Genomic DNA, 57,671 nt, shown 5'->3' on the forward strand with positions numbered 1-57,671 from the left:
CTTGGCGTCCTGGATGAAAAGGAAGCGCTCTTGAAGCGAGTGAGCTTGTTCGACAGCCTGACCGGCGAAGAAGTGTCCCGGCTGGCGAAACACCTTTCCCGACACGAGTACAAGGCGAATCAGCAGATTCTCGCGCCTGACACCGTGCCGGACAGTCTGTCGATCGTGCGCGCCGGCGTGTTATCGGTGTCGCTTATCGAATCGAGTGGGAGCAGGGAAATCGCGCGCATTGGGCCAGGAGAAGCGTTCGGGGAAGCGGGGCTGCTCGCCGGACTTCCGATGCATGTGTCCATCTCGACGCTCACGCCGTCGGTCCTGTTTCAACTCGGCAAGGACGATATGACCTCGTTCCTGAAGGACCATCCCGAGGTCGCGAAGCAGATGTGCCAGTTGCTCGCGTATCGCCAGGATAAGCTCGGTGAGCTCGCGACCCAGATGCCTGTTGACCACGAAAAGGGGCGCTCGCTGTTTCAATGGCTGGTCGGAAAGGTTTGGAACGTGCATTCGCTGCACGATGAATCCAAAGGCAGCTGAGGTCCGGATGTACGGCCATCGGATATTTGGAATCTGGCGAGTTGACGGCCTGGTTCTCTTTCATGGGCGAATTTGTTCTATCGGGAGGATGCGCGGGTCTCGTTAAATAGCGGTATGACCAGAAGCATGCTGGAAGAATCTGCCGATGATGCGACGACTAGGAGGTGCGTGCACGATGAGGTCCGTACACTATGTGTGTGCGTCGAGCAGCAGGAAAATCGCTGGAACGCTCGACGAGAACACAGCCTGGTTTGAATTCCGTCAGGTGGCTTATCTGTTCGGCATGAATCTCGAACGGGCAGCCAAGTTCCTTCGGCAAGCGGACATGACCGGTGACATCGAGGCTGCAAAAGACGTCAGGTCTTCCGAGCGCTCTATGTGCCTGTTGAGTCACAGGGCGGTTGTCGCAGTCGGATACCAGGTCAACTACGGTCGGGCAACAGCCTTCCGTCACTGGTGCGCCTCGGATATGAGTGTCCAGTTCTGTTGATGCGCGCGCGAAATTGACGGACGCATGTCGGTGCCTCCTCAAAACGAACGCGGCAGACCGAGGATGTGCTCGGCAACGTAAGACAGGATGAGATTCGTCGAAATCGGCGCGACTTGATACAGACGCGTTTCGCGGAACTTGCGCTCCACATCGTATTCCGACGCAAAGCCGAAGCCGCCGTGAAACTGCAGGCACGCGTTCGCGGCTTCCCAGGAAGCGTCGGCGGCCAGCAACTTCGCCATGTTGGCTTGCGCGCCGCAGTGCTCATGCTTGTCGAAAAGCTCGCAAGCCTTGTAGCGCATGAGGTTCGCCGCTTCGACATTGACCAGCGCGCGCGCGATCGGAAACTGCACGCCCTGGTTCTGTCCGATCGGTCGGCCGAAGACGACGCGCTCCTTCACGTACTGCGATACCTTGTCGATGAACCAATAGCCATCGCCGATACATTCCGCCGCGATCAACGTGCGCTCCGCGTTGAGGCCGTCGAGAATATATTTGAAGCCCATGCCTTCCTCGCCGATCAGGTTATCGGCGGGAATCTCGAGGTTGTCGAAGAACAGCTCGTTGGTCTCGTGATTGACCATGTTCGGGATCGGGCGAACCGTCATGCCATGGCCGATCGCTTCCCGCAGATCGACGAGGAAGATCGACATGCCTTCGCTCTTCTTCTTGACGTCGGATAGCGGCGTGGTGCGCGCAAGCAGGATCATCAAATCGGAATGCTGGATGCGCGATATCCACACCTTCTGGCCGTTGATGACGTAGCGATCGCCTTTGCGTTGCGCGGTCGTCTTGATCTTCGTCGTGTCCGTGCCGGTGGTCGGTTCGGTCACGCCCATCGATTGAAGGCGCAATTCCCCCGAGGCGATCCTCGGCAGATAGCGTTCCTTCTGCTCTTTCGAGCCATGCCGCAGCAACGTGCCCATGTTGTACATCTGGCCGTGGCACGCACCGGAGTTGCCGCCCGAGCGATTGATTTCTTCCATGATGACCGACGCTTCCGTGAGGCCGAGTCCCGAACCGCCATACTCCTGCGGAATCAGTGCGGCGAGCCAGCCGGCTTTGGTGAGCGCATGGACGAAGGCTTCCGGATAGGCGCGTTCTTCATCGACCTTGCGGAAGTATTCGGATGAAAACTGCCCGCAGAGATCGCGCACGGCATCGCGAATGTCCTGATAAGCATCGGCGGAGGTATTGAACATGATGAAATCTTCCAGAGCGAGTCAGGCGAGCGTGGCGCGGGCGGTCATGCCGATCCACCCTTCGTCGTCCTTCGACCACAACTCGACGGTCTTGCCGTCGGCCGATGGCTTGCCGCAGAGATGAAGGGCGTTTCCGGCAAAGCACGGACGCATGGCCTTGAAGCCGAATTCGACGACGCGGCCATCGGGACGCTGTCTGCGAACGAGATCGAGGAGGAGCGTCGCGATCAGCGGGCCGTGCACGACGAGACCGGGATAACCTTCGATCTCGGTGACGTAGGGCTTGTCGTAATGAATGCGATGACCGTTGAATGTCAGCGCCGAATATCGGAAGAGCAGTACTTCGTCGGGAACGATCGTGCGTTGCCACTCGGCTCCGTCGGGCGCGGCCGTGGGAGCGGGCGCCGGTGCGCCGGGCGCGGCCGGCTCGCGATAGACGATGTCGTGCTCTTCCTCGATAGCGGGCACGCCATCGCAGGAAATATGATGCGAGACCGTCACGAAACCGAGCTTGCCGGTCCTTCCTTGCTTCTCGGTCACATCGAGAATGCGCGACTCACGCAGGATCGGCTTGCCGACGATGATCGGTGATGTGAAACGAAGGCGTCCTCCGGCCCACATGCGGCGCGGCAGGCCGAGGTCGGGAAGAAAACCGCCCTTTTTCGGATGCCCGTCTTCTGCGATCAATGACTGCGCGACCAGCGGGCGGAAGAAGATCCAGTGCCACAAGGGCGCAAGGGCATCGCCTTCGAGCGGCGGCGTCGGGTAGTCGAGCGTTACGCTGAGTCCGGCTGCGTGCGCGGGCGCGACGAAGTCCGCGGCTGATTCGGTACGTTCCTGAAAGGCGTCGGACCGGCTGTTCATGCTTGTCTCCGAAATGCCAGTTTTATGTGCCGTCATAGGGCGATCCTTGTGCGAGCTGCCGGCTGCCTCCTGCACGATCTGGCCCGTGGTCCGGGCGTGAGCCGGAAAAGGCCGGCTATCCGCGCTCGTAGTTGAGGTCTGGCGCCGGACGCGCGTCATCGGCCGTCCGGCCGACCCAGCAATACGAATGCTCGGTCCGCGCAACATGGATACGTCTGCCCGCATCATGCAAAATACTCCCATTTGAATTGCGGAGGCGCGGTGTGGCCGTCAACTTCGACTTGAATGACTTGCAGGCGTTTCGAGCCGTCGTGGAGCTGGGCAGCTTTCGCAAGGCAGCCGAGGCAGTCAATATCTCGCAGCCGGCGTTGAGCCGCCGCATCGACAAGCTCGAGGCCGCGCTCGGCGTACGCCTCTTCGAGCGCACCACGCGCAGCGTCACGCTTACCACCGTCGGCCGCGTGTTCGCGCCGAGCGCGGAGCAGCTTCTCGACGATCTCGATGTCGCCCTGCTCGGCATCCGCGATGTGTCGTCGAGCCGGCTGGGCCACGTGACCATCGCCTGCGTGCCCTCGGTCGCTTACTACTTTCTGCCGAACGTCGTCGCGAGCTATCATCGCCGCTTTCCGCGCATCAGGGTCAAGCTGCTGGACTCCAGTGCCAACGAAGTGCTCAGCTCCGTCATCAGCGGTGAAGCGGATTTCGGCGTGAGCTTCCTCGGCAGCCAGGAGTCCGAGGTCGAGTTCAAGGTGCTGCTGCAGGAGCGCTTCGTCGCCGCATGCCGCCGCGATCACCCGCTCGCCCGCAAAAAGCGGGTCACCTGGAACGAACTCTACGAGCACGAATACGTGTCCGTCGATAAAACCTCGGGTAATCGCCTTCTGCTCGATCAGGCGCTGTCCGCCGTCGCGCCGCGCACGCCGAGCGTATGCGAGACGCGTCACGTCACGACCATGCTCGGGCTGATCGAAGCGGGTCTCGGTGTCGCGGCAGTCCCTTCGATGGCCATGCCCGTGCGCGATCATCCGGTCCTCACGAGCGTGCCGCTGGTCGATCCGGTCGTGAAGCGGCGCGTCGGCATCGTGAAGCGGCGCGGCAGGCCGCTCACGCCGGCGGCGGAGCAGTTCTACCGCGCCATCATCGAGATGAGACGCGGTGGCGGCGCGAACAGCGACGATTCCGACACGCCGACCAGAAGCAAGAGGAGAACCGCGTGACTTTGGCCAGGCCGCTTCGGCTGTTGTATGTGCAGGTCCTGCTCGGCATGGCGCTCGGCGTGGCGATCGGTCATGTCTGGCCGCAGGCGGGCGCCATGCTCAAGCCGGTGAGCGACGCATTCATCGGTCTCGTGCGGATGATGATCGCGCCGATCGTCTTCTGCACGATCGTCTCGGGCATCACGTCGCTCGCGAGCGGCACGACCATCGGGCGCACGATTCTGAAGGCACTGGCGCTCTTCTATTTTCTGACGGCCGCGGCGCTCGTGCTCGGGCTCATGACCGCCTTCATGCTGCGCCCCGGTGCAGGGATGCATATCGATGTGCATCATCTGGACACGAGCATCCTCTCGCAATATGTGAAGCACGCGCAGCCGCATGGGCTCGTGGAATTCGCACTCGGCGTGATCCCGGAGACGATGCTCGGCGCCTTCGAGAAGGGTGAGGTGCTCCCGGTTCTCCTGCTGTCGCTGCTGTTCGGCTTCGCGCTGAACGCACATCCGCGGGCGGGAAGACCGGTGCTCGACTTCATCGACGGCATCGCGCAAACGCTCTTTCGCATCCTCGCGATGATCATGAGGCTGGCTCCCATCGGCGCATTCGGCGCGATGGCGTTCACCGTGGGGCGCTTCGGCATCCGCTCGGTCGGCTCGCTCGGCATGCTGATGGTGTCGTTCTACGTGGCGTGCGCGCTGTTTGTCGCGCTGCTGCTCGCGCCGCTCGCGCGACTGCATGGCTTCGCGCTCTGGCGACTGCTGCGCTATCTGCGCGAGGAGTTGCTGATCGTCCTCGCGACCTCGTCGACGGAGCCGGTTCTGCCACGTCTGATCGGCAAACTGGAGGCGCTCGGCTGCGACAGGGGCATCGTCGGGCTCGTGTTGCCCGCGGGCTATTCGTTCAACCTCGACGGCACGGCCATCTATCTGACGCTCGCCTCGGTGTTCATCGCGCAGGCGTGCGATGTGCCGCTTTCCGGTCCGCAGATCGCGACGATGCTCGCAGTCATGCTGCTCACGTCGAAGGGCGCGGCCGGCGTTTCGGGAAGCGGGCTCGTGGCGCTCGTCGCGACGCTGACGGTGATTCCCGATCTGCCGGTTGCCGGCGTGGCGCTGCTGGTCGGCATCGACCGGTTCATGTCCGAGGCACGCGCGCTCACGAGCGTGGTGAGCAACGCGTGCGCCGTGATCTTCGTTTCGATGTGGGAGGGCGCGTGCGACCGCGTGCGTCTGTCTCAGGTCTTGCACGCCTCGCTGACGCGCGACGTCGACGACGCGGTCACGCGGATCAATGCGCCGTGACGGAGTCGAGACCGGTCGCTTTCACTTCGGGTTGCACATCGGGTGAGGCGAGATAGTCGAGCAGGGCTTTCGCTTCCTTCGGATGCTGCGCGCCGACCGGAATGCCTGCCGCAAAGCGCGTGACCGACTGCAGGGATTCCGGGATTTTCCCGACGAACGTCGCGCCCTTGACCGGCAATAGCTCGCTCACCTGCTGAAAGCCGATTTCATAGTCGCCGCTCGCGACGACCGAAGCGACGGGAATCCGCGGAATCATCTTCGCCTTCGGCATCACTTGCTCCGCGATCCCGAGCTTCTTGAACAGTTCCCGTTCGATATAGACGCCGCTCGCGCTGTCCGAATAGGCGATCGATTTCGCATGCAGCAGGGTCTGTCTGAGCGCATCGGCCGAGCCGATGTCGGGCTTTGCCGCGCCGTCGCGCACGACCATGCCGATGCGCGAGTCCGCCAGCTCCACGCGCGATCCGGGCACGACCTTGCCCTGCCTGATCAGTTCGTCGAGCGCATAGCCGACCATGATGACGGCGTCGGCGGGCTCGCCCCGTTCGAGGCGGTTGGGAATGGCTTCGGGCGATTTGCCCATCGAAGGCCCGAGCGCGGTATCGAGCGTGTTGCCCGTCGCGGACGTGAACCTCGGTCCCAACAGCTTGTACGCCGCAGTGAAACCGCCCGAGCTCATGACATGCAGTTCGGCCGCCTGCACGCTCGCCGACGCCACCGAAGCCGCGACGAGCGTCACGCCAAAGAATTTCAGAAGCAGGTTTTTCATGGATGAAGTCATGTCCTGTTACGTAGTCAGTGAGCCGGCGTCAGCGTCACCGCGCGACGACGATACAGCGCGAACGTGGCGCACAGCGCGCACACGGCGGCGAAGCTCATCCAGATGCCGGGCGCGGCCTTGTCGCCGGTGAAGTGGATGAGCGCCGTCGAGATGGCGGGCGTGAAGCCGCCGAACACCGCCGTCGCCAGACTATAGGCGAGCGAGAAACCCGCGACGCGCACTTCGACCGGCATCACTTCCGTCAGCGCGACGACCATCGCACCGTTGTAGAGGCCGTACATGAACGAGAGCCACAGCAGCACGAGCAGCATGTTGACGAAGCTCGGCGCGTGCGCAAGAAACGACAGCGCCGGATACGCGGTCGCGACGGCGAGCGTGGTCATGCCGAGCAGAAGCGGACGACGGCCGATCCTGTCGGAGAGCGCGCCGCCGATCGGCAGCCACACGAAGTTCGACACACCGACGCACAAGGTCACGAGCAAGCTGTCCGCGGTGCTCAGATGCAGAACCGTCTTTCCGAAGGTCGGCGCGTAGACCGTGATGAGGTAGAAGCTCGTGGTGGTCATCGCGACCAGCATCACGCCTGCCACGACGACGGCCCAGTTGCGCGCCAGCGTGCGGAAGACTTCGTTCATCGTCGGGCGATGCTTGCGTGCCTTGAATTCCTGCGTTTCTTCGAGATTGCGGCGCAGCATGAAGATGAACGGCACGATCATGCAGCCGACGAAGAAGGGCACGCGCCATCCCCACGAGGCGATGGCCGTCGTGTCCAGCGATTGATTGAGTACGAAGCCCAGGGCCGCGGCCACGACGATCGCGACTTGCTGGCTCGCGGATTGCCAGCTCGTGAAGAAACCCTTGCGGCCGGGCGTGGCCATCTCTGCGAGATACACGGAGACACCACCGAGCTCCGCACCTGCCGAGAAGCCTTGCAGCAGGCGTCCGAGCAGCACGAGCGCGGGCGCCAGAAGGCCGATGGTGGCGTAGCCCGGCACGAACGCGATCAGGATCGTGCCGCTCGCCATGATAGAGAGCGTGACGATCAGCCCCTTGCGTCGGCCGACGTCGTCGATATACGCGCCGAGAATGACCGCGCCCAGAGGCCGCATCAGAAAGCCCGCGCCGAAAACCGCGAAGGTCATCATCAGAGAGGCGAATTCGCTCGCTGCCGGAAAGAACACGTTGGCAATCTGCGTCGCATAGAAGCCGAACAGAAAGAAGTCGAACTGCTCCAGGAAATTGCCGGCCGTCACGCGAAACACGGCTGCGGCCTTTGACTGTCCTGGCGATTGAGTATGGGATGACGTGTGCATCGAAGTGTCTCCTGAATCCTTGAAATGCGCGGTGGACCCGCGGATTTGTGGTTTCGCGAATAGTGGCCCTAACCGGCCGAAACGATAAGTGCAAAGTTTCGAACGATTGATGTTCCTTGGTTATCAATCGTTCGCGCCGGCGGCGTGCCCGGAGCAACGCTGCCGGCGCCGGACGTCAGGCCACGAAACGGCACTGCGAAGCGGCTGTGCGCGTGTCCATGTTGCGGCCGCGGTTGAGGTGATCGTCGATTTCGGCCGCGCATCCGAGCATGCGCGGATACAGAAAGATCGTGAACGCCGCGGTTTCGAGATCCGCCTCGCTGAGCGTTCCGCGTTTGAGCGGCTGCCACAGCATCTTCAGCAGCAGCGCGGCGATCACGGCATCGACATTGACGCAATAGACGTTGCGCGATACGCCCGCGTCGAACAATGCCTGCACGAGCGCACGGTAGTACGCATGAAACGCGTTGTACTCGCCGCGCGACTCATACAGCCCGGCGATGAACACCTCGCGCGGATCGTGATTCACCGGCTTGTCCTTGAAGACCGGGTGATTCACGCCCGGCAGCTTGGCGATGTCGAGGCTGCCCGCATGCTTCTGCCGGGCCTTGTACTGCGCGTAGCGCTCGACGGAACGCTGCGCGAGCGCTTCGAGGTCGACGCCGTGATGCGCGTCGGCGGGATCGTCGAGGCCGCTGTCGCGAAACGCCTCGTTGAGAAACGCGATACCTTCATAGCCGTTGCCGCCGTGCGTATAGCCGGTGTGCGTGAGGAAACCCGTCAGCGCCTTGTTCAGTTGCACGCGTTCGGGAGATTCGGGACCGTCGGCGGAGACGGCGCCCTTCGCGCCTTGCGCCGAGATCGCTCCCGGTCCGTTCGTGAGCAGCAATCCGGTCAGCGTCCTGAATGCGAACAGGTCGTCGGCGGACGGTTTCAGTCCAAGCAGCGCCGCGAACGCGATTTCCGTCAGCGAGCGTTCGCCGAGCAATACGTCGGTGGAGAAATCGCAGAAGCTGTCGGGATGGTGTCGCGACGCGTCCGCCGATGCACCGATCAGCGTGCCGAAGAGCTTCGTCCACCATGGCAGGCTCTCCGCCGTCAGACGCGAGATGCGCTTGCGGAGAAGCGGGCCCCAGGCGAGTGTCGTCGTGATCGCCGCGAGCACGGCGTCCGCGCGCGGATGGCCCGGGCCGTTGGCAAGCCATCGCACGAACGCGGAACTCACGCCGCGTGCGGCCAGCCCCGCGAGCATGGCTTCTGCCTTCGGGTCGGGTTCGTCGGAGAAGAGTGCCGTGCTGCCTTCGGTGTCGATCATGTCGATGTCGAAATCGCGATCGAATGCGTCCACGAGTTGTGCTGCCGCGAAGCGGTCGATCATCAGCCTGGCCGCGTCGCGCGCCGCACGCTGGCGATTCGGCCCGACGATCGCCGCAGCGGCGGCGAGCACCGCATTGGGCGCGTTGCCCGCCTCGCGCGCCGCTTGCGCGGCCGCCAGTTCAGGCGTGCCGTGCAGGTTCACCGCCGCGCCGATCGCGACATCGATCAGCTTCTCGTCGTGTGCACCGCCGAACTCGCGCAACAACGCGAGGCACACGTTCGCTTCGAAGGAATGCGTCGCCGCTTCGAGCATCGATACGCCGTGCAGGCTGCTGACCTGTGTTTTCGCATCCATCTGCGAGGCGCCCGAGGCGTCTTTCAACGGCTGACGAGGCAGGATCGCGCCGATCTGGCCGTTCACGCGCGCGACTTGCTCGTCATACGGTGCTACCGCTTTCACGACGGCAAGCGCGAGTTCGTCGGGCAGCGCGAGCCCCTGATCGGAGCCGAACCACGGCTTGAGCGCGAGGCTGCCCTCGGGCTCGAAGTCGGGCATCGTCGCGTTTGCGCGCATCACCGCCGTGAGCGCGGCGGGAATATGGGCGATGTTCGTCACCACCGCGCCCTTCGCCGAGCAGCACGGATCGTCGGGCGTGAAGAGCCGTTCGACGCCGAATTTCTCCATGAACCAGCGCTCTTTCGCGAGCGCATCGTCGGCGCCGCCCGCCATCGCACCCGCATGTCCCACTGCGCGCGTGAGACGGCTTTTCCAGCGGCCCACCACGCACGCGACGACGGGCTTCGTGAAGTCCGCGTCGGCCTCGTAGTATCCGCCGGGCTCGCAGTACAGCACGGCGGCCTTGCTGCGTGCGTCGTTGGCAAGGGCGAAGGCAAACTCCGGCGCGGCATAGTGAATGTAGACATCCTTGCCGCTGGAAATGACCGTCGACGTGCCCCAGCCGCTCATGCGCAAGTACTGCGCGATCGTGGTGCTGAAGCCGCCCGAGTTCGAGAAGATTGCGATCGATCCCTGACGCAGCGTCGCGCCCGGATCGTCACCGCCGAGCGCGCCGCCGATGCGCACGCGCTGCCACGAGTCCGCGACGCCCAGCCCGTTTGCGCCGAAGATGTCGATGCCCGCCTGCTGTCCCATCGCGCGGATCTCACGTGCGTCGTGCACGGCGATCTTCTCCGTGATGATGAAGACCTTGCGCAGATCCGGATTCACGCGGATCAGTTCGGCCACGCCGTCGCGCGCGGCCGAAGGCGGCAGGTACACGACGCCGCAGTTGAACCGATGGCCGGCTTCCAGACCCTCTCGCACGTTGTTGAAGACGGGAATGTCGCCCGCGGGCGTCGCGAGCACCTGTCCGCCTTTGCCGGGCGCGGTGCCGAACACGACATTCGCGCCCGAGAACGCGTGGCTCACCGGCGTCACGTCCGACGACTCGCCGCCGAGGATATTGAGCACGCAGACACGATCTTCACGCGTGGCGATGTGCGCCAGCGACTGGATGCCGACGAAGTATTTGAACTGACTGTTGCCTTGCTTGTGCATGTTCGATCTCCTCAAGCCGATGCCGTGTGCGATTGAGCCTCGCGCGCCCCGATGCGTGCCGCGACCTGCGCGCGTCCACCCGATTGCATCCACACGTCGGCATGGCGCGCGTACTGGATCACTTCGCTGATGTCGGAATCGAAGCCGAAGAGACGATAGGGCAGGCCGAGCGAATCGCAGGTGTCGCGCAGTGCCGACATGCCGCGCACGAGGTTCGGGCCGCCGCGTCCGAGCACGACATAGAGCGGCGTCGGACCGTGTTCGCTGAAGTGCTCGCGCAGTGCATCGGCCATCGCGCGCAGTGTTTCGTAGATGTCGGTGTTGTTCGACTTGCCGCCGATGATGAACAGCACGTTCGACTGCTTCAGCCAGTGTCGGAAGCAGATGCGCGCCACTTCCTTCATCTTTTCGTACGGCGGATTGCCGCCGAAGTCCGACGAGATGATGGCCGCGTCGCCCAGCATTTCGGTGACGAGCGAGTTCGCGCCGCCGCCGAAGGTGGGCGCGAGGATGGTGCCGCGCTCGTTGATCACGTACACATCGCTTTGCCCCTGATGCGTGCGAAGCTGATTGATCTCCTGCTCGAAATCCGAGTAGTCGGCGGCGAACAGATGCGCGGGCAGACCGAGGCGCGAGAAGCGCGGATCGTCGCGATCGAATCCGCACTTGAAGTCGCACGCCACGGGCGTGAGGCGTCCCTTCTTGTCCTCGCGCATGCGGATCGGGTTGAGTTCGAGCGTCGTCATGCCGAAGTCGTGGAAGAGCTCCCAGAGCTTCGGCAACTGCTGCACGAGCGGCGAGATGATTTCACGCGGGGCCTTGATTTCGCTCAGCGCATTCGCGACGACGAACGCCTTCAGTCCGGTCAGCGCATCGAACGGCACCATCGCGACGTGCTTCGGATCGACTTCCTCGATATCCATGCCGCCCTTGTGCGAGAGCGTCATCGTCGGCGCGCGAAAACGCGTGGAATCGGTGATCGAAAAATAGACTTCGTGCGTCGCCGGCACGCCGGCTTCGAAGGTCACGCCGTTTGCTTTCGCCTTGACGTGTCCCACTGCGTGCTCGGCGAAATACAGCCGCTCCTTCTCCGACAGCGCCGTCTTGAGATCGGCCGCGCGGCCGAGCAGACCGGCTTTGCCTTTCTTGCCCACGCCGCCCTTGAACACCGGCTTGATGAATATCTGGCCATGCCGGTCGATGAGCGACTTGATCTCTTCCTCGCTTGCGCCGGGGCCGAGCACTTCGCTGGAAGGGAAACCGACGAATTGCAGCAGGCGCGCGCCGTGCAACATTCCGGTGATCTGCATGTGAGTGTCTCCTGAATTTCAAGGCAATGACGAATGAAACGGGTACTGGGGAATTCATTCAGCTCGCTTTGGCAGGCGCGAGATGCACCGCTGCCGTGACACGCTCGAAAGCGGCGGCAGGATTCACGTAGCGAGGTGGGTCAGGCGAGATGCGCGTCGGCGACGGTAAGCGGCAGCCGTGATGAGGCTTGCACTTCGATGCGGCGAAACGCTGTTCTGCGCGTCGCGCCTGTCTCCGATTTGTTCTCTGTCGATGCGTTTATGAACGTCTTGAGCATCGATATTTGCTCAAGACGTCCCAAACGAGAAGTGCAATTTTTCGAAGCATTGATGTTCAAATGTTATCAATGCCGGAATGAAAGGCAGTGGTGCAGTGTGTAAGGCCGGGCAAGTCGTCGGTGCGAGGAATGAGCGAGATGCCGCATCGGTGATCGCATGCGGCATCTCGAACTCCTGGAAGGCGGCGAGAGCGAAGTTCAGGTGAGCGGCTTTTCGGCGAACGCCGCCGCGAGTGCCTGCAGACCGTCCGAATAGATGCCTTCGAAAAGTCTCGATGCTTCTTCGTCGCTGACACCATCGGGCGTGAACTCGCCGGACCAGTCGACCTGCGATGCACCGCCCGCCTCGATTTCCCTCACGTGCAACGTCGAGCGGTAGCCGGTGACCGGAAACGGCGCTTCCAGAATCGAATAGGTGTAGCTGCGCGCGCGGTTATCGAACGCTTCCAGACGTTCGACGATCACGTCGCCGCCGGGATTGGCGAGGCGCCGCACGCGGCCGCCTTCGCTCAGTTCGCTGGACGGAATGTAGGGCAACCAGTCTGGCAGAGCATTGAAGCCGCCGATGAGTTGCCACACCACGTCGGGCGAAACGGGAATCCGGATGGATGAGCTGGCTTGGGCCATGTCGATCTCCTTATGCGTTGGCGGGCAGCGGCGCACTCGCGGCAACGAGATGTTGCTCGCGCAACTCGCGCCAGAAGTCCGCCGGAATCACTTCCGTGACGGCAGCGTGGTCTTCCGCGATACGTTCCGGCTTGCTCGCACCCGGAATCACTGCGGCGACGACCGGATTCGCGAGCACGAATTGCAGCGCCGCGGCCTTGACGCTCACGTTGTGGCGATCGGCGATTGCCTTGATGCGCGCGACCTTCTCGAGGATCTCGGGCGATGCCTTCTGGTATTCGAAGTTCGCGCCTCCCGCCAGCACGCCCGAACTGTAGGGACCGCCCGCGACGATCTCGACGTTTTGCGCGGCAGCGGACGGCATCAGGCGCTGCAATGCGCGGTCGTGATCGAGCAGCGAATAACGGCCTGCGAGCAGGAAGCCGTCCGGTTTCGTTTCGGAGAGATCGAGCAGCAGTTCGCATGGCTCGACACGGTTCACACCAAGTCCCCAAGCCTTGATGACGCCTTCTTCGCGCAGACGGGTCAGCGCGCGAAAGGCGCCCCTGCGGGCCGATTCGAACACGGAGAGCCATTCGTCGCCGTAAAAGTCCTGCGCAACGTCGTGGACCCAGACGATATCCAGTCGGTCGGTCTTCAGTCTCTGAAGACTGTCTTCGATGGAGCGCAGCGTCGCGTCGGCCGAATAGTCGTTGACGATCTTGTTCGGACGGCCGAACGCGAACACGCCGCCTTTCTCGCCCAGATCGCGCGCTTCGGCGTCCTCGATTTCGTCGAGAATCACGCGGCCCACTTTCGTGCTCAGCACATATTCGTCGCGCTTGTGGCCCGCGAGTGCTTCGCCGAGACGGATCTCGGACAGGCCGGCGCCATACAGCGGGGCCGTATCGAAATAGCGCACGCCCTGGTTCCACGCAGCCTCGACGGTCGCGAGCGCTTCCTTTTCCGGGATGTTGCGGAACATGTTGCCCAAGGGCGCCGTGCCAAACCCAAGAACGGTGCCGGCAGGCAATTTATCCTTGATACTCATCGACTTGCTCCTTGTGTTGAGTCGGTAGCGCAAGTCTAGGAGGACGAGTTAAGTCTGTCTAAGATAAAATTTGACAAACTTGAGTCCCAAAAGGTCTTACATGCTGGACATTCGACAATTGCACTACTTCGTGGCGGTCGCGGAAGAAGAACATGTCGGCCGGGCGGCCGAACGGCTGCATATTTCGCAGTCGCCGCTCAGCCGGCAGATCGCGCAGCTCGAAGAAAACCTGGGCCTGACGCTGTTCGAGCGCTCGCAGCAACGCATTCGTCTGACGACGGACGGGCGGACCTTTCTCGCCGAAACGCAGGCGTTTCTGACCCATGCGAAGCGCCTCGAATCGCTCGCGCGGCGGCTGGGGCGCGGCGACGAAGGCGGCCTGTGCATCGGGTATATCGAAAACGCGATGCACTCGGGCGTCCTGCCCGACGCATTGCGGCAGTTGCGGACGGCCAGGCCGGACGTGCACATCGCGCTCTACAACTATCACTCGGGCGAGCAGCTCACGGGCCTGCGTCAGCGCAGCCTCGACATCGCGCTCGTCTGCGAACCCCCGGCCTCCGACGACTCCGATCTCGAAGCGGCACAGGTGCTCGACGATCCCATGCTGCTTGCGATTCCCGAAGGTCATCCGCTCGCGAGCGCAGAGCGCATCACGCCCGATGACCTTGCGGCGCAGAAGTGGATTGGCGTGACGCACACGGAAGGTGCCTTGCGCCACGACAACTTCGTTGCTGCGTGCGCGAAGGCGGGCTTCACACCCGATATCGCGCTGGAGGCGACAGAGCCGCTGGCCGCGCTCGGACTCGTTGCGGCCGGCCTCGGGCTCACCATGATCCAGCAGAGCCTGCGTCATCAGGCACCGGCCGGTGTCGTGCTCCGCGAGCTTTCGTGGTTCAGCTATCGCACCGCGCTTTGGGCGGCATGGCACAAAGTCAACCTGCGGCCGCTCGTAGAACATTTCCGTACGACGTTGCTGCCTTCCGAGCCTGCGTCGTGAATTTCATGAAGCCATTCCGGTGTTCAGGACTGCCGTCGGCTCGCGCTCGGCCCAGTCGATCGATTTGACCGTGCAGAAATAGCGCCATAGCGAGATCGGTATTTTCCCCGAGGCGCAAAATCAGACTCACGGGTAACTCGCCGGAATTCCGGGTAAGCAGGATGTCATGAAGGCGTCGATACTTGAGCCGTGGTTCAACCAGGCCAGTTCAGGAATTCGATCATCGAAGGATATGTTCATGACTCAGCTCGCTCACCCAGCTCATTCGCTGCTCGCCGAACTCGACGGCTTTCACGTCGAATTCAATCTCGCGGATTCACGCGCCGACATCGTGCTGGACAGACCGCCGTTCAATATCGTGTCGATGCATCAGCGCGAGCAACTGCGTCTGACGTTCGAATCGCTCGACGCCAACGACGACGTGCGCGTGATCGTCGTGCGTGCGAAAGGCGAGCACTTTTCCAGCGGCGGCGATATCAAGGGCTTCATCGAAGCATCGCCGGAACATGTGGCGAAGCTCGCGTGGAATGTCGCGTCGCCCGCGCGTTGCAGCAAGCCGGTCATCGCGGCGAATCGCGGCTATTGCTTCGGCGTCGGCTTCGAGTTGTCGCTCGCTTGCGATTTCCGCATCGCAACGGAAACCACGCTGTACGCATTGCCGGAGCAAAAGCTCGGACAGATTCCCGGTTCGGGCGGCTCCGCGCGGCTTCAAAAGATGGTGGGCATCGGACGCACGAAGGACATCGTGATGCGCTCGCGCCGGATCACCGGATCGCAGGCTTACGAGTGGGGCATCGCGACCGAGTTCGTCGCGGATGCCGAGCTGGGAAGCGCAACGGATTCACTTGTGCGCGAGTTGCTCGCGTTCTCGCCGCTCGCGCAGCGCACCGCGAAGAAGCTCCTGAACGATACGGAAGATGCGCCGCTTTCCGTCGCCATCGAACTGGAAGGGCTGAATTACAGCCGCCTGCGCAGCTCTGACGATTTCCGCGAGGGCGTGGAAGCGTTTCATCAAAAGCGCAAGGCCGCGTTCAAGGGCTCTTGAGCAAGAAGGCGTCTACACTTTCTTCAGAATGAGCCGCGCAAAGCGGCAGCAGCATGGAGCGAGGCGGAACGAGTGTCAAGTGCGATCAAGATCTATCAGGGACGTTTCGGACGAGTGGCGCTGCTCGACATGGATGCGCCGCTGGTTCAGCACGCGCATCATCATTGCCATCTTCTGATCAAGGCGGCAGGGCCGGACACGTTCTTTTCCGTTCACGATGAGCTCCAGCCGCTGACCGGCGACACCGCGGTGCTGATCAATCCGTGGGAGCCGCACGCGTATCGTCATATCGAACGTGTCGAGCAGCGTACGGTGATTCTCGCGATGTATATCGAGCCGGACTGGTTGACCACCATTCACCATCCGCTCGTGAGTGGCGGTCACCCGCGTTTCTTTCCGCAGTCGTGCGTGCGCTTGTCGAGCCACGCGAAGAAGCGGGCCGAAGAGCTCGCAATGGAAATGTGGTGGGCCGATAGCGTCGCCGCCGAGCGTCTCGAAGGGCTGATCTTCGAGCTGATGCTGTCGGTGATCGATCCGAGCCGAAGCTGGCACGAGCTGGCGCGGCAAATGGAGTTGTCGGGCCGGCGTCCGAGCGATCCGCGCATTCGCAAGGCCATTGCGTATCTGCGCGAGAACACGGGCGCCGAGCCGGACATGAACCGTCTCGCGGAGCATTGCGGGCTGTCGCGCGCCCATTTCTTCGCGCTCTTTCATCGCTGCACGGGCGTGACGCCGAATGTGTATCTGAACGTGTTGCGCATGGAAACGGCCATCAACGATTTATCCGCGAGCGCGCATTCGCTGACGGACATTTCATACAGTCTCGGATTTTCGGCACCCGCGCATTTCTCGCGTTTCTTCAGGCAGAACCTGGGCATCACGCCAAGCGAGTATCGCCGTGTGGTGCAGTTGTACGAAGCGGATTCCAAACAAGTGCAGATCTGAGTACGGCAAACGAGTGCGCACGCGATGTCGCGCGTGCGTTGGATCGTCACGTCCGTCGCAAAGGTTTCCTTGTTGAAAAGCATCAGACTGCAAGGTAATTCGCCCGACCACTTGGTAAGCGAGTTGGCGCGCTCCGGCAGTACATTGAATCGACGATGCGATGTGTCTCGTCTTGCATGCGAGGCACGTTGATTTTGAATATCGCACACAGCACAGGCAGGAGACACGCGTGAGCGACACCGATACCGACACCGCGCTGAAGGAACGTCAGGCGCCACCGACCGCTTCCGATCGCAACGATACACAAGCGATGCATCGCCGGCATGTGGGCCGTCCGATGCAACGCCTCGAAGACCCCGCGATTCTGACCGGGCGCGGCCGCTACGGCGACGATATCGCCGTCAAGACGGGCACGCTGCACGCCGCCGTGCTGCGCTCGCCGTATGCACATGCGGAGATTCGCAGCATCGACGCAAGCGCGGCGCTCGCGCACAAAGGCGTTCGCGCGGTGCTCACGGGCGACGATGTGCGCGCGTGGTCACAGCCGTTCGTCGTCGGTGTGAAGTCGCCGATGGAACACTGGGCGCTCGCGATGGATCGCGTGCGCTATAGCGGCGAGCCGGTCGCGGTGGTGATCGCCGAGACGCGCGCCATTGCCGAAGACGGGCTCGATCTCGTGAAGGTGGACTATGTGCCGCTGCAGCCGGTCGTCTCCATCGAAGCGGCCATTGCCGACGACGCGCCGGTGCTTCACGAGAAGATCGGCAGCAACGTGGTGAGCGACCGTCGCTTTCGTTATGGCGATCCTGAAGCGGCGTTCGAGAGCGCGCCGCATCGCGTGTCGATCACCACGCACTATCCGCGCAACACGTGTGCGCCGATCGAATGCGGCGTCGTGATCGCCGAGTGCCTGCCGGGCAACGAAGGCTATGACGTGACCTCGAATTTCATGGGGCCGTTCTCGCTGCACGCGGTCATGTCGATGGCGCTGAAAGTGCCCGCCAATCGACTGCGTCATAAGGCGCCGCGCGATTCGGGCGGCAGCTTCGGCGTGAAGCAGGCGGTGTTTCCGTATGTCGTGCTGATGTGCCTCGCTTCGAGAAAATGCGCCGCGCCTGTGAAGTGGGTCGAGGACCGGCTGGAGCATCTGAGCGCGGCGACCTCGGCGACCGCGCGCCTCGCGACGCTCGAAGCGGCCGTCGAAAGCGATGGACGCATCACCGCGCTGTCCTACGATCAGATCGAGGATTGCGGCGGCTATCTGCGCGCGCCGGAGCCCGCCACGTTTTATCGCATGCATGGGTGTCTGACGGGCGCGTATGACATCCCGAATCTGCTCGTGCGCAATCGCGTCGCGCTGACGACGAAGACCCCGACCGGGCTCGTGCGCGGCTTCGGCGGGCCGCAAGTGTATTTCTCGCTGGAGCGTCTGATTCAGCGCATCGCGGAAGAATTGAAGCTCGATGTGCTCGACGTCTATCGACGCAACTTCATCAGGGCCGATGCGTTTCCGTATCGCGCGGCAGCGGGCGCATTGCTCGATTCGGGCAACTATCAGGAAGCGTTGGCGCGCGCGTTGTCGCAAGGCGGATACGAAGAGCTGACGAAGCGCCGCGAGGCCGCGCGCAAGGAAGGGCGTCTCTATGGCATCGGCTTCGCGGCGATCGTCGAGCCGTCCGTGTCGAACATGGGTTACATCACGACCGCGATGCCCGCCGAAGCGCGTCGCAAGGCGGGTCCGAAGAGCGGTGCGATCGCGAGCGCGACCGTGAGCGTCGATCTGATGGGCGGCGTGATCGTCACCATTGCTTCGACTCCGGCGGGACAAGGTCACATGACCGTGTGCGCGCAGGTGGTCGCGGATGTGCTCGGCCTCGATCCCGCGGATATCGTCGTGAATGTCGAGTTCGATACGCACAAGGATGCGTGGTCCGTCGCGGCCGGCAACTATTCGAGCCGCTTCGCGGGCGCGGTTGCGGGCACGGTTCATCTCGCCGCGATGCGCGTGAAAGACAAGCTTGCGCGCATTCTTGCGAAGCAGTTCGCCTGCACGGAGCAGGACGTGTGTTTCGAAGGCGGACGCGTGTTCATGCGTCAAGCGCCCGATAAAGCCTTGCCGTTCGCGCGCGCCGCGAGCAACGCGCCGCACTGGGCGCCCGCGCTCCTGCCCGAAGGCGAGGAGCCTGGGCTTCGCGAAACCGTGTTCTGGAATCCGCCGAACATGACCGCGCCCGATGACGAGGATCGCATCAATACGTCGGCCTGCTATGGCTTTGCGTTCGACATGTGCGGCGTCGAGATCGATCGCGCGACGGGGCGCGTGCGAATCGACCGCTATGTGACCGCGCACGATGCGGGCACGTTGCTCAATCCCGCGCTCGCGGACGGCCAGATTCGCGGTGCGTTCGCGCAAGGACTGGGCGCGGCGCTGATGGAAGAGTTTCGCTATGGCGCGGACGGCAGCTTTCAGTCGGGCACGCTCGCCGACTATCTGATGCCGACGACCTGCGAAGTGCCCGATCCGGTCATCGTGCATCTGGAAACACCTTCGCCTTTCACGCCGCTCGGCGCGAAGGGGCTCGGCGAAGGCAACAACATGAGCACGCCGCCTTGCGTCGCCAATGCCGTGGCCGATGCGACCGGCGTGACGGACATTCGCCTCCCGCTCACGCCGGCGAAGGTGATGGCGATGATCGGCATCGACGATCCGCCGCCGTCCCGGCCCGAGTATCGCGAAGCAGCGCCCGCGAAGAAGCCCGCAGGCGGCGGCAAGGCGCTCACCGCGCAAGGCAAGGTCGAGCTCGAAGCGACGCCCGAAGCCATCTTCGCCGTGTTGATGAACCCTGACGCGCTCGCGAAGGTCGTGCCGGGCTGTCATGCGCTGGAGACCATCGGGCCGAATCAGTATCGCGCCGATGTGACTGTCGGCGTGGGCATGATCAAGGCGCGCTTCGAAGCGAAGATCGGTCTCTCCGATATCGATGCGCCGCGTCGCCTGCGTCTCGCGGGCGCGGGCATTTCGCCGCTCGGCAGCGCGCAAGGCGAAGGGCTCGTCGAACTGGAGCCGACCGCGAACGGCACCTTGCTCGCGTACGACTATGAAGCGCGCGTGTCGGGCAAGGTCGCGGCAGTCGGCGCGCGCATGCTCGAGGGCGCGGCGCAGGTGGTCTTGCGGCAGCTCTTCGAATCGCTTGGAAGACAGGCATCGGGCAAGGCCGTACGCACGAATGCGTCGTGGTTCGAACGCCTGCTCGCAAAGTTGCGGAGGTCGTCATGAAGCCCGCGCCGTTTGCCTATCTGCGCGCACAAGACACTCGCCACGCGCTCGACGCGCTCGCGCAGGCCGGCGCCGATGCGCGCGTGCTCGCGGGCGGCCAGTCGCTCATGGCCGTGCTCAACATGCGGCTCGCGCAGCCGCGCTGGCTCATCGATATCTCGCGCACGGCGGAGTTGAATACCGTGCGCGTGGAATCGGGACATCTCGTCGTGGGCGCCGCTGCGACGCAGGGCAGCGTCGAATGGCGCGAGACGCTTCACGACGAAGTGCCGCTTTTGCGCATGACGTTCCCTCATATTTCGCATTTTCAGATCAGGAACCGCGGCACGGTGTGCGGTTCCATCGCGCATGCGGACCCGAGCGCTGAGCTGCCGCTCGCGCTGCTTACGTTGGGCGGCGATGTCACGCTGCGCTCCGCGAAGCGCAGGCGCACGCTGAGCGCGGCCGATTTTTTTCAGGGCATGTTGATGACCGCGCGCGAGCCGGATGAGCTCGTCGAGTCGGTGCGCTTTCCGCTGAAGAGGCCGGGGCAGCGCTTTGCCTTCACCGAATTCTCGGCGCGTCATGGCGATTTCGCGCTCGTCTCGTGCGCGGCGGTCGTGACAGACGATGCGATTCGCATCGGCGTGGGCGGCGTTGCCGACAGGCCCGTGCTCGAATGCCTGCCGCGACTCGAAGGCGACGATCTGCGCAGTGCATTGAACGATTTGAGTTGGAAGCTCGGCGCGCGCGACGACGCGAATGTCAGCGCGGCATATCGACGGCATCTCGTGCGTGAGCTCGGGTGGCGAGTCATCAAGGAGGCGAAGTGAGAACGACCAGAAACACAAGTTCCGGCGATGCATTCAGCGTCGCGCTTGGAGAAGACGCGTCATGCAGCGTGACGCTGGCGCTCAACGGCGTCATGCGGGGCGGCGCATGCGAAACGCGCGAGCTGCTCTCCGATTTTCTGCGTCATGAGCTCGGCGCGACCGGTACGCACGTCGGCTGCGAGCATGGCGTATGCGGAGCGTGCACCGTGCTCGTCGACGGCGTGGCCGCGCGTTCGTGCCTGATGCTCGCGGTGCAGGCGGATGGACGGCGCATCGACACGGTGGAAGGACTGTCGTCGTCCGCGCAGACGCTCGGCGATCTTCAGGAAGCGTTCGCGCGTCATCATGCGTTGCAGTGCGGCTTTTGCACGGCGGGCATCCTGATGTCGTGCACGGACTTTCTGCAGCGCGTACCGAATCCCGATGAAGAAGCGGTGCGCGAGATGCTGTCCGGCCACTTGTGCCGCTGTACGGGTTATACGCCGATCGTCGCGGCGGTGCTCGACGTGGCGAAGCTGCGGCAGGCGCAATCGTGCGAGCAGGAGGCGAGCCATGTTTGATCTCGGCCGCACGTTCATGCAAACGGTGGAGCGCAGCCCGCATGCGCTCGCGCTCGTCGATGGCGATATCGCGCTGACTTACGCGCAGTGGTTCGATGAAGTCGCCAGGGTCGCGACGGGCCTCAAAACGCTCGGCCTTGCGCGCGGCGATCGCTTGCTCGTCGCGCTGCAGAATCGCTGGGAAATGGCGACGCTGCACTGGGCGTGCCAATTCACGGGCATCGTCATCGTGCCGCTGAACTGGCGCCTCAAGCCCGAGGAGCTCAACTACAGCGTGACCGATGCGGGCGCGCGGGCGATCGTCTATGAAAGCGTTTCCGCCGAAGCCGTGACGCAAAGCGCGGCTGCGCAGGAGATCGCGCGTATCGGGCTCGACGACGTCGAGGGCGCGACACATACCTTCGATGAGCTTCGGGCATCCATGCCGGCGCAACTCGCTACGGAAGCATCCGCCGACGACTACTCGGTGATGCTCTACACCTCCGGCACGACGGGCATGGGCAAGGGCGTGCCGCGCAGGCATCGACATGAGCGCGCCGCCGCGCTCGCGCATGTCGCGCAGAATCTTTATCGGCGCGGCGAACGCACGCTCGGCGTGATGCCGCTCTATCACACGATGGGCGTGCGCTCGCTGCTCGCGATGGCGCTCGTCGATGGGCTCTTCGTCTGCGTGCGGCGATGGAACGCGAAGCTCGCGCTCGACTCGATCGAAGCGCATGCGTTGACCTGCCTGTATCTCGTGCCGACGCTCTATCACGATCTGCTCGCCGCGCCCGGCTTTTCGAAAACGCGCATCCGTTCCGTCACGAAGCTGGGTTTTGCCGGCGCGCCGATGAACGACGGTCTGCTCAAACGCTGCTCGGCCGCGTTCGAACCGGAGCTCTTCGTGAATCACTATGGCTCGTCGGAGGTGTACACGTTCAGCATCGATCAGAACGCGACGAAGAAGCCCGGAAGCGCCGGGCGTGCGGGCCTCAATACGCGCTTGCGCGTCGTGAAGCTGGAGGCTGCATCGCCGGGACAGATCGCGGCAACGGGCGAGGAAGGGCAGATCATCGTCGAATTGCTCGGGGACGAAGCGTTCGAAGGCTACTGGAACCGTCCCGATGCGAACGCGAAGTCTTTGCGCGACGGCTGGTACTTCACCGGCGATACCGGTTACGTCGATGCGGACGGCGATATCTATGTCACCGGCCGCGTCGACGACATGATCATCAGCGGTGGCGAGAACATATCGCCGGTCGATATCGAATCGGTTCTGTCGCTGCATCCCGCCGTCGATGAAGTCGCGGTCGCGGGCGTCAAGGACGAACGCTGGGGCCAGAAAGTGGTCGCGTTCGTCAAGCGATCGCGGGACGTGGACGAAAACGCATTAGACGAGTTTTGCCGCAACTCGGACCTGGTCAACTTCAAGCGTCCGCGCGAATACGTGTTCGTCGATCAGATACCGAAATCTCCCGTCGGAAAGATACTGCGGCGCAAGCTTTCGAGCGGCGAATACGAACCCGAACGTTAAGAAGCGCCCTGCACGAGGCGTTCGAGAAAGCACTGCATCCATATCGGATATATAGATATCCGAAGTAAATATTAAATACGGAGATCGGCAATGGACGAAGTATTTCGGCGCGATGAAATCGCGCAAGGCGTGAGGGGAAGTCAGGTGGCCGTCGCCGTCATGGCGTCTTGTCTCGGATGGGCGCTCGATCTGTTCGACCTGTTCGTTGTCTTGTTCGTGGCACCCGTGATCGGGCATCTGTTCTTTCCGTCGTCCAATCCGATGTTTTCGCTTGCGGCCGTCTATGCGTCGTTCGCCGTGACGCTGTTGATGAGACCGCTCGGCTCGGCAATCTTCGGCTCGTTCGCCGATCAGCACGGACGCAAGCGCGCGATGGTGGTGTCGGTCGTTGGCGTAGGCGTTTCGACGGCCGCATTCGGCATGTTGCCGACCGTCGCGCAGGTGGGCGTCATCGCGCCGATGCTCTTTCTCCTGCTGCGTCTCGTGCAGGGCGTGTTCGTCGGAGGCGTGGTGGCGTCGACGCATACGATCGGCACCGAGACCGTCAGCCTCAAGTGGCGCGGCGCGGTGTCCGGGTTCGTCGGCGGCGGTGGCGCGGGGCTCGGCGCGTTGCTCGCATCACTCGTCTATCTCGCGACGACCGCGCTCTTTCCGGGCGCTGCGTTCGAGGTGTGGGGCTGGCGCTGCATGTTCTTCGCGGGCATCGTGAGCTCGGTACTCGGCGTGTTCGTCTTCAATCGGCTTGAAGAATCGCCGCTCTGGGCCGAGCTCGCGGCGCGCAAGCAAGCGGCGGCGCGCGCGAGGGGCATCACGAATGAAGCGCCGGGTGTTTCACCGCTGCGCGTGCTGTTCTCGAAGAAGTATCGCTCGATTCTGCTCGTGAATCTGATGCTGACCATCGGAGGCGGAAGCGGCTATTACCTCACGTCGGGATACCTGCCGACTTTCCTCAAGGTCGTCACGCATACGTCCGCATCGAACGCGGGTTGGATCCTGATGTGGTCGAGCGTCGCGGTGGTGATCGCATCGACAGCGGCGGGGCATCTGAGCACGATGATCGGCCGCAAGCGCAGTTTCATCTGGCTCGGCATCGCGCGTCTGATCGGCTTTCCGCTGCTCTATCTCGCGCTGCCGCATGCGGGCGACGTGTGGCTCATCGGCTTTTATGCGATCGTGCTCAGCGCGCTCGGCAGTGCCGGCTACGCGCCGATTCTCATCTTCCTCAATGAACGCTTTCCGACGGCGATCCGCGCATCGGGAACGGGCTTGTCGTGGAATCTGGGCTTCGCGGTGGGCGGGATCATGCCGACAGTCGTTTCCGTGGTCGCGGGATCGTCCTCCGATTTGCCGATGGTGCTCGCAGTCGCGCTCATCGCGATCAGCGTGCTGTTTCTCATTGGCGCGTTTATCGTGCCTGAAACAATGGGCCGTCTGAACGACGAGGACTGAGGGGGCCGGCCTGAAATGCGCAACTGCAGCAAGTCTATTGATCCGATGATTAACGGCGGTTCCGATACGATTTCAGGCGGTATTGACCTCGCCGTTCACGCCTTGTCGATTGTCGACGGCACCCGGCATCGCAAGGGTCGCTCGATCGGCCCGAAGCGTTGCCGAATCCGCGTTTTCTGAGCTACCGTATCAACAGGAAGCGACAGATGCGCGGAACTGAACCGTGGGGAGTGCACTCATGTTCCACCGGAAACTGAAAGACTTTCCGCCGAATTTTCTCTGGGGTGCCGCCTCGGCGGCTTATCAGGTAGAAGGCGCCTGGAACGAGGACGGCAAAGGCCCGTCGGTGTGGGATGCCTTCACCAAGATTCCCGGCAAGACCTTTCAGGGCAGCAACGGCGATGTGGCAGTCGATCACTATCATCGCTTTGCCGAAGATGTGGCGCTGATGGCGCAGATGGGCATGAAGGCATATCGCTTCTCCGTGAGCTGGCCGCGCATCTATCCGCAAGGTCGGGGCGAGGTCAACGAAGCAGGGCTGGCATTCTATGAGCGATTGATTGATGCATTGCTCGATCACGGCATCGAGCCGGTGCTCACGCTGTACCACTGGGATTTGCCACAGGCTTTGCAGGATGCATACGGTGGCTGGGAAAGCCGCGAGATCATCGCGGATTTCGAGCGCTATTGCGTCACGCTGTTTCAGCGCTTCGGTGGAAAGGTCAGGTATTGGGTTTCGCTGAATGAACAGAACTTCAACTTCACCAATGCCTATCAGTTGGGCACTCACCCTCCGGGCGTAGAGGACCGCAAGCGTTTCTTCGCGGCCAATCATGTGGCATTCCTCGCCAATGCCACGGTGATTGCCGCATTCCGCCAGCACGTACCGGACGGCCAGATCGGCCCCAGCTTTGCCTACTCGCCTGCGTACCCGGCCTCCAGTGCGCCTGCCGATATTCTGGCCTTCGAGAACGCCGATGAGTTCACCAATTACTGGTGGCTCGATCTCTATTGCTTTGGCCGCTATCCGCAAGCGGCGCTGCATTACCTCGAGGAAACCGGCGAAGCGCCGCACATGGAACCGGGCGATCTGGAAATCTTTCGGCGCGGCTTGCCCGACTTTGTCGGCGTGAACTACTACTACACCACCACGTTTACCGAGAACCCGCTCGATGGTGTGGGCATGAAGCGCATCAACACCACCGGCCAGAAAGGCACCACACCATCGAGCGGCGTGCCCGGCCTGTATCGCACCGCCGCCAACCCGAATCTGGAAACATCCAACTGGGACTGGGCTATCGATCCTGCCGGATTGCGTATTGCGATGCGTCGAATCTCCAGCCGCTACGCGCTGCCGATGATGATTACCGAAAACGGTCTGGGCGAGTTCGACACGCTGCACGCCGATGACACCATTCATGACGCCTACCGCATTGCCTACCTGAAAGGGCATGTCGAAGCCTGCCAGCAAGCGATCAGCGACGGCGTGCAGTTGCTGGGATATTGCGCATGGTCGTTTACCGATATCCTGAGCTGGCTGAATGGCTATCAGAAGCGATATGGATTCGTGTACGTCGACCGTGACGAGACCAATGCGAAAGACCTGCGCCGTATACCGAAAGACAGCTTTTACTGGTATCGAGATGTGATCGCCAGCAACGGCAAAAAGCTTTGATAAAAGCTCCGCAACGACATGAATATTCGCTCGGCGGCTAGGCCGACCAGCCGGCGCGCATTCGATGATCTACATGTCGCTTGTTTTTCAACCTGCGTGGGCGCTTGCCGTGCGAACCGTGCGCGGCCCTTCGCGCAGCAAGAGGGGCATTAAACGCCGTTTGGCCGTCTGCGCGGCCCACTCGCAATACGCGGCGCTGCCGAGCACCCAGCCCTTGAGCGTCGACTGCATCAGGTTATGGACCTCGTGTTCGTCGAGGGGCTGTGCGCCCAAATCGCGGTAAGCCTGGTTGCGCTCGAGCGGCGTACTGCCGAGCGCCCGATAGAGCGAGTGATCCTTGATGAAGCTATCGACACGCAGCCCGATGTGGTGTGTGTAACTCGACCACGGGTAATTTCCGGGCTCGGCTACGAGGCGGTTGCGCACCGGCGCATGATCGATGGCCCGGCTTGCGAGCAGAAAATAACGGTCGGGCTCGATCACTGTTGCCCGGTACGCGCCACGCCACACCATGCCGCGACGTCCATGGCGGCGATTGAAGGTCTCGACATAGCGGCGGCCGACCGCCTGCATCGCCATGGCCACGCTCGACTCGTATGAGGGCGTGACGAGGAACTGTACTGCGTCAGGCATGAGCACCCACGCGTGGACGGCCAGATCGGCGACGCGCGCTGCGTCTGCCAGGCAGGCGAGGAAGTACCGGTAGTCTCCTTCGTCCAGGAATGCGGGCCCGGTGAGCCCCTGCAAGATAACGTGCTGCGGTTGTTCTGGGACGTAGTGCCGTGCAAGCCGTGTCATGCTGAATGAACCGGAAGTCCGATGTGAGAAAGCGATCCGACGGGTATCGGATGCGTGACGGTGCGTAATGTGGATATGGGACGAAATTCTATCGGTCGCGCGCACACGTTTGCGTCGCGAATAGCGCTTTCTTATGGCCTCTTTTCGGTGAATTGCCGATCGCGTGATCGATATTTTTTTGTGCCGCCGCAGAATAGCCGCGAGAGGCGACATGGACGGCGCCTGAGCGAAGACCGTCCTGCCGATGGTGGTCGAACCGCTGAAGCGCCAGCCGCAGGCGCTCGGTCCGCAAATCAATCCATTCGATGCGGCCGTGCGCCGACCGGTTCATGGCCTGACGCGCGCATAACATTCGCCGGGATGACCCGCGCTGCATGCTGAAACCCTCTCCTGAGGACGTCAGGTATCTCTGCCATCGGGCTCGAAAGTGTCGGTGGTCTCTTTACCGTTGACTTCTCCGGAACCGCAGCATCGCTGGCAGAGCTGCCACCGCTCTCCGTTGCACTTCGGGCACGTGATGGTGTTGGAGGTGCGAGACATGTCCGAAACGGTCTCGACTTCGGTTATCTGCACCTTTCCCGTTCCGCCACATTTTTCGCACTTGACCTTTCCCTGGCCATCACATTGCGAACAGGTAGTCATGCTCTCTGCTCCCGTTGGATACGCGACCATACTACTCCGAGCGGCGATTAGAGCTCCACGCGCATGCGCTTCGCGGGACGTGTTACAGAATACTGTCCAGCGCTTTCGCGAACCTGGCCTCGGTGCCTTCGATGTCGTGAAGTTTGTCCAGGCCGAATAGACCAATACGGAAGGTCTTGAAGTCTTCCGGCTCGTCGCATTGAAGAGGAACGCCCGGCGCAATCTGCAAGCCGGCACCGACGAATTTCTTGCCGGAGCGCATGTCATCATCGTCCGTGTAGCAGACCACGACGCCCGGAGCCTCGAAACCTTCGGCTGCTACGCTCTTGAAGCCCCTGTCAGCCAGCAGTGAGCGAATGCGTTTGCCAAGTTCAAGTTGTTCCGCTCTCACTTTGTCGAAGCCATATGCCTCGGTTTCCTTCATGACATCGCGCAGCGTCGCGAGACTATCCGTGGGCATCGTCGTGTGGTACGCAAAGCCATTGTTCTCATAGGCTTCCATGATTTGCAGCCACTTGCGGAGGTCGCAGGCGAAGCTCGTGCTGGTCGTCGCATCGATTCTTTCGCGGGCGAGGGCGCTGAGCATGACCAGTGCGCAACAAGGCGACGCGCTCCATCCCTTTTGCGGGGCGCTGATCAGCACATCGACGCCGCTGGCTTCCATGTCGACCCAGATCGTACCGGAGGCGATGCAATCCAGTACGAACATACCGCCGACGGCATGAACCGCGTCGGACACCGCGCGCAAGTATGAATCCGGCAGCAGGATTCCGGATGCGGTTTCGACGTGCGGCGCAAAGACGAGATCCGGCCTGGTTTGCCTGATCGCAGCGACGACTTCTTCCACGGGAGGCGGTGCAAACGCGGCTTGCCTGCCTTGTTCGACCGGACGCGCTTTCAATACGGTCGATTCGGACGGAATGCCGCCCATGTCGAAAATCTGCGACCAGCGGAAGCTGAACCAGCCGTTGCGGATGACGAGACACTTTTGATTCGTCGCGAACTGCCGGGCGACGGCTTCCATTCCAAACGTTCCGCTGCCCGGGACGACCACAGCAGCCCTGGCGTTGTAGACCTTTTTCAGTGCACCGGAAATGTCGCGCATGACGCCCTGAAAGAGCTGCGACATATGATTGATCGATCGGTCGGTGAAGACGACCGAGTATTCGAGGAGTCCATCTCGATCGACATCAGGGAGTAACGCTGGCACGCTCGCCTCCTGTAACAGACGAATGAAGAAATCGAATTCAGATTCTAACGAAAGCCCGCCGCGACCGAGGCGACGAGCACTCGGCGAGGCCGACGGGTTCAAGTCCGCTTCGCGCCCGCACCGCGTGCGATCAGGAATTCGTCCAGCTGCTCGAATGTCTCGGGCATCGCCTCGTCCATTCCCTCGATGGCGACGTCGAGCGCACTCTTCGACGGATAGTCCTCGCGCATCACCAGCAGCGTCTTGCCATCTTTCTCCTCGAAGGTCACCGTCGTGACGGCGCCATCGTTGCTTTCCTCGTTGGTCCACACGAGACGGGCATTCGGCACCACTTCGAGATATCTGCCGAAGAACGCCATGGGCGCCGCGGCCTTGGGATGAGCGAACTCCAGGCGATAGCTGCCGCCGACACGGACATCCTGTTCACAGGAAAGCAGGGTCGCGCCGCTCGATTTCGGCACCCACCATTGCTTGAACAGCTCGGGCGTGGTCCACGCTTCGAACACGAGCCGCGACGGGGCGTCGAAGGTTCGCGTGGTGACCAGCTCGCGCTCGGACTTCCGTTCCAATGCCGTGCGGTTGCCGGTGCGGGCGGACTCACTCTCTCTTCTTGCGACCATCACGTTTCTCCTTGCGTTTGAGTTCCTCGATGACGGTGTCCAGCGCGCCGAAGGGCGCGGCCCACATCCGGCGGTCGTTCTCGATCCGGGCCGACGCTTCCTCGAGACGGCGCGAGCGATGGCCCAGGCAGCACGAGCGCATCGGTGCAGGTAGGAATACGATATCAGTAAGCACGGAGGCAGGTCATGACCACGGCTGCCAGCTTCGACATTGGCTACACACGGTTCCTCGGCCCCGAGGGCGAGTGTGTGCAGCCGTTACCGGGCTTTGCGAGCGATGTCGCCGTGCTGATCGAGCTCTATCGGAGGATGGTGCTGACACGGGCGTTCGACAGCAAGGCGGTAGCGCTGCAACGGACCGGCCAGCTTGGCACGTTCGCGTCGTCGCTCGGTCAGGAAGCGATCGGCGTCGGCGTGGCGAGCGCGATGCAGACCGACGATGTTCTTTTTCCATCCTATCGCGATCACGCGGCCCAATTGCTGCGCGGCGTCACGATGACCGAGAGTCTGCTGTACTGGGGCGGCGACGAGCGCGGCAGCGACTTCAAGGTTCCCCGTAACGATTTTCCGAACTGCGTACCGATCGCGACACAGGTCTGCCATGCAGCCGGCGCGGCATACGCATTCCGGCTGCGTCGCGAACCGCGCGTCGCGGTGGCGATCCTGGGCGACGGAGCGACATCGAAGGGCGACTTCTACGAGGCGATGAACCTGGCCGGCGTCTGGCGTGCGCCGCTCGTGCTCGTCGTCAACGACAATCAATGGGCGATTTCCGTGCCACGCAGCCGACAGACGGCCGCGCAAACGCTCGCACAAAAGGCGATCGCGGCTGGCATCGAGGGTCTTCAGGTCGATGGCAACGACGTGATTGCCGTGCGTGAGGTCGCCGGTGCGGCGCTCGACAAGGCCCGGCGGGGCGACGGTCCGACCTTGATCGAAGCCCTCAGCTACCGGCTGGGCGATCACACAACAGCTGATGACGCGTCACGCTATCGCGACGCCGAGGTCGTGAGCCAGCGATGGGAATCCGAGCCGCTGCGCCGGCTGCGTCTCTATCTCACGCAATTGAAGGCGTGGGACAAGGAACAGGAAGACGCGCTGGGCAAGTCGTGCCATGCAGAGGTCGAGCGCGCCGTGGAGGCGTATCTCGCGACTCCCGCGCCGGATGTGTCCGCGATGTTCGACCATCTTTACGCGGCTCTGCCCGAGGCCATGAAAGAGCAACTGGCGATGGCGCGGCGTTTCGCGTCGGCAGGAGATCATGATGGCTGAGCTCAACATGGTCGAGGCGATCAATCTGGCGCTCGCGTACGAGCTCGAGCATGATCCCGCGGTCATGCTGCTCGGCGAGGACATCGGCGCGAATGGCGGCGTGTTTCGCGCGACGCTCGGATTGCAGGCTCGCTTCGGCGCCGAGCGCGTACTCGATACGCCGCTCGCCGAAACCGCGATCGTCGGCTCGGCGATCGGCATGGCCGCCATGGGCCTGAAACCCGTCGCGGAAATCCAGTTCAGCGGATTCATTTATCCGGCCATCGATCACGTCCTGAACCATGCCGCGCGTCTGCGGCACCGCACCCGAGGGCGCCTCGGCTGCCCGCTCGTGATTCGCACGCCCTGTGGCGCGGGGATTCATGCACCGGAGCATCATTCCGAAAGCCCCGAAGCGTTGTTCGTGCATATGCCCGGACTGCGCGTCGTGACTCCGTCGTCCCCGGCGCGCGCCTACGGCTTGCTGCTCGCCGCGATTCGCGATCCCGATCCGGTCATCTTCTTCGAGCCAACCCGCCTGTACCGGCTGTACAGGCAACCTGTGGAGGACAACGGCGAGGCATTGCCGCTCGACTGCTGTTATCCATTGCGCGACGGGTCGGATGTCACGCTCGTGAGCTGGGGCGGCGCGTTGCAGGACGTGCAGGTCGCCGCGGACCAGCTCGCGCTGGAAGGCGTGATGGCCGAGGTGATCGACGTAACGACGCTCAAGCCGCTCGACATGAACACGATCCTCGAGTCGGTGGCGAAAACCGGACGCTGCGTGATCGTGCACGAAGGCTCGCGTACGGGCGGAGTCGGCGCGGAGATTGCCGCATGTATCGCCGAACGAGGCCTGTACTCCCTGCTTGCGCCCGTGCAGCGTGTCACCGGTTACGACGTGGTGGTCCCGCTTTACCGGCTCGAGAATCAATACATGCCCGGCCCGCAGCGGATCGTCGCCGCGGTCAGGCAGGCACTGGAGGCGGCGTGACGTCATGAAGGTCTTCAAGTTGCCGGACCTCGGCGAGGGCTTGCAGGAAGCGGAAATCGTCGAGTGGCATGTCAAGGCGGGCGACGAGCTTCGCGCGGATCAGCCCATGCTGTCGGTGGAGACGGCCAAGGCCATCGTCGAGATCCCGTCGCCCTATGCCGGGCGCATTGCGAAGCTGTTCGGCCAGCCGGGCGAGATCGTGCATCTGGGCGCGCCGCTCGTCGCGTTCGAGGGCGAGGGCGGCGATACGGACGCGGGTACCGTGGTGGGGCACATGGACGTCGGCCGGCAAGTGGTGCATGAGGCGCCGGCAGCGCTCGGTGGCGGCGCCGGCGCGGTATCGATCAAAGCGATGCCCGCGGTGCGGGCGCTCGCGCGCAAGCTGGATGTCGACCTGGCGATGGTGACGCCCTCGGGGCCGGAAGGCGTGATCACGGCGGCGGACGTGCAGCGCGCGGCGAAGACGCTCGCCGAACTGGGACCGCCCGAGGTGCTGCGCGGTGTGCGGCGCGCGATGGCGCAAAACATGGCGCGTGCGCAAAGCGAAGTGGCGGCGGCGACGGTCATCGACGATGCCGACATTCATGCGTGGTCCGCGCATGCCAATGTCACGATCCGGCTGATCCGCGCGCTAGCGGCCGGATGCCGGGTCGAACCGGGGCTGAATGCCTGGTTCGACGGCCATGCCGGGCGGCGCCATGTGCTCGCGAAGATCGATCTCGGTATCGCCGTGGACTTGCCCGAGGGACTTTTCGTCCCGGTGCTGCGAGATATCGTGCATCGCGATGCAGCCGATCTGCGCGCCGGGCTCGACCGTATGCGCGCCGACATCCGGGCGCGCCGGATTCCGCCCGAGGAGCTGCGCAATAACACGATCACGTTGTCGAATTTCGGCATGATCGCCGGCAAGTACGCGGCTCCGATCGTCGTGCCGCCGACGGTTGCGATTCTCGGCGCGGGGCGTATTCATGAACAGGTTGTGGCGCAGGACGGTGCGCCCGCGGTTCACCGGATCGTGCCGCTCAGTCTCACCTTCGATCACCGGGTCGTCACCGGAGGCGAAGCGGCACGTTTCCTCGCCGCGGTCATCGAGGATCTCGAGAAGCCGCAATAGATCGACCGTCGCCTTTAGCGACCGGCCTGCGAATAATCGAGTATCAATCGAATTCGTCGTCAAACATAAGCTCGAATCAAATGGTCTTTTCCACCATGGATATCGTTTTCCATGCGTGCGACAAATTGCGCGTCGACAGGAAGTGCCGAGGCGCTACCCTTTTACTAACGGCCTCGGCGTGACACGCAGGTCAAAGGAGACGAAAATGCTAAGCCCGCATGAGATCGCAGCGCTAATGCTGCTCGATGCAAATCCCCTTCAGAGTGAACTGGATCATTGCGATCTGGATTCCCTGTGTGAACGACAACTCGTCCTGTTGGAAAAACTGGCGTCCGGTGTCGAACGCCGACGCTTGACGGAGCAGGGACGCGTAGTGCTGCAATCTGTCGGAAAGTTGCATTAGCGCCAGTCGGTGTCATAGCTGACTTTGCCGGCGCATGTTCCACTGGATCGTGGGCTTCGAGCTTAGCGGCACCTTCAAGGTAACGATGAAAGAATAAAAACGAACGATCGCTTTCCAGAAGCGAGTTTCAACGTTAACCCTCATTACTAGTGCATTCGACGCATGTTTTAATCATTTCCTAAAAGGCGAACACGCGTTGCAGTTCCTAAAAATACTAAATGCGGAGTTCGTACTTCAAAGAATATAGATTTTCAGGGGAAGCCATGAGCGAAACCATTATGGGATGCATTGTGGCGGGTGCTGCCGTTTCCATTGCAATCCCGGGCATATTCAGGCACTACATTCAGGAGTCTCGACGCGATCGTGTGCTGCGAGGTCGATGCGAGCAGGGCGCAGTCCTTGAAAAAGGCGCGGTTCAAACACAGCTCAAAGCGCGACGAGTTTCTTGAGAAAGCTCATTTAAAGTCGATCAATATCGGTGGGATCAGCACAGGTCTAGACGATCGACAAGATCGCTCGAACTATTCATGACGTACAGCTTTATTAACCCGAAACGAGCCGTCGATGCTCGCGAGTCGGGTCCAGTGTTGCCGCGCGGCGGCGCACCGATGAATAGCGAGTCACCGGACGATGCACCAGCCGACCTCACACTGAGCGGCCTCGCCCGGGAACTGGCGCGATCACGGCGTCGACTGTTGCGTCGCGGATCAGCTGAAATGTCGACACAGTGTGCACGGGTCGACGCGGCCGCCAAACGCGCACTGGTCGGATATTTCGCTTTCATGCTCTCGGAAGTCTGCACCGCGCTGCTGCGCGCGGAGCGCTCCGAATTGCCGGCGAACGACGAATGTGTCGCGCCCCCAGGCGGACTCTACCCGCCGGAATGGCGGGTTACGGATCTGTTTCGCAACATCGAACGCGTGCAGCGTTGTCTGAAGGAGGAGATCCGCGCGTATTTCGGTCACGTGGCTACGTCGGTCGAGGTGCACATGCGGGCGCATGAGGTCGTCGAGCGCACGTTTCGCGCGATTATCGAAGCTGCAATCGAGGCGCAATTGCAACGTCAGGCTGCTGAAGTCTCAGCCGCGCAGGACGGCCTGCAAAAGGCGCTGACTGCGCTCCAGCACACCGAGGAGCGTCTGCGCGTCGCGACAAGCGCCGCCGGCATCGGCATCTTCGAATGGCGTGGCGCTTCGCGTTCCGGTGTGTGGGAAAACCGGCAGATGTACCACATCACCGGACAGCCCGAAGACCAGGGGCCTTTGACGGCGGACCAGTTCATGGCGCTCGTCCATCCGGCCGACGTCGATTTGCTGCTATCGCATTTCAGGTCCCGTCTGGTCTCTGCACAGCCTGTTCATGTCGCGTTCCGGCTGAACCGCGTGGCGGATCGTGCGCTTAGAACCGTTGAGATGTTCGGCCACTTCCGTCCTCTGGTGGAGCAGGACGATTACATATTCATCGGCAGCCTCTGCGACGTGACGGAGCGCGCTGATGCAGAGGCGAAACTCAAGGACGCGGATCGCCGCAAAGACATCTTTCTGGCCACGCTGGCGCACGAACTGCGCAACCCGCTGGCGCCTGTGCGCAACGCGGCTCATCTCCTGGGTCACGACGCCGGAGCTGATCCCGTCAAACGGGAGTGGCTGCGCAACGTAATCGAACGTCAGACCGGGCACCTCGCGCATCTGATCGATGACTTGCTCGATGTATCGCGGATCACCACGGGCAAGATCGAATTGCGACGCGAGGTCTTCGACATCCGGCGCGCGCTGGACCACGCGCTCGAGATCACCATGCCGGCTGCGCTGCAGCGACATCATGACATCGTGCGGCTGCCACTGGAACAGCCCGTCTATGTCGACGGCGATCCTGCACGCATGACCCAGATGTTTTCGAACCTTCTGGATAACGCCATCAAATATACCGACCCGGGTGGCCGGGTGATCCTTCGCACCGCGGTCGTCGGACGCGAGGTATGCGTGACCATAGCGGATACGGGCACAGGCATCGCGGACGATGCGCTTGCGCATGTATTCGACTTGTTCGTGCAGGGTTCAGGTCACGGCGAGCAGTCCCGAGGCGGTCTCGGAATCGGGCTGTCGGTTTGCAGGACACTGACGGAGATGCACGGAGGGACGATCGTCGCGAGAAGCGAGGGCAGGAACGAAGGGAGTGAATTCGAAATACGTCTGCCTGTCTGCCAGGCCAGCCACCGCGAGGCGGTGCACGGATTCATCGGCGATGAACCCTCGTCGGTTCGGCTGCCGATCCTGATCGTCGACGACAATGTCGATGTCGCGCTGTCGCTCGCGATGATTCTGGACAAGCACGACGTGCGCACTGCGCACAGCGGGGAGGAGGCCCTGCGAATCGCGGCAGCCTTCGAACCACGGTTGGTGTTCCTCGACCTCGGTTTGCCAGGCATTAGCGGCTACGAGGTGGCGCGTCGGCTGAGGGAGCGGCAAGCAGCCGGCACGCGGCTCGAGATCGTCGCTGTCTCGGGCTACGGTCAGCCTGAAGACCAGGCACGCTCGGCGAGCGCGGGTTGCGATAGCCATTTGATCAAACCCGTCGATGTCGAGGCCTTGCTTGCGATCGTTACGCGAATCGCTGAGTCGGCGGCCGAGGCCATCGACGTTTCGTCGCCTTGACCGGACCTTGTGCCGATTCGGCGATGATCGCGCCATCTGCTCACGACCGCGCATTCCGGCGATGAGTCGGCGCGTCGGGCTTACGCGCGCCTGACCCGCCACGCGGTCCGCAGCATTGCTTCCAGCAAATCGCCGTAATCCCAGCCGATGCCTCGCGCCGCGATGGCCGAGAGACTATCCTGATCGCTCCGCCCAGGGCGGCCGGCGCCGGTCATGTTCGGCTTCATGTTCACATCGAAGATGCGGTAATCGCCGCGAAGGTTCGCACGGCAGTCGATACGGATCGGTGCAAGCGCACCGATCGCTTCGAAGGCGCGCGCGCACGCATTCATCAGCGCGGCGACCGGCGGGGAGGCGGCTTCTGCTGCCGTGAGCACTGCGCTGTTGCGCGTGACCGCGACCGTGCCGTTATACGGTGCGACGCCGTCGACATGGTTCAAGCGGCGCACCGGCGAAAGCACGAGCGGGCCGGCATTCGCGCCTTGTTGCGTCATGACGGTCAACGTGAGTTCGTCGCCGGGCAGATACGCCTCCACGATGGCGAGCGAGCCGAACGCCCCGCTTTGAAAGAGGGATGCCAGTGCGGCGACGAATTGCGCATGGTTATCGACGAGCGTCACGCCTTGACTGCCTCTGCCTCGCACCGGTTTGACGATAAGCGGGAACGTTAGCCCGCGCTCGGCCAATGCACTTTGCGTCAATGATTCGAACGCAGGAATGTCCCCTTGCGCGTTCGCCCCGACGATGATCGATGCAGCGACCGGCAGGCCGCGAGCACGGAGCACCGCATTGGTCTCGTACTTGTCGTCGACGCGCTGCTGCCGCTCGGGCATCTGGCCGACGATCCAGCAGTCGAAGAGCATCGATTCGAGCGGATGTCCTTCGAAAAGCACCGTGTTGGCCCAGATGACCGTAGCGCCTTTGCGCACGGCCTCGCTCAACCCTTCGGTGGTATCAGGAAATACCCAGTCCGAGTCGACGTTCGCGTCAGGTTCGGCAACCGGCGTGACGATCTCGACGCCTCGTCGGCGCAGGCCGAATGCGATATCCGCGCCGCTGTCGGAATATCCCCCAGGCTTTGGGTCCTTGCGGGCGCCATCGAAAACCGGAGGCGGGACTTGTTGATAGATGATCGCGACACGCCGCTTCGCATCGCGGTCGATCTGTTCGACGATCATGGCTGGTCATCCGCGGCTGACTCCGCCGGCGCAACCGACGCACCGACGATGCCGTGCCGCTTCAACGACTCGGCGACGAAGCCCGACGCCTTCGTCTCTTCCACGAATGCGCGCAGCACGTCCGCCGCCGCCTGCCCACGGCTCTTTGGCGTACCCATCGCCTGGCGAATGACCATGAATCGCCCCGGAAGCAGCCGCAATCCGGGCGTGCGCCCGGCGTCGGCCTCCAGCTGCTGGCGCACGCCCGCTGCAACATCCAGCGCTTGCTCGATGAACGTCTGCACTACCGTCGGCGATGTCGGCGCGCGCACGATTTCGGCGTGCTTCAACTCGCGCGTCAGAAAAAGGTCATAGGCGCTGCCTTTGCCGACGGTCACGCGGATGCCTTCGCGATCCACTTGCTCATTGCACTCGATGCTCGACGCGTTGCGCACGAGATAGCAGCCTTCGATCAGCACGTACGGCGCGGTGAATGCGATGGTCTCGCCGCGCAACGGATCGATCGCGAAGAAGCCGAAGTCCGCGCGCTCTTCGCTCACGGCCTGCACCGACTTGCCCGCGGCATCGAATACCACGAGTTCCAGTTCGACACCGAGATGCTTCGCGAACGCACGCGCGAGATCGACGGATACGCCGAACGGCTCGCCCGTTTCCGGATCTTTATTGGCGAGAATCGGATTGCCGAGATTGATCGACGCGCGCAGCGTGCCCGTAGGCGTGAATGCGGCGACGACGTTTTGATCGATGGTCATGGGTGTTATCAGGGTTCGAGAATCTGGCTGATGCGCGACAACGCGTCGAGCGTATGCAGCAAATGCTGGCGCATCGCTTCGGACGCTTCTTCGTTCTTCTCGCGCTCCAAAAGGTCGAGCACTTCGAGATGCTGCTTCGCGTGCTCGGCATAGCGTTCACGATGCTGCATCGAGCGATACGAAAGCAGGCGCCGCACGCGGTTCACGCGCTTGATCGTATCGATGAAAAAGCTGTTCCCCGATGCCTCGACGAGCGACTCATGAAAGCGCACGCCGCGCTCGTGCAACTGATCGGCGGTATCCGTTTCGATGCCGCCCGCGAGCAGATGCTTCTCGACATCGCGGCATCGTTCGAGCACTTTCTTTTCGAGCCGATAACCCGGCTCCAGCAACGCGGCCGGTTCCAGCGCGAGACGCAAGCGATACGACTTCAGCAGACTGTCGGGCGTCGTCAGCATCGGCGAGAACTGCCAGCCGTAGCCGGGCTTGCGCTCGGCCCAGCCTTCCTGCGAGATGCGCGTGAGCACGGCCGTCAATTGCGTGCTCGTCAGGCCGTAGCGCGTGCGGATCATCTGCTCGGAGAATTCGTCGGGCAACGCGCCTTTCAGGCGGTCATCGGCGATCCGGAAATAGACGCTCGTGACGATATCGGTTTCGCCGAGCCCGAGTTCATCGACGACATCCGACAGCGATTCGATCACCGGCTTCGCGACGAAGAACCCGCGATTCTTCTCGCGCGTGAGGATGCCTTTCTCGTGCAGCAGCGCGAGCGCCTCGTTGACCGGCGAGCGCGACACGCGCAGGCGGTCGGCGAGCATCTGCGCGGGCAAATGCGCGCCGGCCATCAGGCCTTCGTTCTTGATGAGTTCGACAATCTGGGTCGCAATCGATCGGTCAATCATGTCAATGTGCCTTCTGCCGCGACGCGGCGGCGGTCTCAGGCCTCCTGCGTCGTCAGGTGTTGTTGCAGTATCAGCGGGATGACGCCGCCCGAGCGCAGCAGGCGGCATTCGAGTTGCGTCTCGACGGCTGCTGTCGCATCGACCGGCTCGACGCTGCCATCCGCGCGCACGATCCTCACGGGCACCTTGCAGCGCGGCGACAGCGCGTGGACGGGCGCGTCGACTTCGAGCTTATCACCCGGCTGGAGATCGAGCGTGTCCGGGCCCGTGCCCGATGCGAAGCGCAGCGGCAGAATCCCCATGCCGATCAGATTCGAGCGATGAATACGCTCGAAGCTCATCGCCAGCACCGCGCGGATGCCGAGCAGCCGCTGGCCCTTCGCGGCCCAGTCGCGCGACGAGCCCGTGCCATAGCGCTCGCCCGCGACGAGCACCACCGAATTGCCTTCGTCGTGATAACGCTGCGCGGCTTCGAAGATCGGCATGACAGCGCCGCTCGGCACATGCAGCGTATGCGCGACGGGCATGCCGGGCTTCAGCCGGTTCACGAGCGTCCTGTTATAGAACGCGGCGCGCACCATGACTTCCCAGTTGCCGCGTCGCGATGCGAACACGTTCAGATCGTCGCGATCATCGCCGCGTTCGACGAGAAAATCCGCGACGTAGCTGTCCTTCGGAATCGCGCTGGCCGGAGAGATGTGATCGGTCGTGACGTCGTCGCCGAGCACGAGTAGCGGATACGCGCTGTAGCGGCCCAGCTGGCTGCCCTGCGAAGCCGATGCGAACGGCGGCCTGCGCAATGCCGTCGATCGCGGATTCCACGGAAAGCGCGCGCTGTGCGGCGCTTCCAGATCGTGCCACGCGGGATTTTTGCTCGCGATGGCGAACGCGCGCGGATAGTCGCGCGGATCGGAGGCGGCAGCGACGAGCGCCGCGACTTCATCGCGCGCAGGCCATAGATCGCGCAGATAGACGGGCGTGCCGTCCTGCGTATGTTGAATCGGGTCGCGGCTCAGATCGGCTTGTGCATCGCCCGCAAGTGCGAACGCGATGACCAAAGGCGGCGACATGATGAAGCCGAGATCGAGATCGGGATGAATGCGGCCCGGAAAGTTGCGATTGCCGGACAGCATCGCGACGGGATACACGCTTTTCTCCGCCATCGCTTCGCGGATCGGCGCCGTGAGCGGCCCCGAATTGCCGATGCAGGTCGTGCAGCCATAACCGACGATATCGAAGCCGACCGCCGACAGATCATCGATGAGATTCGCGCGTTCGAGATACGCGGCGGCGGCGGGCGAGCCCGGCCCGAGCGAGGTCTTGATCCACGACGGCACTTTCAGGCCGAGCGAACGGGCCTTGCGCGCCAGCAATCCGGCGGCGATCAGCAACGCCGGATCGGACGTGTTCGTGCAGCTCGTGATCGCGGCGATCGCGACCGGATGCTTCGGCATCGACGCATGTTTCGTAGCGGGATGAAAGTCCAGCTTCGCCAGTGCATCGCGCGTCTGCGAATAATCGAGCAAATCCTGCGGACGGCGCGGCCCCGCGATATGCATGCCGATATCGTCCAGATCGATCTCGATCGTGCGCGTGTAACGCGGTGCGGCTTCAGGATCGAACCATAGACCCGCTGCGCGCGTGAACGCCTCGACCAGACGAACCGATTCCTCTGCGCGGTTGGTCGCGCGCAAATAGTCGAGCGTGTGCTGATCGACGGGAAAGAAGCCCGTCGATGCGCCATATTCCGGCGCCATGTTCGCGACGACGGCACGATCGCCCGCCGTCAACATCGACACGCCCGGGCCGAAGAATTCCACGAATTCGCCCGAAACACCGATAGCGCGCAGTCTTTGCGTGACAGTCAACGCGAGATCCGTGGCGAGCGCGCCCGGACGTAAAGCGCCCGTGAGCCGCACGCCGATCACGTCGGGAATGCGCTGCATCACCGGCATGCCGAACATCACCGTCTGCGCTTCCAGTCCGCCCACGCCCCAGCCGAGCACGCCGATGCCGTTGATCATCGGCGTATGGCTGTCCGTGCCGATGAGCGTATCGGGCACGGCCCAGGTTTCGCCGTCGCGGGTGATCGTCGTCACGACGGTCGCGAGCTGTTCGAGGTTGATCGTATGCATGATCCCCGTGCCCGGCGGATGAATCCGCACGCCCGTCAGCGCCTTCGACGCCCAGCGCAGGAAGCGATAGCGCTCCGCGTTGCGCCTGAGTTCGAGCGCGAGATTCTCCGGCGCCGCATCGGGCCGCGCGAAGTACTCGACCGCGAGCGAATGATCCACCGACGAATCCACCGGCAGCACCGGATTGAGCGCGGACGGATCGGCGCCGGCTTCGGCCAGCGCGTCGCGCATCCCGGCGATATCGACGAGCGCGGGCGTGCTCGTCGTGTCGTGCATCAGCACGCGGTTCGGCTGAAAGGCGATCTCGTCGACGCTCGTCGCGCGCGCCGTCCATCCGAGGATGCCGGCGATCGCCTGATCGCGCTCCGCGCCTTCCATGTTGCGGATCACGTTCTCCAGCAAAAGACGCAGCACGACCGGCAATTCGCGCAGTTTGTCGCCGAAAAGAGCGGGCAGATCGACGTAGCGATAAGGCTTGCCGTCGACGCTCAACCGGGCCTGAGAGGGAAGGTTAGTGTTTTCCATGACTGTATTTTTGCATTTCAATGGTTAAAAATGCAATCTAGTGCAAACCCCAGATCATGAAAAAACAGGAGACACCCGTGGAGAAAACCAGCATTTCGGGCCGCCGCAGCGTGTTGCAAGGTATCGCGTCGATGGGCGCGCTGGCCGCTTTCGGCGGCGTCGCCTCGCCGGTTTTCGCCAGCGGAAAGACTGCCGGCCAACCCGACATCAAGAAAGGAACCCCCATGTTTGCTTACGTCGGATCGCGGACTACGCGCGAACGCAACGCACGCGGCGACGGCATCAGCGTCTATCGCGTCGATACCGGAACCGGCGCGCTCACGCTCGTACAGCTCGTGAAGGATCTCGTCAACCCGTCGTTTCTCGCGCTGTCCGCCAACGGTGAGCGCCTTTACACCGTGCACGGCGACCTGAGCGACATCAGCGCGTTCAAGGTCGATAAGGCCACCGGCGAGCTGACCTTCCTGAACCGGCAAAGCACCGAGGGCAAGAATCCCGTGCACCTCGCGATTGATCCGACGGGCCGCTACATCGTCGTGTCGAACCATATCGGCGCGAGCCTCGCCGTGTTGCCGATCGCAGCCGACGGCTGGTTGCAGCCGCTCACGCAACTGGTGAAGCTCGAAGGGCCGATCGGTCCGCATCGCGCGGAGCAGAAGCAGGCGAAGCCGCATTTCAATCCGTTCGATCCGACGGGCGAGTTCGTCGTCGTGCCGGACAAGGGGCTGGACCGCGTGTTCTCGTTCCGCTTCAAGGACGGACAACTGACGCCGGCGGAATCGCCGTTCGTGACCACGCGCGAGACGGCGGGGCCGCGGCACATCGCGTTCCATCCGAAGGGCGCGTACGCGTATGTCGTCAACGAACTCGACTCGACCGTGACGACGTATCGCTATGACAAGGCGACGGGCGCGCTGCAACCGTTGCAGATTCTCTCGTCGCTGCCCGAAACGTACACCGGCAACAGCCGCGCATCGGAGATCGAAGTGGATCGCGGCGGACGCTTCGTCTATGCGTCCAATCGCGGCTACGACAGCATCGCGACGTATCGCATCGACGAGAAGTCCGGCCACCTGACCTACATCGGCGCGACGCAGACATCGGGACGCACGCCGCGCTTCATCACGAGCACGCCCGATGGCCGCTTCATGTACGCATTGAACGAAGACAGCGACAGCATCGTCGCGTTTTCCGTCGATGCCGCGAACGGCGCGCTCGAGCCGACAGGTTTTTCCATCGCATCGGGCAGTCCCGTCTGCATGGTGTTCTCGGCGCATCACGCGTAAAGCCGTCATTTCATCATCGAAGACATCATGCAAACATCGACAGCAATCGACGAACGCGCGCTCGTGCGCAAGATCTCCTGGCGCATCATTCCGTTCGTGTTCATCCTCTACATCATTTCGTATCTGGATCGCGCGAACATCGGTTATGCCGCGCTGCAGATGAACAAGGAACTCGCCCTGAGCAGCGAGGCGTTCGGCTTCGTGTCGGGCATCTTCTTCATCGGCTACTTCCTGTTCGAAGTGCCCAGCAACGTGATGCTCAACAAGTTCGGCGCGCGCGTGTGGATCGCGCGGATTCTGCTCACATGGGGCGTGGTCGCGGTGGTCTCGGCCTTCGTGCAGAACGCGACGCAGCTTTACGTGCTGCGCTTTCTGCTGGGCGTGGCGGAAGCGGGCTTCTTTCCCGGCATCATCGTTTATCTGACGTACTGGTTCCGCGCGAAAGAACTCGCGACGACCGTCGCGCTGTTCACGGCGGCGATTCCCGTTTCGTACATCATCGGCGCGCCGCTTTCCACGTGGATCATGGACAACGTGCACTGGTTCGACTGGAGCGGCTGGCGCTGGATGCTCGTGCTCGAAGGTGCGCCCGCGCTCATCGGAGGCATCATGTGCTTCGCGTGGCTGACCGACAAGCCGTCCGACGCGAAGTGGCTCAAGCCCGAGGAACGCGAGTGGCTGCTCGATCAACTCGCGAACGATGCGAAGGCGCGCCCGAGCGCGAAGCACTTCGGCTCGCTCAAGGCGATGACCAATCCGAAGGTGCTGTATCTGTCGTTCATCTACTTCGTGTATCAGTGCGGCAGTCTCGGCGTCGGTTACTGGATGCCGCAGATCATCAAGGGCTTCTCGAAGACGCTGAGCCATACGCAGGTCGGCCTCATCGCGATGGTGCCGTATCTGTTCGCGACGATCGTGATGGTGCTGTGGTCGCGCAGTTCGGATCGCCGCAACGAGCGCCGCCTGCATTCCGCGATTCCGCTCGCGCTCGCTGCGGCCGCGCTGCTCGGCGCGGGACTGACGACGAACCCGTATGTGTCGATCACGATGATCAGCCTGAGCCTCGCGGGACTCTATGCGTTCAAGTCACCGTTCTGGGCATTGCCGACCTTGTTCCTGACACGCTCGACCGCGGCCGTCTCCATCGCGGTGATCAATTCGGTGGGCAATCTCGGCGGCTTCGTCGGACCGTTCGCGATCGGCTATATCAAAGGCTCGGACGGCAGTGCGACGCATGGCCTGCTGCTTCTGTCGGGCCTGCTCGTCGCCTCGTTCCTGATGACGCTGTTCATCCGCCTCACGGAACGCGCATCGGATGAATCCGCGGCGATGGCAAAGCAAGGTCACTGAAGCAAACATGAACAATATCGCAGGAGTTTTCAGCGTGAACAAGAAGTCGCTTGCAGCCGTAGTAGTACTGATGTCATTGCCATGTTTCGCATATGCGCAAAGCAACGTCACGTTGTACGGCATCGTCGATAGCGGTCTCAACTATACAAACAACGTGCAGACGGCGCGCACGGCGTCGGGGCTCGTCGGCGGTCATCAGATCGCGATGATCGAAGGCGGCTCGGCCGGTCTTCAGGGCAGCCGATGGGGCCTGCGCGGCACCGAAGACCTCGGCGGCGGACTGAAGGCGCTCTTCGTGCTCGAAAGCGGCTTCTATAGCAACAACGGCGCGCTGAATCAGGGCGGCGCGGAGTTCGGGCGTCAGGCGTATGTCGGCCTGAGTCATGCGTTCGGCACGGTCACGCTCGGCCGACAATACGATCCCGTCGTCGACATGTACGGTCCGTTTCTCGCGGCGCCGCAGTGGGGCGGTTATATGGCGTCGCATCCGAGCGATCTCGACAATGCACTCAACTCGCGCCGCATCAATAACTCGATCAAGTACCGCAGCGCGAACTACCGTGGTCTGACCGTCGAAGCGATGATGAATCTCGGCGGCACGGCGGGCTCGTTCTCGAACAACTGGATCTGGGGCGCGGGCGCGGGATATGCGGCGGGACCGTTTTCGATCGGCGCGGGTTATTTGAACATTCGCAATCCGAATACGTCGTTCTTCGGCGCGAATCCGAATGCGGGTCCGGCGACGAGCAACAATCTGGGCAGCTTCGGCAGCCCGACGAGTCCGGAGAGCAATCCCGTGTTTGCGGGTTATGCGTCGGCGAAGATGCTGGAAATCGTGGGCGTCGGCGCGGGCGTGAATCTCGGATCGGCCAATGTGAACTTTGCATATTCGAACACGCGCTTCGAGGACATGGGTTCTTCGTCCGGTCCGAACACGCTGCGCTATAACGGCACGGCGGCGTTCAACAACTTCGAAGTGAACGCGAAATATCAGTTCACACCTTCGCTGCTGGCGGGCGTCGCGTACGACTACACGCGCAACGGCGGCGCGGGCGGCAAGGGCGGCGCGAACTACAACCTCTTCAGCGCGGGCGTCGACTATTTTCTGTCGAAGCGCACCGACGTATATACGGTCGCGGTCTACGAGAAGGCAAGCGGCACCGATTCGCTCGGGCAAAGCGCGGTCGCGCAGATCACCGGACTCACGCCGTCCACGACCGACAAGCAGGTATCGCTGCGCGTGGGCATGCGGCATAAGTTCTGATTCATCCGTCAATAGCGCTCAAGATCCTTTGCAACACCCGGTCGGAAGGATTTTCCTTCGCTGGATATAGAAAAATCATAATTCCCGGCTGGATTACGTCGTGTCACTCTCACACTGCATCTACGACTTCACGGGAGAACTGGACATGTTGGAAGCAGAGCGAGAGGCGTTTGCGCGCGATGGAGTCACCGTCTTACGCGGCGTGTTCACCGATTGGGTGGACCTGCTGCGTGATGGCGTGGACTTCAACGAGAAGCACCCGGGACCTGATTTTCGCGATTACACCAAGGGTACGTCGTCGGGGCGGTTCTTTGGCGACTATTGCAACTGGCAGCGCATCGAGCCGTTTCGCCGGTTCGTCGAGGAAAGTCCGGCGGGCAGCATCGCCAGAGCGCTGATGGCGTCCAGGCGTGCGCGAATCTTTCACGAGCACGTTCTCGTCAAGGAGGCGGGCGCGGACAAAATCACGCCCTGGCATCACGACGAACCGTACTATTGCGTGAGTGCGGAGCAGTCCGTGAGCATGTGGGTGCCGCTCGATCCCGTGCCGCGCGAAACGACGCTCGAATTCGTCGGCGGCTCACATCTCTGGGGCAAGCTCTTTCGGCCGCGCAAGTTCACGGGCGTCGCGTATGACCGCAGTGCCGACGGACTCGAAGAAATGCCGGATATCGACGGTCATCGTGGCGACTACGACATTCTTGGCTGGGATCTGAAGCCCGGCGACGCGGTCGCCTTCAACTATCTCACGGTGCATGGCGCGCCGGGCAATCGTTCCGGTTCCGTTTCCAGGCGCGTGGTGTCGTTTCGCTGGCTCGGCGACAACGCGGTGTATGTCGACCGAGGCGGCGAGACATCGCCTCCGTATCGCCACCTTGCCGGGCGCCTGACTCCGGGCGATCCGCTGCCCGAGGAAGAGTTCCCGTTTGTCGTCTGACCGTGCTCGGGAGGCCGCCTGCTCAGCAATCGAGGACCAGGCGGCCGCCTTTGCAGCCGGACACGCAGACCATCATCGTTTTGCCTTCTGCACGCTCCGATTCGCTCAGAACACTGTCGTGATGGTCGATATCGCCTTCGATGACCGGCGTTTCACAACTGCCGCAGATGCCTTGCTCGCAACTTGACGCAACGTCGATGCCCTCGGCGCGAAGAACATCGAGCAAGCGTGCGCCGGGTTCGACGCGCATCAGTTTCCCGCTTCGCGCGAGTTGCACTTCATAACCCGCTTTGGCCGTGTCTTTCACGGCATTCGGATCGGCCGAGAATCGTTCGATGTGGGCGTGCGTGTAGCCGTTATCGGCGCATGCGCGTTCGAATGCGCTCAGCATCGGCGTGGGGCCGCAACAATAAAATCGCGTGTCGCGATCGCGTTCGTCGAGAAAGCCTCGCAGGTCGGGCGGCCCGCCGTGTTGGGCATCGAAATGCAGCGTCAGCGAAATGCCCAGCGACTGAATCGGCTCCAGCCACGCTGCGTGCTCGCGCGAACGACAGCAATAGAGCATGTCCACCGATTTGCCGAGTGCCACGAGCCGTTGCGCCATGCTGTAAATCGCGGTTATCCCGATACCGCCTGCAATCAGAACGAACCGCTCGCCGGTTTCATCGAGCGGAAAGTTGTTGCGCGGCTCCGAGATCACGATGGCGTCCCCGGCGCGGAGCTTCTCGTGGACGAAGGCCGAGCCGCCCTGACTGTCGCGCGCCCGAAGCACGCCGAGAACATATCGGTCGCGATGGCCTGTCGCATTGACGAGCGAGTAACTTCGCACGATGCCATTGGGCAGATGCAAGCTGATGTGCGAGCCGGCATCGAACGGCGGCAAGGGGCTGGAATCCGAAGCGCGCAGTTCGATGCTGACGGTGTCCATTGCTTCGACACGAACCTTGTCGACGATGACGGTGAAAGTAGCGGGGCGCATGTTGGTGATCAGTCGCAGATACGATGTGCCATGAAGCTGTAGAAGTCCCGTAGCGTGCCCTCCAGATTCTCCGCTGAAAGGGGGCCGGGCGAATAGAAGCTCGAAGCGAGTCCCTTCTGCAACGTTTCCAGCTTCATGCGGTCTTCGGCATTGAAAGAGTTGGCGAACGCAACGTATCGCTCGATGCTCTCCTGAGCCGGTGCGCGCTCGTGTCCGGCAATGCCCCACTTGAGCGCGACCTGATCGGTTGCCGCTGGCCTCAGGCAAAGATAGATCGTCTGATGAGGCATGTAGGTGACGACGAGATTCGGAAAGACGCTGAAGAGAAAACTGGATCGACGCTCGCTTTGTGTCAGGTCCTCGTGAAACGGCGTGCGTTGCGGCGAATCGGGCGTGTAGTGCGCGCGATAGGCTGAAAAATGCCCGTTTCCCGGCACGTATTCGCACAGTTCGGTCGGCGTGACGGGCCGCAGCGTTCGCGGATGCGTGGCGTTGAGGTGATAGCCCTCCATGAAGTTTTCCGCCAGGCATTTCCAGTTCGTGTGCCATACCTCTTCCTGGAAGTGATAAAGCTCGCGTTCCTCGTTGTGATAGTTGCGGATGTGCGCTTCGAGAGGGCGAAGTGCTTCGCCGGGCGGCGCCGCGTTGCCGTCGATGTTCACGAAGATGAAGTTTTGCCAGATCGTCGAATTGATTTTCGGCAGCGCGCATCGCGATGCATCGAGATCCTTGCACTCCTGCATCAACGGAGCGCGTTTCAGCTTGCCGTCGAGTTCATAACTCCATGCGTGATAGGCGCACGCGTGTACCCGCGCATTTCCACGGCCGAGTGCGACGAGATTGCCACGATGCCGGCATACGTTGGCAAGCACGTGTACGTCGCCCTGGGTGTCACGCTGAACCAGCAGAGGCTCTCCTACGATCTCGGTCGTGAAGTAGTCGCCGTTACGGGGGATTTCCCCGACGTGGCCGACGCAAACCCAGGTGCGTCGAAAGACCCGCCGGCGTTCGAGTTCAGCGAAGTGAGCTGAGGTATAGAACGCGCCGGGCATGGCGTGAGTCGCACGCTTCTGCGATCGCGACAATGTCGACAGCGTATCCAGGAGAGCGCGGTCGTCCGGCAAAAGCGGTTCGGCAAACAGAGACGCTGGCACATTCATCTCGATGGCTCACTTATCAGAAGCGGCGGGGGCATCGGGCGCGGTTCGATGCCATACCCGATACGCATAAAATAGCCTCGTCAAAACATCGGGGAAAACATTGTTTTCCAATGCGGCTACCAGTTTTCTCCTATGCAGGAAATCCTCGGAAAGCGCGAAGGCGCATTCGCGGGCGCGGTTCGAAAAGGCGTTCCGTATCCTATAAGATGGTGCGAATAAAAGCCTGTCGATATCCCTATGTCATCTTCCTTCACGCTGCGCCAACTGAAGTACTTCGTCGCAACGGTGGACAACGGCAGCGTCGCCGAGGCGTCGCGAAAGCTCTTTATCGCACAGCCATCCCTATCCGTCGCCATCAAGGGACTGGAGGAAGGCTTCGGCACGCAGCTCATCATTCGGCATCACGCGCAGGGCATCTCGCTGACGCCGGCCGGCGCGAGGTTCTACGAGCGCGCCAAGGCGCTGCTCAAATCAGCGCATGAGTTCGAGCAAAACGCACTCGCCGATGGCGACATAGCATCCGGCCGGGTCGATATCGGATGTTTCGAGACGTTTGCGCCGCTTTATCTTCCGAGTCTGATTCGCGGGTTCAACGCCGTCTATCCCGGCATCGAAATCAGCGTGCGGGACGGCGATCAGGAAGAGCTTCTGCAAGGGCTCGAGAAAGGCCGATTCGATCTGGTCCTCGTGTACGAGCTCGGACTCGACGAAACGTTCTCCACGCACTTGTTGACGCCGGGCCAAGCGCCGTATGTCTTGTTGCCGGCGACGCATCGGCTTGCCGGAGCCGAGAAGGCAAGGCTCTTCGATCTGTGCAATGAGCCGTTGATTCTGCTCGATGTCACACCGAGCAAGGACTATTTTCTCGGCCTGTTCGAACCCTACGGATTGAGCCCGAAAGTGGGCTTCAGCTCACCATCGCTCGAACTGGTTCGCGGCATGGTGGGCGAGGGATTCGGATACTCGCTTCTCGTCACGCGACCGCATGCGCCGACCACCTATGACGGACACGAAGTCGTCGCGGTCGAGATCGCCGAGCCGGTTGCCTGTTCAGGGCTCGTGGCCGCGTGGCTGAAGCGAAATCAGTTGACCGTGCCCGCGCGATTGTTCATGGAATACGCGGAGACTCGATTCAATTCGATGTCCGGTTGCCCGAATCAGCCCAGCGCCTGACTCGCGGCGGCCGCACGACTGCGCAACCAGTTGATACTCGCGAACAGCAACACGGCGAACACGATCAGCATGGTCGCCACGGCCAGGATGGACGGATCGATGGAATCCCTGATGCCGCTCCACATCTGTCGCGGAACGGTTTTCTGATCCGGCCCGCCGATGAACAGGATCACGATGACTTCGTCGAACGACGTTGCGAAGGCGAAGACGCTTCCGGTCGCGACCGCCGGCGTGATCAGCGGAAGGGTCACGCGCCTGAACGCGACCCACGGCGGCGCGCCTAACCCGGACGCCGCGCGCAGCAGGCTCTGATCGAAAGACAACAACGAAGCCGTCACGGTAATCACGACGAACGGCGTGCCGAGCGCGGCATGCGCAAGAATGACGCCGGGATAGGAGTTCACGAGCCCGAGCGGGGCGAAGACAAGGTAAAAGCCCGCGGCCACCACGACGATCGGCACGATCATCGGGGAAATGATGATCGGCATGACGATCGAGCGCAGCGGAAACTGGGTTCGCGACAGACCGAGTGCCGCCAGCGTCCCGAGACAGGTTGCGATCAGCGTGGACGCTGCGCCAATGGCGACACTGTTCAGCAGCGCGCGTTGCCAGTCCGCACTGGTGAGCGCCTGTTCGTACCAGCGCAACGAAAATCCCTGCAGCGGGTATGAGAAGTAAGACCCGGCATTGAACGAAAGCGGAACGATCGCGAGAATCGGTGCCACCAGAAAGAACAGAACGAGCGCAGAATGCAGGCGCACCCAGCGGAAAGCGACGCGCTCGGTCAGCACCGTATTGCGTTTGTCTTGCATGATCGTTCCTTTGGGCTTGCGTGCTTCAACCGAAGCGCAGACGGTCGATGCCGACGATGCGGTTGAAGATGAAATAGAAGATCGCCGTGAAGATCACGAGATAAGCCGACAGCGCGCCGGCGAGTCCCCAGTTGAGCTGCGTATTCGTCTGGATCGCGATGAGCTGGCTGATCATCTCGTCGCCCGCGCCGCCGAGCAGGGCAGGCGTGATGTAGTAGCCGAGCGCGAGCACGAACACGAGGAAGCATCCCGCGCCCACGCCAGGCAAGGTCTGAGGGATATAGACGCGCACGAATGCCGTGAAGGGATGTGCGCCCAGCGATTTCGCCGCGCGCAGATACACGGGGGATACGCCCTTCATCACCGAAAAGATGGCGAGAATCATGTAGGGCAGCAGCACGTGCGTCATGCCGATCAGCACGCCCGTGCGATTGAAGACGAGCGGAATGGGATGCGCCACGACGCCGAGACTCATCAGCAGGCTGTTGACGACGCCGCCCGGTTGCAGCAGCACGTACCACGCCGTCGTGCGCACCAGGAGCGAGGTCCAGAACGGCACGATGACGAAGAGCATCAGCCGGTTGCTGCTTTTTTCGGGCAGATTCGCGAGCAGCCACGCGACGGGATAACCCAGCAGCAGGCACAGCAACGTGACGGTGAAGCTGATCGAGATCGTGCGCACGAACGCCTCGCGATACACCGTCGCGTTCGCCGGAAGCGAGGCGATCGAGCCTTGCGGCGTCACTGTCGCGTCCACGGCATTGAGCAGATAGTCGGGCGTCGGCGATGCGGCGGCGCGTTTCAACAGGCGCCAGGTCTCGGGCGAGTTCCAGCGCTCGTCGATTTCGATCAGGGCCGGCTTCCACGCGGGCGGGGCATCGCTGCGAACGCCCCGTGCCGACTTCATCAGCAGGCTGCGGAATTCGGATTGCGCAAAGTTCATGCGCCTCGCGACGGTGCCGAGTTGGCCGCTCTGCTGCGCGTCCCTGAGTCCGGCTGCGAGAAGCGCGAACGTGTGCTCGTCAGGCACGCCGCGACCGTCCCATGCGTCGAGCGCACGGGACAGCGCGGGCATGCTGTCCGGCAATTCCCGATTCTCCACGCTGCGCGCGAGCAGGAGCGCGATGGGCGCAATGAAAGTCGACAGCAGAAACACGATCAACGGAAGCGCCAGCATCAGCGCTCGAATCGATGCGCGGCGTTGCGCCTTACGATAAGACGCGCGGCCGTCGGCTCTCGTCGGAGAGCCCGTGGCCGAGGCATGGGCCGTTACGGGCGTATTGGTAGTCGCGGTCACAGCGGGCTCTCTTTCGATAGGGGTATTACTGCGTCAGCCAGACCTGGAAGCGCTTGTTGATGGCGTCGGCGTTATCCGCCCAGAACGTTGCGTTGATCTGGACCGCGCGCTTGAAGTTATCCGGCGCGGTAGGCAGATCGGCAAGCCGCTGCTTGTCCACGAGCGGGATCGCGTCCTTGCGCGGCGGCGCATAGGCGATGTACTTCGACAGGTCGGCATAGGCCTTCGGTTGCGAGGCCGAAACGATGAACTTCGCCGCCGTATCCGCGTGCTTCGCGCCTGTCGGAATGCCCCACCATTCATAGTCGTACACCTGCGCATCCCAGACGATCTTGAAAGGCTTCTTGTCCTTCTTCGAGGCATCGTCGATGCGGCCGTTGTACGCCTGTGTCATCACGACTGCGCCATCGGCGAGCAACTGCGGAGCCTGCGCGCCCGACTCCCACCACACGATGTTCTTCTTGATCGTGTCGAGCTTCTTGAATGCGCGGTCCACGCCCGCAGGCGTGCCGAGAACCTTGTAGACGTCTTTCGGATCGACGCCGTCGGCGATCAGCGCCCATTCCATCGAACCCTTCGGCGACTTGCGCAGGCCGCGCTTGCCGGGGAATTTCTGCAAATCGAAGAAATCGTTGATGGTGCTCGGCGCCGTCTTCAGCTTGCTCGCGTCATAGGCGTAGACCGTGGACCACACCATGCTCGCGACCGCGCAGTCGCTGATGGAACCGGGAATGAAGTCGCTCGTATTGCCGAGACTCTTCTTGTCGAACTTCTTGAGAAGCCCTTCATCGCATGCTGTGATCGCGTCGTTGCTTTCGAGATCGATGAGATCCCATGTCGTGTTCTTCGCCTGTTCCATCGCGGACAGCTTGGCTAGACCGCCATCGTACGATTCGAGCGAGAAGTTGACGCCGGTCGATTGCGTGAACGGATCGAAATAAGCCTTCTTCGCCGCCGCTTCATATGCGCCGCCAAAAGTGACGACGTTGAGCGTTTCCGCGGCCTGCGTGGAAACCGCGGCGAAGGCGAAGACGGCGAGTGCGGCGCATTGTGCTTTGATGTGAGTGCGCATATCAGTTGGCTCCTGCGGGTGCGGTCGAGAGGATGGAAGGTGAGGGCGATGCGGGGGGAGGAATCGCGGGCGCGCTGCGGGGCACGCTCGCAGCCAGAATCTTGCAATCGTCGTGGCGCCAGGCCACCTCGATGGTGTCGCCGGCAGCAGGCAAGGCGTGGCGCTGCGTATTGGGCACCTTCGCGACGAGTGCGTCGCGCGAACCGAGCGTCAGATGCACGCGATGATGATCGCCGCAATACACGAGCTCCTGAACCCTCGCGCGCACGACGTTGCTGTGCGCGTCCGCTTGCGTGCCCTCGGCGCTGTGGATATGCGCGCGCTCCGGGCGCAGCGCGAGCATCGCATCGTCCCCTGCGCTCAGGCCGGGTTCGCATCGGCCGCGAATGATGCTGCCATCGGAGAGCGCCAGCGTCGCCCAGTCGTCCTTCACCGTCGTGACGCGTCCGCGCAGGCCGTTGTTCTCGCCCACGAAGTTCGCGACGAAGGCGTTGCTGGCGTTTTCATAAAGCTCCGTGGGCGACGCGGCCTGCTGGATTCTTCCGTCGGAAAAGACCGCGACCCGGTCCGACATGGTCAGCGCTTCGGCCTGATCGTGCGTCACATAGACGATGGTGAGCGACAGCTCGCGATGCAGCCGCATGATCTCGTACTGCATGGTTTCGCGCAGGCGCTTGTCGAGCGCACCGAGCGGCTCGTCCATCAGAACCACGCTCGGTTCGAACACGAGTGCGCGCGCGAGCGCGACGCGCTGCTGCTGTCCCCCCGATAGCTGCGCCGGACGCCGGTTCGCCAGATGCGGCAGCTCGATCATCTCCAGCGCGCGCTTCACGCGCGCTTTCTGCTCGGCGCGGCTCACGCGCCGCACGGACAAGGGAAACGCGACGTTCTCGGCAATCGTGAGATGCGGAAACAGCGCATAGTTCTGGAAGACCATGCCGATGTCGCGCTGATGCGGCGGCTTGTCGTCGAGGCGTCTTCCGTCGAGTCGTATCTCGCCTTGCGTGGGCGACTCGAAGCCAGCGAGCATCATCAGCGTGGTCGTCTTGCCCGACCCGGACGGGCCGAGCAGCGACAGGAATTCGCCCTTTCGCACATCAAGGTTCAAATCATCGACGACGTAGTTCGCGCCGTCGTACGACTTGCTCACGCCTGAGAACGAAATGAAGGATGGGTTTGACATCGTGATAGCGTCCAGTCGGGAGTGCTTCGATTAGCGCGCAGCGAGCTTCGATGCGAGATAACGAGCGAAGTCATAGTTCGGGCGTTCGAGATGGCTCAGGTGGCCGGGCTTCGCAAGCGGGGCCTGCACGCCGCGAAACACGGCTTCCACGCCGCGTTTGTCTTCCGCATTCACTTCGTCGAGCAAGGTCTTGAGCGTCGCCATGTGCGCGTTGGCTTCCGGGTCGGCGACGAATTCGGGCGCGAGCCCGCCGCCGAAGCGGATATGCACCTTGCCGACGCCTCGCGGCTGCAACACGAGATACCAGAAGTAACCCGGCGTGAGCGTGACGAGATGCGTCGGATAGATCGCGAGCAAAGCCGTGGTCTTGCGCCAGTGGCCGGTCAGACGGTTGTTGTCCGGATGAGCGTTGCCGATGGGAAGCGATGCTTCCTTCGTGATCCAGTGATAATTGAACGCGGGATAACCGGGCGGGCATTCCATTTCTTCGAGGCGCGAATGCGGCCCGACCGTTGCGCAATGCAGCATCGGCAGGTGATAACTTTCCATGAAGTTCTCGGCAAGGATCTTCCAGTTGGTGTCCCAGACGTGCTCTTCATAAAAGGTTTCGATGTAATCCGTCATGCCATACGCATCGATCAGTTCGCCCAGTTGCGCGAGTTGCTGATGAACCGGCCGCGCGTTCTGATCGAGCGTCACGTAAATCCAGCCTTGCCATTCTTCGCAGCGAACCGCCGGCAGCTTATAGCTTTCCTTGCAGAATCCCGCTTGCTGGTCCATGAGCGGCGCACCCTTCAGTGCGCCGTCCAGTCCGTAGTTCCATGCGTGATACGGACAGATGATCCGTCGCATGTTCCCGCGGCCTTCGAGCAGCACCGACATGCGATGCAGGCACACATTCGACATCGCGCGCAGGCCCATCTGCTCGTCGCGCACGACGACGATCGGTTGATTCGCGATGTTCGCGGTCAGGTAGTCGCCGGGTTTGCCGAGCGCGCTCGTGCGGCCCACGCATTGCCATTCTTTCGCGAAGATGTCCCGCTCTTCCAGAGACAGGAATTCGGCCGATGTGTACACGCCAGGAGGCATCGCGCGGGCATCGCTGAATGATCGCTCGCAGCCGGTCGCGAGTTCGTCGAGCAAAGCGTGGACTGCGGATTGCCTGCTGGGGTTTTCCATGAGACGGCTCCTGAAGCCGAGTGCGTTCGCGCCAAAGGAGGATCAGCGCATTCATCGCATCGACTGGAGTTAATCTACCAAGCCAAATTACAAGTCAAAATATTGTTTTTGGATACTAAAGCAAGGTTATGGCTATGCAACGCGCTTACGTATCGAGCTTTAGCCGCCGTATATAGCCTTCGCAGAAGGAGGAGAAGCGCGACACCAGTTGCCGGGGCTTCATCGTTTTCGATTGGGCGATTCCGAGCGTCGTCGCGTTGACGTTGTCCCTAAAGTGCTTAATCACGAACTCGCCACCGTCGACGGTTCGCGTCGAACTGAGCGGGAAGTTCAGGATGCTGTAGCCAAGCCCGTTCGCGACCATCCCACGCACGACTTCCGGCTGCGAAGAACGAAACGCAGGGACCGGCCGGCTTCCGACAACATCGAAAAGCGCGGCGAAGTAGTCCCGGCTGTGCGGCAGGTCCAGCATCACGTATGGTTCGTCTATCAGATCCTGCAGCGAGACCTTACGCGCGCGTGCCAGTCTGTGTGTCGCGGGCAGAATCGCGTATGGCGGCAGCGAAAGTAACGGTGTGAAGGCGATGTCTTCGGTCAGATCGAGACTGTAGGTGAGGGCGATGTCGAGCGAACCGTCGTGCAGGCCTTTCAGCAACTCATCCTGATGCGCCTCGATGGTGCGAAAGCTGATTCCACCGTGCTCGCTCGTGAAACGGCTGATCAATCCGGGCATCAATGGCGGCGCGAGAGAGACGAGACAGCCGAGCGCGATCGATCCCGTCATGCCGCCGTCCATTTCGGTGGCGGCCATCTGCAGTTCCTCGGCGAACTTCAGGAGATTACGCGCCTGTCCGAGAAGATCGCGCCCCGCCTGAGTCAGCGACAGACCACTCGCGTGATGCCGGATGAACAATTGCACGCCGAACGAGATCTCGAGATCGGCCAGGGCAGTCGAGATGGACGGCTGCGAAATATGCAGGCGTCTCGCCGCGGCCGTGAAAGACAGCACTTCCGCCGTCACTACGAAGTATCGCAACTGGCGCAGTGAGTAACGCAGCGGCTGATTTTCCATGGGCCTTGCTCCCGATTGACGCCGTCAGATGGATCGCATTGTGAAGTGATCAAAAATGACTGCATAGGCAGAACTGATGCTTTGCATTTTTTTAATATATTTTTCGGATTCTGAAAGCGGGCGTAGATTGCTATCCGAAAGCACACGCATGGTGCACCGAGGCCGCAAGAGGCCGACGGGATCGCACACCGAACTCCGCTACTTCGAAGGATTCACCCATGACAGTCGAAATAAAGGCAACTGACACGCTCGTTGTGGGCGCCGGGCAAGCTGGCATCGCCATGAGCGAACATCTGAGCAAGATCGGCGTACCGCATATCGTGCTCGAGCGCGATCGCATCGCCGAACGCTGGCGTACCGGTCGCTGGGATTCGCTCGTCGCCAATGGACCTGCATGGCACGATCGTTTCCCTAATCTCGAGATTGCGGATGTCGATCCCGATGGCTTTGCGGGTAAGGAGCAGGTCGCCGACTACTTTGTCGCCTATGCAAAGAAGTTCGAAGCGCCGATCCGGACCGGCGTGGAAGTGCAGAAGGTCGTGCGCAATATCGGACGGCCGGGTTTTACCGTCGACACGTCTGAAGGAACGATCGAAGCGAACCGCGTAGTGGTTGCGACGGGACCGTTCCAGCGCCCCGTGATTCCCCCGATCGCGCCGAAGAGTGCGGCGCTCACGCAGATTCATTCCGCCGACTATCGCAATCCGCAGCAATTGCCCGAAGGCGGTGTACTGGTTGTCGGCGCGGGATCGTCGGGCGTGCAGATCGCCGATGAATTGCAGCGCGCGGGCCGGCGCGTGTATTTGTCGGTGGGCGCGCATGATCGTCCGCCGCGTGGTTATCGTGGACGCGATTTCTGCTGGTGGCTGGGCGTGCTCGGTGAGTGGGACGCGGAAGTGATGAAGCCCGGCCGCGAGCATGTGACGATCGCGGTAAGCGGCGCGCGCGGCGGCCATACGGTCGATTTCAGGCGCCTCGCGCATCAGGGCATTACGCTCACCGGTCTGACGAAATCGTTCGACGATACGCTCGTCACCTTCGAAGCCGATCTCGCGGATAACATCCGTCGCGGCGACGAGAACTATCTGTCGCTACTCGATGCAGCCGATGCCTATGCGCAACGCAACGGCCTGGACCTTCCCGAAGAGCCCGAGGCGCGCAACATTCCCGATGATCCGGAGTGCATGAAGCATCCGTTGCTCGAACTCGATCTGGCCAGGGAAGGCGTCACGTCGATCATCTGGGCGACGGGTTACGCTGTCGATTTCACCTGGCTTCAAGTCGATGCATTCGACGAAAAAGGCAAGCCGAAACATCAGCGCGGCGTTGCGAAAGAGCCGGGCATCTATTTCCTCGGCCTGCCGTGGCTCTCGCGCCGTGGCTCCGCGTTCATCTGGGGCGTGTGGCACGACGCGAAGCACATCGCGGATCACATCGCCACGCAGCGCAAGTACCACGCTTATTACGACGAGCCGCATCGTCATGTGGACGAGAAGCGCGTGGAAAGCGTCGAGGGTGCGCCCGGCGCATCGCGCATCCACACGGTGAGCGAGATGGGCGTCAACTGATTACCAATCTATCCAGCATCAAGGTGCATTCGATGAGCCAACCTACGCATACCCGTATCCGCA

The 57,671-nt window shown here is 62.3% G+C and carries 48 protein-coding genes (2 of these 48 cut by a window edge); 24 read left to right on the forward strand and 24 right to left on the reverse strand.

The annotated features are described in order from the left end of the window. Nucleotides 1-534 carry the final stretch of a mechanosensitive ion channel family protein gene (locus AWB78_RS12085; protein WP_062604817.1) on the forward strand. It extends 939 nt beyond the left edge of the window, so 534 of the gene's 1,473 nt are visible here — the last part of the coding sequence; the start codon falls outside the window, past its left edge; its stop codon occupies nt 532-534. Nucleotides 535-1,062: 528 nt separating this feature from the next. Here AWB78_RS12085 and AWB78_RS12095 read toward each other — a convergent pair. Together AWB78_RS12095 and AWB78_RS12100 are read right to left on the reverse strand one after the other, a co-directional pair. Continuing rightward, nucleotides 1,063-2,226 carry an acyl-CoA dehydrogenase family protein gene (locus AWB78_RS12095; protein WP_062604819.1) on the reverse strand — a complete coding sequence of 388 codons (1,164 nt, stop codon included), beginning with the start codon at nt 2,224-2,226 and terminating at the stop codon, nt 1,063-1,065. A 21-nt stretch (nt 2,227-2,247) separates the two neighbouring features. Further along, nucleotides 2,248-3,090, reverse strand: a complete 843-nt coding sequence (locus AWB78_RS12100) for an HTD2 family dehydratase (protein ID WP_062604820.1) — start codon at nt 3,088-3,090, stop codon at nt 2,248-2,250. 263 nt (nt 3,091-3,353) lie between these two features. Here AWB78_RS12100 and AWB78_RS12105 point away from each other — a divergent pair, with 263 nt between their 5' ends. Together AWB78_RS12105 and dctA are read left to right on the forward strand one after the other, a co-directional pair. After that, nucleotides 3,354-4,307 carry a LysR family transcriptional regulator gene (locus AWB78_RS12105; RefSeq protein WP_062604821.1) on the forward strand — a complete coding sequence of 318 codons (954 nt, stop codon included), beginning with the start codon at nt 3,354-3,356 and terminating at the stop codon, nt 4,305-4,307. Then, entirely contained in the window at nt 4,304-5,605 is a 1,302-nt protein-coding gene (gene dctA, locus AWB78_RS12110; protein WP_062604822.1) for a C4-dicarboxylate transporter DctA, read from the forward strand. The genes AWB78_RS12105 and dctA overlap by 4 nt, the downstream gene beginning before the upstream one ends. Here the strand turns inward: dctA and AWB78_RS12115 are convergent. From AWB78_RS12115 to AWB78_RS12140, 6 genes are all read right to left on the reverse strand, one after another. Further along, complete coding sequence (locus tag AWB78_RS12115; protein WP_062604823.1) at nt 5,592-6,374, reverse strand: substrate-binding domain-containing protein; 783 nt, start codon at nt 6,372-6,374, stop codon at nt 5,592-5,594. The two genes, dctA and AWB78_RS12115, sit on opposite strands and share 14 nt — an antisense overlap. Nucleotides 6,375-6,400: 26 nt before the next feature. Continuing rightward, nucleotides 6,401-7,699: an MFS transporter gene (locus AWB78_RS12120; RefSeq protein WP_062604824.1), complete on the reverse strand. Its 1,299-nt coding sequence runs from the start codon at nt 7,697-7,699 to the stop codon at nt 6,401-6,403. Between the two features lie 175 nt (nt 7,700-7,874). After that, complete coding sequence (locus AWB78_RS12125) at nt 7,875-10,574, reverse strand: CoA-binding protein (protein WP_062604825.1); 2,700 nt, start codon at nt 10,572-10,574, stop codon at nt 7,875-7,877. Nucleotides 10,575-10,585: 11 nt separating this feature from the next. Then, nucleotides 10,586-11,884, reverse strand: a complete 1,299-nt coding sequence (locus tag AWB78_RS12130; protein ID WP_062604826.1) for an ATP citrate lyase citrate-binding domain-containing protein — start codon at nt 11,882-11,884, stop codon at nt 10,586-10,588. Nucleotides 11,885-12,360: 476 nt separating this feature from the next. Further along, the gene (locus AWB78_RS12135; RefSeq protein WP_062604827.1) at nt 12,361-12,789 is read right to left on the reverse strand and encodes an SRPBCC family protein; all 429 of its coding nucleotides are present in this window, start codon (nt 12,787-12,789) and stop codon (nt 12,361-12,363) included. Between the two features lie 10 nt (nt 12,790-12,799). Further along, entirely contained in the window at nt 12,800-13,819 is a 1,020-nt protein-coding gene (locus tag AWB78_RS12140; RefSeq protein WP_062604828.1) for an aldo/keto reductase, read from the reverse strand. 100 nt (nt 13,820-13,919) lie between these two features. Here AWB78_RS12140 and AWB78_RS12145 point away from each other — a divergent pair, with 100 nt between their 5' ends. The 9 genes from AWB78_RS12145 (at nt 13,920) to AWB78_RS12185 (ending at nt 26,098) form a co-directional block, all read left to right on the forward strand. Next, entirely contained in the window at nt 13,920-14,819 is a 900-nt protein-coding gene (locus tag AWB78_RS12145) for a LysR family transcriptional regulator (protein WP_062604829.1), read from the forward strand. 238 nt (nt 14,820-15,057) lie between these two features. Then, a complete protein-coding gene (locus AWB78_RS12150) occupies nt 15,058-15,864 on the forward strand; it encodes an enoyl-CoA hydratase/isomerase family protein (RefSeq protein ID WP_062604918.1) in 807 nt (268 codons plus the stop codon). Nucleotides 15,865-15,936: 72 nt separating this feature from the next. Beyond that, the gene (locus AWB78_RS12155) at nt 15,937-16,809 is read left to right on the forward strand and encodes an AraC family transcriptional regulator (RefSeq protein ID WP_062604830.1); all 873 of its coding nucleotides are present in this window, start codon (nt 15,937-15,939) and stop codon (nt 16,807-16,809) included. Nucleotides 16,810-17,119: 310 nt separating this feature from the next. Further along, a complete protein-coding gene (locus AWB78_RS12160; protein ID WP_062604919.1) occupies nt 17,120-20,086 on the forward strand; it encodes a xanthine dehydrogenase family protein molybdopterin-binding subunit in 2,967 nt (988 codons plus the stop codon). Further along, a complete protein-coding gene (locus AWB78_RS12165) occupies nt 20,083-20,898 on the forward strand; it encodes an FAD binding domain-containing protein (RefSeq protein WP_062604831.1) in 816 nt (271 codons plus the stop codon). Before AWB78_RS12160 ends, AWB78_RS12165 begins: the two co-directional genes overlap by 4 nt. A 68-nt stretch (nt 20,899-20,966) precedes the next feature. Continuing rightward, nucleotides 20,967-21,458 carry a (2Fe-2S)-binding protein gene (locus AWB78_RS12170; RefSeq protein WP_062604832.1) on the forward strand — a complete coding sequence of 164 codons (492 nt, stop codon included), beginning with the start codon at nt 20,967-20,969 and terminating at the stop codon, nt 21,456-21,458. After that, on the forward strand, nt 21,451-22,974 hold the full coding sequence (locus tag AWB78_RS12175; protein ID WP_062604833.1) for an AMP-binding protein: 1,524 nt from the start codon (nt 21,451-21,453) through the stop codon (nt 22,972-22,974). The genes AWB78_RS12170 and AWB78_RS12175 overlap by 8 nt, the downstream gene beginning before the upstream one ends. 90 nt (nt 22,975-23,064) lie before the next feature. Next, nucleotides 23,065-24,423, forward strand: coding sequence for an MFS transporter (locus tag AWB78_RS12180; protein WP_062604834.1), 1,359 nt, complete (start codon nt 23,065-23,067; stop codon nt 24,421-24,423). 238 nt (nt 24,424-24,661) lie between these two features. Continuing rightward, entirely contained in the window at nt 24,662-26,098 is a 1,437-nt protein-coding gene (locus tag AWB78_RS12185) for a glycoside hydrolase family 1 protein (RefSeq protein ID WP_062604835.1), read from the forward strand. A gap of 87 nt (nt 26,099-26,185) precedes the next feature. On the opposite strand, the gene AWB78_RS12190 is transcribed toward AWB78_RS12185, so the two are convergent. From AWB78_RS12190 to AWB78_RS12205, 4 genes are all read right to left on the reverse strand, one after another. After that, the gene (locus AWB78_RS12190; protein ID WP_062604836.1) at nt 26,186-26,896 is read right to left on the reverse strand and encodes a transposase; all 711 of its coding nucleotides are present in this window, start codon (nt 26,894-26,896) and stop codon (nt 26,186-26,188) included. Between the two features lie 724 nt (nt 26,897-27,620). Next, nucleotides 27,621-28,748, reverse strand: a complete 1,128-nt coding sequence (locus AWB78_RS12195; RefSeq protein WP_062604837.1) for a pyridoxal-phosphate-dependent aminotransferase family protein — start codon at nt 28,746-28,748, stop codon at nt 27,621-27,623. A 98-nt stretch (nt 28,749-28,846) separates the two neighbouring features. After that, the gene (locus AWB78_RS12200; protein ID WP_062604838.1) at nt 28,847-29,368 is read right to left on the reverse strand and encodes an SRPBCC family protein; all 522 of its coding nucleotides are present in this window, start codon (nt 29,366-29,368) and stop codon (nt 28,847-28,849) included. Continuing rightward, nucleotides 29,346-29,543, reverse strand: a complete 198-nt coding sequence (locus AWB78_RS12205) for a hypothetical protein (protein ID WP_232477672.1) — start codon at nt 29,541-29,543, stop codon at nt 29,346-29,348. Before AWB78_RS12205 ends, AWB78_RS12200 begins: the two co-directional genes overlap by 23 nt. An 11-nt stretch (nt 29,544-29,554) precedes the next feature. Between AWB78_RS12205 and pdhA the strand changes: the two genes are divergently transcribed. The 5 genes from pdhA (at nt 29,555) to AWB78_RS12225 (ending at nt 35,784) form a co-directional block, all read left to right on the forward strand. Continuing rightward, nucleotides 29,555-30,640 (forward strand): pyruvate dehydrogenase (acetyl-transferring) E1 component subunit alpha, encoded by a 1,086-nt coding sequence (gene pdhA / locus AWB78_RS12210; protein ID WP_062604839.1) that lies wholly within the window; start codon nt 29,555-29,557, stop codon nt 30,638-30,640. Then, nucleotides 30,633-31,613, forward strand: a complete 981-nt coding sequence (locus AWB78_RS12215; RefSeq protein ID WP_062604840.1) for an alpha-ketoacid dehydrogenase subunit beta — start codon at nt 30,633-30,635, stop codon at nt 31,611-31,613. The genes pdhA and AWB78_RS12215 overlap by 8 nt, the downstream gene beginning before the upstream one ends. A gap of 4 nt (nt 31,614-31,617) precedes the next feature. Beyond that, nucleotides 31,618-32,727, forward strand: a complete 1,110-nt coding sequence (locus tag AWB78_RS12220; RefSeq protein ID WP_062604841.1) for a dihydrolipoamide acetyltransferase family protein — start codon at nt 31,618-31,620, stop codon at nt 32,725-32,727. A gap of 666 nt (nt 32,728-33,393) precedes the next feature. Beyond that, nucleotides 33,394-33,579: a hypothetical protein gene (locus AWB78_RS47610; protein WP_198399255.1), complete on the forward strand. Its 186-nt coding sequence runs from the start codon at nt 33,394-33,396 to the stop codon at nt 33,577-33,579. A gap of 78 nt (nt 33,580-33,657) precedes the next feature. Further along, complete coding sequence (locus AWB78_RS12225) at nt 33,658-35,784, forward strand: hybrid sensor histidine kinase/response regulator (protein ID WP_232477673.1); 2,127 nt, start codon at nt 33,658-33,660, stop codon at nt 35,782-35,784. 80 nt (nt 35,785-35,864) lie between these two features. Here AWB78_RS12225 and AWB78_RS12230 read toward each other — a convergent pair whose 3' ends face one another. From AWB78_RS12230 to acnA, 4 genes are read right to left on the reverse strand one after another with little or no spacing between them, the layout of a single operon-like run. Beyond that, on the reverse strand, nt 35,865-36,962 hold the full coding sequence (locus AWB78_RS12230; protein ID WP_062604842.1) for an ATP-grasp domain-containing protein: 1,098 nt from the start codon (nt 36,960-36,962) through the stop codon (nt 35,865-35,867). Further along, on the reverse strand, nt 36,959-37,714 hold the full coding sequence (locus AWB78_RS12235) for an ABC transporter substrate-binding protein (protein WP_062604843.1): 756 nt from the start codon (nt 37,712-37,714) through the stop codon (nt 36,959-36,961). Before AWB78_RS12235 ends, AWB78_RS12230 begins: the two co-directional genes overlap by 4 nt. An 8-nt stretch (nt 37,715-37,722) precedes the next feature. After that, on the reverse strand, nt 37,723-38,616 hold the full coding sequence (locus AWB78_RS12240) for a GntR family transcriptional regulator (protein WP_062604844.1): 894 nt from the start codon (nt 38,614-38,616) through the stop codon (nt 37,723-37,725). A gap of 35 nt (nt 38,617-38,651) precedes the next feature. After that, a complete protein-coding gene (gene acnA / locus AWB78_RS12245) occupies nt 38,652-41,276 on the reverse strand; it encodes an aconitate hydratase AcnA (protein ID WP_062604845.1) in 2,625 nt (874 codons plus the stop codon). A 224-nt stretch (nt 41,277-41,500) separates the two neighbouring features. On the opposite strand from acnA, the gene AWB78_RS12250 reads away from it, so the two are divergent. From AWB78_RS12250 to AWB78_RS12265, 4 genes are all read left to right on the forward strand, one after another. Then, nucleotides 41,501-42,562 (forward strand): lactonase family protein, encoded by a 1,062-nt coding sequence (locus AWB78_RS12250; RefSeq protein WP_062604921.1) that lies wholly within the window; start codon nt 41,501-41,503, stop codon nt 42,560-42,562. A 27-nt stretch (nt 42,563-42,589) separates the two neighbouring features. Further along, nucleotides 42,590-43,912: an MFS transporter gene (locus tag AWB78_RS12255; protein ID WP_062604846.1), complete on the forward strand. Its 1,323-nt coding sequence runs from the start codon at nt 42,590-42,592 to the stop codon at nt 43,910-43,912. 7 nt (nt 43,913-43,919) lie between these two features. Next, a complete protein-coding gene (locus tag AWB78_RS12260; RefSeq protein WP_062604922.1) occupies nt 43,920-45,176 on the forward strand; it encodes a porin in 1,257 nt (418 codons plus the stop codon). A gap of 100 nt (nt 45,177-45,276) precedes the next feature. Further along, entirely contained in the window at nt 45,277-46,113 is an 837-nt protein-coding gene (locus tag AWB78_RS12265) for a phytanoyl-CoA dioxygenase family protein (RefSeq protein ID WP_232477674.1), read from the forward strand. A gap of 22 nt (nt 46,114-46,135) precedes the next feature. Here the strand turns inward: AWB78_RS12265 and AWB78_RS12270 are convergent, their stop codons facing one another. Continuing rightward, a complete protein-coding gene (locus tag AWB78_RS12270; protein WP_062604848.1) occupies nt 46,136-47,092 on the reverse strand; it encodes a PDR/VanB family oxidoreductase in 957 nt (318 codons plus the stop codon). A gap of 8 nt (nt 47,093-47,100) precedes the next feature. Next, on the reverse strand, nt 47,101-48,252 hold the full coding sequence (locus AWB78_RS12275) for an aromatic ring-hydroxylating oxygenase subunit alpha (protein ID WP_082883296.1): 1,152 nt from the start codon (nt 48,250-48,252) through the stop codon (nt 47,101-47,103). Nucleotides 48,253-48,489: 237 nt separating this feature from the next. On the opposite strand from AWB78_RS12275, the gene AWB78_RS12280 reads away from it, so the two are divergent. Then, the gene (locus tag AWB78_RS12280) at nt 48,490-49,425 is read left to right on the forward strand and encodes a LysR family transcriptional regulator (protein ID WP_062604851.1); all 936 of its coding nucleotides are present in this window, start codon (nt 48,490-48,492) and stop codon (nt 49,423-49,425) included. On the opposite strand, the gene AWB78_RS12285 is transcribed toward AWB78_RS12280, so the two are convergent. The 6 genes from AWB78_RS12285 to AWB78_RS12310 all read right to left on the reverse strand — a co-directional run bounded on the left by AWB78_RS12285 (nt 49,410) and on the right by AWB78_RS12310 (nt 56,040). Further along, nucleotides 49,410-50,237 carry an ABC transporter permease gene (locus AWB78_RS12285; protein ID WP_062604852.1) on the reverse strand — a complete coding sequence of 276 codons (828 nt, stop codon included), beginning with the start codon at nt 50,235-50,237 and terminating at the stop codon, nt 49,410-49,412. The two genes, AWB78_RS12280 and AWB78_RS12285, sit on opposite strands and share 16 nt — an antisense overlap. Nucleotides 50,238-50,262: 25 nt before the next feature. After that, the gene (locus AWB78_RS12290) at nt 50,263-51,414 is read right to left on the reverse strand and encodes an ABC transporter permease (RefSeq protein WP_232477675.1); all 1,152 of its coding nucleotides are present in this window, start codon (nt 51,412-51,414) and stop codon (nt 50,263-50,265) included. Between the two features lie 145 nt (nt 51,415-51,559). Further along, nucleotides 51,560-52,606, reverse strand: coding sequence for an ABC transporter substrate-binding protein (locus tag AWB78_RS12295; RefSeq protein ID WP_062604854.1), 1,047 nt, complete (start codon nt 52,604-52,606; stop codon nt 51,560-51,562). A 1-nt stretch (nt 52,607) separates the two neighbouring features. Then, nucleotides 52,608-53,789, reverse strand: a complete 1,182-nt coding sequence (locus tag AWB78_RS12300) for an ABC transporter ATP-binding protein (RefSeq protein WP_062604855.1) — start codon at nt 53,787-53,789, stop codon at nt 52,608-52,610. A gap of 30 nt (nt 53,790-53,819) precedes the next feature. Continuing rightward, nucleotides 53,820-54,968: an SRPBCC family protein gene (locus tag AWB78_RS12305; RefSeq protein WP_062604856.1), complete on the reverse strand. Its 1,149-nt coding sequence runs from the start codon at nt 54,966-54,968 to the stop codon at nt 53,820-53,822. A 145-nt stretch (nt 54,969-55,113) separates the two neighbouring features. Next, on the reverse strand, nt 55,114-56,040 hold the full coding sequence (locus AWB78_RS12310) for a LysR family transcriptional regulator (protein WP_062604857.1): 927 nt from the start codon (nt 56,038-56,040) through the stop codon (nt 55,114-55,116). 218 nt (nt 56,041-56,258) lie between these two features. Between AWB78_RS12310 and AWB78_RS12315 the strand changes: the two genes are divergently transcribed. Next, nucleotides 56,259-57,608: a flavin-containing monooxygenase gene (locus AWB78_RS12315; protein ID WP_062604858.1), complete on the forward strand. Its 1,350-nt coding sequence runs from the start codon at nt 56,259-56,261 to the stop codon at nt 57,606-57,608. Nucleotides 57,609-57,640: 32 nt separating this feature from the next. Beyond that, a protein-coding gene (locus AWB78_RS12320; protein ID WP_062604859.1) for a RidA family protein crosses the window boundary here: on the forward strand, nt 57,641-57,671 show its beginning. It continues 407 nt past the right edge of the window; only the first 31 of its 438 coding nucleotides appear in the window; the start codon lies at nt 57,641-57,643; the stop codon falls past the right edge of the window.

The sequence above is a fragment of the Caballeronia calidae genome, assembly GCF_900044055.2.
Classification (GTDB): Bacteria; Pseudomonadota; Gammaproteobacteria; order Burkholderiales; family Burkholderiaceae; genus Caballeronia; species Caballeronia calidae.

Coding starts and splice junctions, on each gene's coding strand:
- AWB78_RS12095 (WP_062604819.1), bottom strand. CDS start 2,226: ATGTTCAATACCTCCGCCGATGCTTATCAGGACATTCGCGATGCCGTG.
- AWB78_RS12100 (WP_062604820.1), bottom strand. CDS start 3,090: ATGAACAGCCGGTCCGACGCCTTTCAGGAACGTACCGAATCAGCCGCG.
- AWB78_RS12115 (WP_062604823.1), bottom strand. CDS start 6,374: ATGAAAAACCTGCTTCTGAAATTCTTTGGCGTGACGCTCGTCGCGGCT.
- AWB78_RS12120 (WP_062604824.1), bottom strand. CDS start 7,699: ATGCACACGTCATCCCATACTCAATCGCCAGGACAGTCAAAGGCCGCA.
- AWB78_RS12125 (WP_062604825.1), bottom strand. CDS start 10,574: ATGCACAAGCAAGGCAACAGTCAGTTCAAATACTTCGTCGGCATCCAG.
- AWB78_RS12130 (WP_062604826.1), bottom strand. CDS start 11,884: ATGCAGATCACCGGAATGTTGCACGGCGCGCGCCTGCTGCAATTCGTC.
- AWB78_RS12135 (WP_062604827.1), bottom strand. CDS start 12,789: ATGGCCCAAGCCAGCTCATCCATCCGGATTCCCGTTTCGCCCGACGTG.
- AWB78_RS12140 (WP_062604828.1), bottom strand. CDS start 13,819: ATGAGTATCAAGGATAAATTGCCTGCCGGCACCGTTCTTGGGTTTGGC.
- AWB78_RS12145 (WP_062604829.1), top strand. CDS start 13,920: ATGCTGGACATTCGACAATTGCACTACTTCGTGGCGGTCGCGGAAGAA.
- AWB78_RS12150 (WP_062604918.1), top strand. CDS start 15,058: ATGACTCAGCTCGCTCACCCAGCTCATTCGCTGCTCGCCGAACTCGAC.
- AWB78_RS12160 (WP_062604919.1), top strand. CDS start 17,120: ATGCATCGCCGGCATGTGGGCCGTCCGATGCAACGCCTCGAAGACCCC.
- AWB78_RS12165 (WP_062604831.1), top strand. CDS start 20,083: ATGAAGCCCGCGCCGTTTGCCTATCTGCGCGCACAAGACACTCGCCAC.
- AWB78_RS12175 (WP_062604833.1), top strand. CDS start 21,451: ATGTTTGATCTCGGCCGCACGTTCATGCAAACGGTGGAGCGCAGCCCG.
- AWB78_RS12180 (WP_062604834.1), top strand. CDS start 23,065: ATGGACGAAGTATTTCGGCGCGATGAAATCGCGCAAGGCGTGAGGGGA.
- AWB78_RS12185 (WP_062604835.1), top strand. CDS start 24,662: ATGTTCCACCGGAAACTGAAAGACTTTCCGCCGAATTTTCTCTGGGGT.
- AWB78_RS12190 (WP_062604836.1), bottom strand. CDS start 26,896: ATGACACGGCTTGCACGGCACTACGTCCCAGAACAACCGCAGCACGTT.
- AWB78_RS12200 (WP_062604838.1), bottom strand. CDS start 29,368: ATGGTCGCAAGAAGAGAGAGTGAGTCCGCCCGCACCGGCAACCGCACG.
- pdhA (WP_062604839.1), top strand. CDS start 29,555: ATGACCACGGCTGCCAGCTTCGACATTGGCTACACACGGTTCCTCGGC.
- AWB78_RS12215 (WP_062604840.1), top strand. CDS start 30,633: ATGGCTGAGCTCAACATGGTCGAGGCGATCAATCTGGCGCTCGCGTAC.
- AWB78_RS12220 (WP_062604841.1), top strand. CDS start 31,618: ATGAAGGTCTTCAAGTTGCCGGACCTCGGCGAGGGCTTGCAGGAAGCG.
- AWB78_RS47610 (WP_198399255.1), top strand. CDS start 33,394: ATGAGCGAAACCATTATGGGATGCATTGTGGCGGGTGCTGCCGTTTCC.
- AWB78_RS12225 (WP_232477673.1), top strand. CDS start 33,658: ATGACGTACAGCTTTATTAACCCGAAACGAGCCGTCGATGCTCGCGAG.
- AWB78_RS12230 (WP_062604842.1), bottom strand. CDS start 36,962: ATGATCGTCGAACAGATCGACCGCGATGCGAAGCGGCGTGTCGCGATC.
- AWB78_RS12235 (WP_062604843.1), bottom strand. CDS start 37,714: ATGACCATCGATCAAAACGTCGTCGCCGCATTCACGCCTACGGGCACG.
- AWB78_RS12240 (WP_062604844.1), bottom strand. CDS start 38,616: ATGATTGACCGATCGATTGCGACCCAGATTGTCGAACTCATCAAGAAC.
- acnA (WP_062604845.1), bottom strand. CDS start 41,276: ATGGAAAACACTAACCTTCCCTCTCAGGCCCGGTTGAGCGTCGACGGC.
- AWB78_RS12250 (WP_062604921.1), top strand. CDS start 41,501: ATGTTTGCTTACGTCGGATCGCGGACTACGCGCGAACGCAACGCACGC.
- AWB78_RS12255 (WP_062604846.1), top strand. CDS start 42,590: ATGCAAACATCGACAGCAATCGACGAACGCGCGCTCGTGCGCAAGATC.
- AWB78_RS12260 (WP_062604922.1), top strand. CDS start 43,920: ATGAACAATATCGCAGGAGTTTTCAGCGTGAACAAGAAGTCGCTTGCA.
- AWB78_RS12270 (WP_062604848.1), bottom strand. CDS start 47,092: ATGCGCCCCGCTACTTTCACCGTCATCGTCGACAAGGTTCGTGTCGAA.
- AWB78_RS12275 (WP_082883296.1), bottom strand. CDS start 48,252: ATGAATGTGCCAGCGTCTCTGTTTGCCGAACCGCTTTTGCCGGACGAC.
- AWB78_RS12280 (WP_062604851.1), top strand. CDS start 48,490: ATGTCATCTTCCTTCACGCTGCGCCAACTGAAGTACTTCGTCGCAACG.
- AWB78_RS12285 (WP_062604852.1), bottom strand. CDS start 50,237: ATGCAAGACAAACGCAATACGGTGCTGACCGAGCGCGTCGCTTTCCGC.
- AWB78_RS12290 (WP_232477675.1), bottom strand. CDS start 51,414: ATGCTGGCGCTTCCGTTGATCGTGTTTCTGCTGTCGACTTTCATTGCG.
- AWB78_RS12295 (WP_062604854.1), bottom strand. CDS start 52,606: ATGCGCACTCACATCAAAGCACAATGCGCCGCACTCGCCGTCTTCGCC.
- AWB78_RS12300 (WP_062604855.1), bottom strand. CDS start 53,789: ATGTCAAACCCATCCTTCATTTCGTTCTCAGGCGTGAGCAAGTCGTAC.
- AWB78_RS12305 (WP_062604856.1), bottom strand. CDS start 54,968: ATGGAAAACCCCAGCAGGCAATCCGCAGTCCACGCTTTGCTCGACGAA.
- AWB78_RS12310 (WP_062604857.1), bottom strand. CDS start 56,040: ATGGAAAATCAGCCGCTGCGTTACTCACTGCGCCAGTTGCGATACTTC.
- AWB78_RS12315 (WP_062604858.1), top strand. CDS start 56,259: ATGACAGTCGAAATAAAGGCAACTGACACGCTCGTTGTGGGCGCCGGG.